Here is a 57,135-nt window from a genome sequence, read left to right on the forward strand (position 1 = left end):
AGATGTGGGTCAAGGTTACCGACGACTTTAGCAACAGCCCGACTTTAGCGAGCTTCTGGCGGCGGATGGAGGCAGCGCGCAAAGTCTGGCTCAAGGACAACAGGGGGCAGACGCTGCCGCCCGAGCAGTTGCCCGCGCACCTGGGCTTCAAAAACCTGCAGGACGACACCTTCCGCAGCCTGGTGTATTTCACCCGCAAGGCGGCCTATGGCAAGCCCGAGGCTGGGGAGATCGCGCCGGAGTTCCTGGAGTTTTACTGGGGCAACTGGTTGCGTACGCAGATTGACCTGGCCGCGTTCAACCTGAACAAGAAAGGCGGCTACAAAGACGCGATTGAGGCTGTAGCCAAGCGCATGGTCAGCCTGGCGCCGGGGTCGCAGGTCGGGGATAGCGGTTTTACCTCTCATCAGTTGGGAGGCATGACCAGGCTCGACCGGGATGAGCTGGAAAAGACCTTCGACAAAAAAGTGCCGTACGTGATCGATTACCGCAATTCTCGAAACTAATGCCGATCAAAACTGTGGGAGCGGGCTTGCTCGCTCCCACATTAGATCTGCGGTGTGATCAACCCTTGAGCTTCTCCGCAATCCAGATGGTGTGCCGGGTGCCCTTGTTGCCATGGGCAAACACCTGCACTTCCTCGGCTTTGAAACCGGCCTTGCGCAGTTTGTCGCTGAACAGCTTGTCGGCGCTGGCCGACCATACGGCCAGCACGCCTTTGGGGCGCAGGGCCTTGGCGCAGGCGGCCAGGCCTCCGGCGGAGTACAGCCAGCTGTTGGCTTTTTGCGTGAGGCCTTCGGGGCCGTTGTCGACGTCCAGCATGATCGCGTCAAAGCCCTGGGGCTCGGCTTGCAGCACCTTGGCTACATCTTCCATACGGATCACCGTGCGCGGGTCCAGTAGCGGGCGGCCGGATTTTTCTCCCAGCGGCCCACGGTTCCATTCCACGACGCCCGGCACCAACTCCGCAACAACCACTTCGGCGGTTTTGCCCAGGTGCTTTAGGGCTGAAGCCAGGGTAAACCCCATGCCCAACCCGCCGATCAATACCCGCGAATCCGGGCGACCGGCGACTTTGCAGCAGGGGATTTGCGCCAAGGCATCTTCGGAACCGTGCATACGCGTGTTCATCAACTGGCCGCCGTCACCGCCCTGGATCTTGATGACAAAATCTTCACCGTATTCGAACAGGCACAAGGCACCGCCGTTGTCGGGGATCGGGGTGGTGTCGAGCAGAACGAAACGTTTCATGGAAATCTCATTGGGAAGGGCATTCTTGCGCGGTTGGGAGTAGCCTTGTGACATTCCGGTCAGGCCATGGAGCCATCGATGAAGTGCAGCATTCTAACGGTCATTGTGTTGAGCGCGCTCGCATCCTGTACAGCGCAGGCTCAGGCGTTGCAAACCGTACCGATTGCGCCGGCCCCTACGCCAGGTGCACCGGGCACGCCGACGCCGACGCTGTACCCGCAAGTCACCCCACCGGCCATGCCCAAGACTAACGGCTCGCCGCCCCTTGTGCCCATCGTGCTGCCGACGCCGCCGAAGGACCAGACGGTGCCCGGCCTGCAGCAGAACGACAGCAAACCGAAGACGCCCGGCGGTTAAAACTGTTGCGATAGCAGCTGCCCATCGGCCATGCGCAGGCGCTTGGACAGGGCGATGGCAATCGCACGGATGATCTTGGCGGCAACCCTGGGGGTTTCGTTGAGCATCTTTTCCAGGGCGTCCTTGCCCAGGTTGAGCAGCACGCAGTCACTGGCGGCCACGCAACTGGCGGAGCGCCGCTCGCCGTCAAGCACCGCCATTTCACCAAAGGCCCGGCCACTGCGCAGGGTGGCGATGGTCAGGCGTTGGCCGTCGCTATTGGTTTTTTGCACCGCCACCTGGCCGCTGTGGATGATGCACATGAAAGTACCGGCATCGCCCTCGAGAAAAATCGCTTCGTCACGGGCAATGCTGCTGATGTTGAAGTAGCCGGCGGCGACGTGAAAATCTTCCGGAAACAGCGGGTCGAACAGGCCGCAGTCCATGAGCATGTCGCGGATTTCGTCGTTGAGAAGCGTGGGTAGTGTCATGGCTGCAATCTTGATCCATCAATCATGTAGGGCGGTCCTGTGTTCAGACAGAACCGCCGCACTAAGTTCCTTAAACCAGCCCCAGTACCTTGAACACAAAGCCATATTCGAGTGCTACGTCACGTAATCCCTGGTAACGACCACTCATGCCACCGTGGCCGGCGCCCAATTCGGTCTTGAGCAGCAGCAGGTTGTCGTCGGTCTTGGTAGCGCGCAGCTTGGCCACCCACTTGGCCGCTTCCCAATATTGCACGCGGCTGTCGTTGTAGCCGGCGATCACCAGCATGGCCGGGTAGGCCTGGGCGCTGACGTTTTCATACGGCGCATAGGCCTGGATGCGCGCATACACCTCGGGCTCTTGCGGGTTGCCCCACTCGTCGTACTCGGTGATGGTCAACGGCAACTCCGGGTCGAGCATGGTGTTAAGCACGTCGACGAAAGGCACTTCGGCAATCGCCGCCTGGAACAGCTCCGGACGCTGGTTAAGTACGGCGCCGATCAACAGGCCGCCGGCACTGCCGCCGCTGATTGCCAGTTGTTTGGAGGTGGTCAGGCCCTTGGCGATCAAGTGCTCGGCGCAGGCGATAAAGTCGCTGAAAGTGTTCTGCTTGTGCTCCTGCTTGCCATTGCGGTACCAGGCCTCGCCCAATTCACCGCCGCCGCGCACATGCGCAATGGCGAAGGCCACGCCACGGTCGAGCAGGCTCAGGCGTGCGTGGGAAAACCACGGGTCGAGGCTCGAACCGTAGGCGCCGTAGCCGTACAGGTACAGCGGCACAGGCTTGCCCAACTGGTCGCGCTTGACCACCAGGCTGATCGGCACCTGTGTGCCGTCCGCCGAGGTGGCCCACAGGCGCTGGCTGACGTAATCGTCGGCATTGAACACGCCAAGCACCGGGGTTTCCTTGAGCACCTGCTGTGCGCCGTTGGCCAGTTCCAGCTGGCGAACCTGGGCCGGGCGGTTAAGCGCCTCATAGCGCAGGCGAATCTTATCGCTGACAAATTCCAGGCTGTTTTGAACGTAGAGGCTGTAGGCGGCGTCGGGCAATTCCACCCGATAAGCCGGCACGCCTTGCGGGTGAACTTCGATCACGGGCAGCCCACCAATGCGCAGGCTCAGGGTCATGGCGCTGGCATTCAGGCTCACGCCGTCGAGCATGACGTCATCGCTGTGGGGGATCAGGTTTTGCCACTCAGCCTCGGTCGGCACGTCGCCAATGTCGGTCGCCACGAACAATGCGTAGTTGATGCCATCACGGTTGCTGCGGATAAACCAGGTCCACGCGCCATTCAACTGACCGTGGTCGACATCGTATTCATGGTCTTCGACCCGTGGCGCCAGGCAGGTAAAGTCCAGTTGCGGCTGGTCGGCGTCCAGCGCCCAGATTTCGCTGGTGGTCTTGCTGCCCAGGGCCAGCAGCAACTGGCGCTCGGAGCTGGAACGGTAGCAATGCAGGAAGAAACGCCCGTCCGGCTCATGGAACACTTCCTGCGCCGCCGTCCCATCCAAGCGATAGCGGTAGAGTTTGTGCGGACGGTGGGTGTCGTCCAATTCGCCGAAGAACAGGGTCAGGCTGTCATTGGCCCAAGTCATGCTGCCGTCGCAGTCCTGGAACTCCAGTTCACTGACCTTGCCGTTGGCCAATTCCTTCACGTACAGGGTGTAGACCTCTTCACCGCTGGTATCCAGGCTGTAGGCCAGGCGCTGGTGGTCGGGGCTGATGCTGAACGCGCCGAGGGAGAAGAAGCCGCCATTGGCGAGCACGTTCGGGTCGAGCAGCAATTCTTCGCTGCTGTCATCCACCTGATTGCTGTCGTCATCCGGGCGGCGGCAGCGGTAGTGGCGGGCGTATTCGTCACCGGCGGTGGTGCGGGTGTAGTAAAGATACGGTCCCCAAGGGGAGGGCAGCGACAGGTCAGTCTCGAGAATGCGCCCCTTGATCTCCTCGAACAGGCTTTCGCGCAGCGCCTGCTGGTCGGCGAGCTGGGCTTCCTGCCAGGCGTTTTCGGCCTTGAGGTAATCGAGTACCTCAGCGCTGTCACGCGTTTGCAGCCAGGCGTACGGATCTGGGCCTTGGGCCTGGCGGGCAATCGGGGGGGGCGACATAGGCATGGATTATTCTCTATCTGGCAGACGGTGGCAGGCATTGCAGCCGCGACACGCAAAAGCCGTTATCATAGCCGCCTGTTTGCCAACCTTGCCATGGACACCATGACCGAGAACGACTATCTGACTGCTTGGGGCCTTTACGCCTTCGCTGCCTTGGGCTGCCTATTGGTGTGGTGGCGCATGACCCGCTGGATCTGGCGCTGGCTGCGCGAGCCGTTGCAATTGCTGATGGCGGTGCTGCTGCTCAGCCCGACCATCGTCGATCCGGTCAAGACCCAGTTCGCGCCGGCCGTGGCGATAACCGCCCTGGACCTGTTGCTCAAGGTCGGCAACAACGCCTGGCGGGCCATTTCCGATTTGTTCATGTACACCATGATTGCCTTTGGCGTGTACCTCGTGATCGTGTTGATCCGCTGGCCCATCGAGCGCGCCGCTAACGCCCGCCGTGAGCGCAAGGCCGCCGCCGATGCGGCATTGGCCGCTGAACCTGAAAGCGATGACGATGACGTACCTTTCCGCCGTCCTGAGCCTGTGAGCGGTATGCGGGTCGAACCACGCCTTTAACGTTGTAGCGAGAGCCCTGGCATGTGTGAATTATTGGGCATGAGTGCCAACGTCCCCACCGACATCGTGTTCAGCTTTACCGGGCTGATGCAGCGCGGTGGGCGCACCGGCCCACACCGCGACGGTTGGGGCATTGCGTTTTATGAAGGGCGTGGCCTGCGCTTGTTCCAGGACCCGGCTGCGAGCAGTGAGTCGGAAGTCGCGTTGCTGGTACAGCGTTATCCGATCAAAAGTGAAGTGGTGATTGGCCATATTCGCCAGGCCAACGTCGGCAAGGTCAGCTTGGCCAATACCCATCCGTTCGTGCGCGAACTGTGGGGGCGCAACTGGTGCTTCGCACATAACGGCCAACTGGCAGACTTCAATCCCCGCGCCACGTTCTACCGCCCGGTGGGCGATACCGACAGCGAAGCGGCGTTCTGCGATCTGCTCAATCGCGTGCGCGAAGTCTTTCCTGAGCCGGTGGAGATTGAAAACGTCTTGCCGGACCTGATTGCCGCCTGTTCCGAATACCGCAGCATAGGCGTGTTCAACTGCCTGCTCAGCGATGGCGACTGGCTTTTCTGCTACTGCTCGACCAAATTGGCGCAGATTACCCGCCGCGCACCTTTTGGGCCGGCGCGCTTGAAAGATGTCGACGTGATCGTCGATTTTCAGGCCGAAACTACACCCAATGATGTCGTCACCGTGATCGCCACCGAGCCTTTGACCGACAACGAAAACTGGACCCGTTACGAACCGGGCCAATGGAGCCTGTGGCGACGCGGTGAATGCGTCAGCCAGGGCATCACCGAGTAAGGATATCGACCATGTTGCTCAGTTATCTGCGGTTGGTGCTGTTTGCCATCGGCCTGTTGGTCGGCGTGCAAGTGCCCGGGTTTATCAACGACTACGCCAAGCGCGTCGAGGCTCACCTGATCGAGGCCCAGACCGGCCTGAGCGGGTTCGAAACCACCGCACGGCAGTTCTTCAACGGTGACTTGCAGGCGTTGGTGGCGCATTACCGCGCCAGTGATGATCCCGTGTTCCAGAGCGACGCCAACAGCCTGGGCGCCATGCTTGACCGCCAAGTGGCGCTGGACAAGCAGTTCCAGGCGATGCAAGGGCCTTGGTACATCCGCGCCCTGCAAGTGGCGGTGGCGGCGGACCCGGATATTCGCCAGGAAACCTGGAATGGCTACAGCTACCAGATCCTGCTGACCCCCGAAGCCATGGGCTGGGGGTTGGGCGGGGCGATGCTGTTGTCGTTTGGCATCGAATGCCTGTTCCGCCTGATCGACTGGGTGGTGTTGGGCGGCAAGCGCCTGCGCCAGAGCCGGCCGATAGAAGAGCGTGACCTCAAAGGCCTCTAAAGACCGACGCGGTCAAATGTGGGAGCCGGCTTGCCTGCGATAGCTATTTATCAGTAACTGATACACCGCTATCGCAGCCTAGGCATAGCGAGCCTCTGCTACGCGATATCACATTTAGAATGTGTAGATACCGATGGCTATCGCAGGCAGCCAGCTCCCACAGTTTTAATCGGGTTTCGTCAGTAACATTCTGTCTTCACCGACTTCCCCGGCATAGCGGGCAACGACTTTCTGACACAACCCCACAATCTCCTCCACCAACTCCACCCCCACACGCCACGACACCACCACCTGCAAGTTCGGCAAGCGCTGCGCCATCGGCAGCATCACCAATTCCCCGCGCGCCAGCTCTTCTCTGACCAGCACCGGCGGCAACGCACCAATCCCAAAGCCATCGCGCAGCAAGCGGGTAATCGCCGACACCGAGTTCACGCAGTTCATCCGCGGCGCGGCCACGTCGTTGGCCTGCATCAGGCTGATGACGTCCTGGTGCGGGTGGGAATTTTTCGAGTAGGTGATGATGCGCTCCTGGGCCAGTTCGGCGAGGGAAGCGTAATCCCGATTGTAGATCGATTGGCTGGCGACGATCCACGCCATGGGGTGGCTGGCCAGCTCCAGGCTGCGTACGCTTTCGAGGCGCAGCAGGTCGGTTTGCAGGATCAGGTCGAGGAAGCCTTTTTGCAGTTGATCGCTGAGGTTCAGGGCGGTATCGGCGACCAATTCGATTTCTACCAATGGGAAATGGTCCATCAGTTCCGCCACCAGCGGGCTGAGCCACGTGTGGATCACCGTGTCCATGGCGCCGATGCGGATGCGCCCGACCTTGCTGCTGGTGGTCTCCAGGGACTGCTTCAAACCCTGCAGGGTCACCAGCATCTGCTCGGCATAATCGAGCACCTTCAAGCCTTCCGGGGTCAGGCTCACGCCGCGTGAGTCACGCAGAAACAACTTCACCCCCAGCTCGTTTTCCAGCACGGCGATGCGGCTTGAGATCGAGGCCTGGGTGGTGAACAACTTCTCGGCGGTCAGGCGGAAACTCTTGAGTTTGGCCACCCAGACGAAGGTTTCGAGAAACTTCAAATTCATGGGATCAACTTTTTCTTATGCATGGATCGGTTTTTATTAGTTGGACGCCGCACCGGGCCAGCGCCAAAAATCGAGCTATTCCACGATAAGCGCCGTTGGGGTGTCAGGACAAGTTGCGAGTTCTGCGTAAAAAATCCCACACTACAAAAAAACAAAGCCTACAGGAGCACCTACCGTGAGCCGTTTGCTACTGAATTGCGATATTGGCGAAAGCTTCGGCAACTGGACCATGGGTCTGGACGCCGAGATCATGCCGTTCATTGATTGCGCCAACGTGGCGTGCGGCTTCCATGCCGGTGACCCGAGCATCATGCGCAAAACCGTCAGCCTGGCGCTCAAGCACGGCGTGCAAATCGGCGCGCACCCGGCCTACCAGGACCTGCAGGGCTTCGGCCGCCGCTCCATGGCTTACACTGCGCAGGAAATCCAGGACCTGTTGCACTATCAGATCGGCGCCCTTGAAGGTATGTGCCGGGCGCAAGGTGGGCGGGTCAGCTACGTTAAACCCCACGGCGCGATGTACAACGACATGATGGCCAACCCTATGCAGTTGCGCGCCGTGATCCAGGCCGTCGCCGCTTATGGCGAGCTGCCGCTGATGCTGCTGGCCACTCGCGACAACAGCGTGGCCCAGGCGTTGGGTAACGAATATGGGGTGACCCTGTGGTTCGAAGCTTTCGCCGACCGGGCCTACGACAACAATGGCCATCTGGTGTCCCGCCAGTTGCCCGGCGCGGTGCACCACGACTCTGAGACCATCGTGCAGCAAGCCCTGACCATTTCCCGTGGCGAGGCGCTAACCGCCAGCGACGGCAGCCCGCTGGCCTTACAGGCCAATACCCTGTGCGTGCATGGCGACAACGCCAGTTCCGTCGCAGCTGTAAAGCGCATCCGCGAGGCCTTGAAACCAGCATGAAGCCACGGATTGAAGTGGTGGCCATCGACTGCCTGATGGTACGTCTGTTTGATGCAATCGCCGAAGCCAACATGCCCTGGATGCTCGCCGCTAGCCAGCGCCTGCGCAGCGGGTTTGGCGCGGCATTGGTGGACCTGGTGCCGTCGTACACCACCTTGATGGTGCATTACGACCTCACCGTCTTGAGCCCAGCCCAGGCACGGGAGCTGATCACTCACGCCCTCACCGACCTGCAGCCGCAAGCCCAGGGCGGCGGCCAGCGCCACGTGCTGCCGGTGTGGTACGACCTGAGCGTCGGCCCGGAATTGACCTTGCTCAGCCAACGCAGCGGGCTGACCATCGACGACGTGATCCGCCGCCACAGCGCCCACGAATATCAGGTGTTCGCCCTTGGCTTCGCGCCTGGCTTTGCCTTTATGGGGCTGGTGGATGAAATCCTCGCCACGCCACGCCTCAACACCCCGCGCAAGCGCGTGGCGGCCGGCAGCGTGGGCATCGCCGAACGGCAAACCGCCGCCTACCCGATGGGATCCCCGGGCGGCTGGAACCTGATCGGCCGCACCCCGGCCAAGCTGTTCGACCGTGATCGCGATGGCTACAGCCTGATGCAACCGGGCGACACCGTACGTTTCGAACCGGTCGATCACGCCCAGTTCATCAAATTAGGTGGCGATGACACGCCGTTGGAGGCACAGGCATGAGCCGCTTGATCATTGAGGCCAGCACGCCGCTGTGCCTGCTGCAGGACGCCGGTCGCTTTGGCGTGCGCCACTTGGGCGTGACCCAGGGCGGCGCGCTGGATTGGGTGTCGATGTCCTGGGCCAACTGGCTGCTGGGCAACGCACTGGACGCGCCAGTGGTGGAAATCACTCTCGGCGGCTTTACCGTGCAAGCCGACGATTATTGCCTGCTGGCTCTGGCCGGTGCAGACCTGGGTGCGTATGTCGACGAGCGCGCCATCAGCCCCGGCCGCAGTTTTATCCTGCAAAAGGGCCAGCGTTTGCGCTTCACCCAGCCTTTCAGTGGTGCGCGCGCGTACCTGGCGGCGCCGGGCGGGTTTGATGCGCCGGATGTGCTGGGCAGTTGCGCCACCGTTGTGCGGGAGGAATTGGGCGGGGTAGACGGTTTTGGCAAGGCGCTGGCCGAAGGCGGGCGCCTGGTCTATTCCGGTACAGGCGGTGCAATGAAGGTGATGAATGCCCAGGAGGTGCCATCCGGTAAACCGCTGGACGTGATTGTCGGCGCGCAGATCGGTCAGTTCAGCGGCCAAAGCCTGTTCGATGCGTTCAACACCGAATGGGCCCTCGACAGCCGCGCCGACCGTATGGGCATGCGCTTGCTGGGCACGCCGTTGCAGTACCAGGGACCGTCGTTGATTTCCGAGGGGATTGCGCTGGGGGCGATCCAGGTGCCGCCGGATGGGCAGCCGATTGTGTTGCTTAATGATCGGCAGACGATTGGGGGGTATCCGCGTCTGGGGGCGTTGACGCCGCTGTCGCTGGCGCGATTGGCGCAGTGCTTGCCGGGAGAGAAGGTGAAGTTGGCGCCGGTCGTACAACCGACAGCCTACCAGCAGCACATTGAGTATTTGCGCCGATTTAACTAACGGCGCTTTTCAAAATGTGGGCGCGCCGTTTATTTGGAGAGAAACCGCATCCCTTCTTCCAACCCCCGCAGGGTCAACGGATACATCTGATCCTCCACCAACTCCCGCACAATCCCCGTCGACGCCGTATACCCCCAGGTATCCTTCGGATACGGGTTAATCCAGATCAGCTTTTTGTACTTGGCCATGAAGCGCTGCATCCACACATAACCCGGCTCTTCATTCCAGTGCTCGACGCTGCCACCCGCCTGGGTAATCTCATACGGCGCCATCGACGCGTCGCCGATAAAGATCACTTTGTAATCGGCGCCATACTTGTGCAGCAGGTCCTGGGTTGCCGTGCGCTCGGACGTGCGGCGCAGGTTGTTCTTCCACACCGATTCGTACACAAAATTGTGGAAGTAGAAGTACTCCAGGTGTTTGAACTCGGTCTTGCACGCGGAGAACAGCTCTTCGCAGATTTTCACGTGGGCATCCATCGAGCCGCCGATGTCGAACAGCAGCAACAGCTTGATGGTGTTGCGTCGCTCCGGGCGCATTTGGATATTCAGCAGCCCGGCATCGCGGGCGGTGTGGTCGATGGTGCCGTCAATGTCCAGCTCTTCAGCCGCACCCTGGCGCGCGAATTTGCGCAGGCGGCGCAGGGCGATTTTGATGTTGCGCGTGCCCAGCTCGACCTGGTCGTCGAGGTTCTTGTACTCGCGCTGGTCCCAGACTTTCACCGCCTTGCCCTGGCGCTTGCCAGCATCGCCGACACGAATACCCTCGGGGTTGTAGCCGCCGGAACCGAACGGGCTGGTGCCGCCGGTGCCAATCCATTTGTTGCCGCCGGCGTGGCGTTCCTTCTGTTCTTCCAGGCGTTTCTTGAATTCCTCGATCAATTTGTCGAGGCCGCCGAGGGACTGGATCTGCGCGCGTTCCTCATCGCTCAGCGAGCGTTCGAATTCCTTGCGCAACCAGTCTTCGGGGATCAGTGCCTGCAGGTGGTCGTCGAGTTTTTCCAGGCCGTTGAAATACGCGCCGAAGGCGCGGTCAAACTTGTCGAAATGCCGTTCGTCCTTTACCAGGATTGCCCGGGCCAAGTAGTAAAACTCGTCCATGTCGGCGAAGGTCACGCGCTGTTTCAGCGCGTTGATCAGGTCGAGCAGCTCGCGCACCGACACTGGCACCTTGGCGGCGCGCATCTCGTTGAACAGGTTGAGCAGCATCAGCGATTACCGCGACGGCTCATGAACGCCAGACGCTCCAGCAACTGCACGTCTTGCTCGTTCTTCACCAGCGCACCGGCCAGCGGCGGGATGGCCTTGGTCGGGTCGCGCTCGCGCAGCACGGCTTCGCCGATGTTGTCGGCCATCAGCAGCTTGAGCCAGTCGACCAGTTCGGAGGTGGACGGTTTTTTCTTCAGCCCGGGTACTTTGCGCACGTCGAAGAACACGTCCAGCGCTTCGCTGACCAGGTCTTTCTTGATGTCGGGGTAGTGCACATCGACGATCTTTTGCAGGGTGGTGCGGTCGGGGAAGGCGATGTAATGGAAGAAGCAGCGGCGCAGGAACGCGTCCGGCAGCTCTTTTTCGTTGTTGGAGGTAATGATGATGATCGGGCGCTTCTTCGCCTTGATGGTCTCATCGATTTCGTAGACGTAGAACTCCATCTTGTCGAGTTCTTGCAGCAGGTCGTTGGGGAACTCGATGTCGGCCTTGTCGATTTCATCGATCAGCAGGATTACCCGCTCTTCGGACTCGAAGGCTTCCCAGAGCTTGCCCTTCTTCAAGTAGTTGCGCACGTCGTGCACCTTATCCACGCCCAGTTGCGAGTCGCGCAGGCGGCTGACCGCGTCGTACTCGTAGAGGCCCTGATGGGCCTTGGTGGTGGACTTGATGTGCCAGGTGATCAGTTTGGCGCCGAAGGATTCGGCCAGTTGCTCGGCAAGCATGGTCTTGCCCGTGCCAGGCTCGCCCTTGACCAGCAACGGTCGCTCCAGGGTGATGGCGGCGTTGACGGCCAGTTTCAGGTCGTCGGTGGCAACGTAGGCCTGGGTGCCTTCGAACTTCATCGGTGTTTCCTCGAATTCATCAATGGCCGGACTATACCGCGCAGCCCTGGCGACTGTGAACGCAGACAGGCTATTCAGTCTCTGAATGGTCAGTCAGGCCTAGTCCGCCGAGGGCTTGGGCTGTTCATATCGTGCATTGAATGCCTGGATGAATCCATTACGCAAAATCGAGATAAAGGCCGAGAACGCGCTGACATCTTGCTGGTGCACGCTGCCACTGAGCTCGACGCGGCTGGCGAACTGGTTTTTGCTCTGGTTTTTCAGCACTGTTTCACTGGCGCCGACCACGGCTTCCCAGATCGAGCGGAAGACGTTCTTGTCCTTGTTCTCCACGTCCTGCTTCCAGTCGAACACTTCCACGTTGCGCAGCAGCGGTTTGATGTAACCCGTCAGTTGGCCTTTTTCGGCCTGGGCTTCGATCACCACGTCGCCGGTGCCGGCCTTGAAGTCGAACTTGCCGTAGGCCGAGGCGAAGTCATTCATGCGCTTGAGCTGCAGGTCGCGAGCGCGGAAGCGGAACTCGAATTCTTCAAAGTCGCTCAGCGGATCAAACGTCGCCGTGGCCTCCAATGGCGCCTGGCCTTGCAGCAAGGCCTTGCCTTCGAAGCGCGCGTCGCGCTTGCCTTTGACGTCCACCACGTTGGTGAGGTTGTAGAAACTGGCATTGACCGAGGTGGTGTTGATGTTCACCGGCGGTTTGGAATTGAAGTTGTGGAACGAAATCTTGCCGTCTTCAATGCGCATTTCATTCAGGGTGATCGGCAGCAGTTTTCTCAACTGTTCCTGCCAGTCGGTGCCTTCACCCGTCTGTGACGCCTGCTTGTTGGCGCCGCCGTCGACGAAGTTGAGCTCCGGCTTGACGAAATGCCCCTCGGCGACCACCGCATGGTCGTACCACAACGAGTGCCAGCTCACGGCAAATTCGATCAACGGCGCGTTGACGAACGGTACGGGCACCTTGCCGTCGACCTTGACGATCTTCAGGCCATTGATGCGATAGGCACCGCGCCACAACGCCAAGTCCACATCAGTGACTTCGCCACGGTAGTCCCCCATGTCGGCGAGCTTTTCATTCAAATAGTTGCGCACCAGATAGGGCAGCGCGATGTTCAAGGCAACCAATACCACCACCAGCCCGGCGACGGTCCATAGCGGCCAACTGTAACGACGTTTCATGGTGCAGATCTCCTTGCAGTTAGGAGGTTGACTGTTTTGAATGCGCCAACGTTCCTCCGACTGGACGCTTCGAGAGGTGAGGCATACCCTTGGGGCTTTCTGGAAACTGCCAAATAGGACCCGTCATGAGCCGTATCTTTGCAGACAACGCGCACTCCATCGGTAATACGCCCCTGGTTCAGATCAACCGTATCGCACCGCGTGGCGTGACCATTCTGGCCAAGATCGAGGGGCGTAACCCAGGTTACTCGGTGAAATGCCGCATTGGCGCAAACATGATCTGGGACGCTGAAAGCACCGGCAAACTCAAGCCGGGCATGACCATTGTCGAACCCACCTCCGGCAACACCGGCATCGGCCTGGCGTTTGTCGCCGCTGCACGTGGCTATAAATTGCTGCTGACTATGCCGGCGTCCATGAGTATCGAGCGGCGCAAAGTGCTCAAGGCCCTGGGGGCCGAATTGGTGCTGACCGAACCGGCCAAGGGCATGAAGGGCGCTATCGAAAAGGCTGGCGAAATCGTCGCCAGCGATCCGGCCACTTATTTCATGCCGGCTCAATTCGAAAACCCGGCGAATCCGGCGATCCACGAAAAAACCACCGGCCCGGAAATCTGGAATGACACCGATGGCGCCGTGGACGTGCTGGTCGCGGGCGTGGGTACCGGCGGCACCATCACCGGCGTGTCGCGCTATATCAAGAACATTCAGGGCAAGCCGATTCTGTCGGTGGCCGTCGAGCCAATCGTGTCGCCGGTGATCACCCAGGCGCTGGCCGGTGAGGAAATCAAGCCGAGCCCGCACAAGATTCAGGGCATCGGCGCCGGTTTCGTGCCGAAAAACCTCGACCTGTCGATGGTCGACCGGGTGGAGCTGGTCACCGACGACGAATCCAAGGCCATGGCCCGGCGTCTGATGCAGGAAGAAGGGATTCTGTGCGGCATCTCCTGCGGCGCCGCGATGGCCGTGGCGGTGCGCCTGGCCGAGAAGCCGGAAATGCAAGGCAAGACCATCGTGGTGATTCTGCCGGACTCCGGTGAGCGTTACCTGTCGAGCATGCTGTTCAGCGATTTGTTTACCGAACAGGAAAACCAGGCTTGATGTGAATCAGCGCAGGTAAGCTAGGCCTTCTGCATACTGGCCCAAATGTTTATCATGGCCGGCTGCTACGTCTGCTGTTGGCCAGGCGCTTATTTCCAGGAGTTGCTGCATGACCTTTTCTTTGGCCGCCAAACTGTCGGTGTTGCTGTTGTTTATTGGCAGCACGCTGTATGTGCACCTGCGCGGTAAGGCCCGTTTGCCGATGTTGCGCCAATTCGTCAACCATTCGGCGCTGTTCGCTCCGTATAACGCCTTGATGTACCTGTTCTCGGCGGTGCCGTCCAAACCGTACCTGGACCGCAGCAAGTTCCCGGAACTGGACGTGCTCAAGGACAACTGGGAAGTGATCCGCGAAGAGGCCATGCACCTGTTCGACGAGGGTTACATCCGCGCTGCCGAAAAGAACAACGACGCTGGCTTCGGGTCGTTCTTCAAGAAGGGCTGGAAGCGTTTCTACCTCAAGTGGTACGACAAACCCCTGCCGTCGGCCGAGGCACTGTGCCCGAAAACCGTAGCACTGGTGAGCAGCATTCCTAACGTGAAAGGCGCGATGTTCGCGCTGTTGCCTGGCGGCAGCCACCTCAACCCGCATCGCGACCCGTTTGCCGGCTCGCTGCGTTACCACCTGGGGTTGTCCACGCCGAATTCCGACGCCTGCCGGATCTTTGTTGACGGCGAGGAATACGCCTGGCGCGACGGTGACGACGTGATGTTCGACGAAACCTACGTGCACTGGGTCAAGAACGAAACCGAGCAGACCCGTGTGATTCTGTTCTGCGACATTGAGCGGCCGCTGAGCAACCGCGTGATGACCCGCGTCAACCGCTGGGTCAGCAAGCAGTTGGGCCGCGCGACTGCACCGCAGAACCTGGATGACGAGCGGGTGGGTGGGATCAACCAGGCGTATGCCTGGAGCAAGACGTTCAGTGACACGTTCAGCGGTGTGGTGAAGCAGTGGAAGCGCAAGCATCCCAAGGCGTACCGGATTGCCCGGCCGGTGTTGGCGGTCGTCGTGCTGGTGCTGCTGTGGAAGTGGCTGTTCTGATCGGAACGCGGTCAAAAATGTGGGAGGGAGCAAGCCCGCTCCCACATTTGATCTTCAGCGTTTGTTAGGACGCGATCAGTTGGCGCAGTACGTAGTGCAGAATGCCCCCCGCCTTGAAGTATTCCACTTCATTCAACGTATCAATCCGGCACAGCACCTCTAGCTTCTCTGTACTGCCATCCTCCCGCGTAATCACCAGCGTCAGGTTCATGCGCGGCACGATCTCTGTCTCCGTCAGCCCAAGAATGTCGACCTGCTCCTTGCCCGTCAGCTTCAGCGACTTGCGGTTCTGGTCCAGCTTGAACTGCAGCGGCAACACGCCCATGCCCACCAGATTGGAGCGGTGAATGCGTTCGAAACTCTCGGCAATCACGGCCTTCACACCCAGCAGGTTGGTGCCTTTGGCCGCCCAGTCACGGCTTGAGCCTGTGCCGTATTCCTGGCCGGCAATCACCACCAGCGGCGTGGCCGAAGCCTGGTATTTCATCGCGGCGTCGTAGATCGGCATTTTCTCGCCGGTAGGGATATACAGCGTATTACCGCCTTCCTCGCCGCCGAGCATTTCATTGCGGATGCGGATGTTGGCAAAGGTGCCGCGCATCATCACTTCATGGTTGCCTCGGCGTGAGCCATAGGAGTTGAAGTCGCGTGGCTCCACGCCTTGTTCGCGCAGGTAACGGCCTGCAGGGCTGTCGGTTTTGATGTTGCCGGCGGGGGAGATGTGGTCAGTGGTGACCGAGTCTCCCAGCATCGCCAGCACATTCGCGCCTTTGACGTCCTTGATCACCGGCAGAGGCCCGGAAATATCGTCGAAGAATGGCGGGTGCTGGATGTAGGTGGAGTCTTTCTGCCACACGTACGTCGCGGCTTGCGGCACTTCAATCGCTTGCCACTGTTCGTCACCGGCAAACACTTCGGCGTATTCCTTGTGGAACATCCCCGTGGTGACTTGAGCGACGGCGTCGGCAATTTCCTGGCTGGTGGGCCAGATGTCTTTCAGATAGACCGGATTGCCCGCTTGATCGTTACCCAGCGGTTCGCTGCTGATATCGATACGCACGGTGCCGGCCAGGGCATAAGCCACGACCAGGGGCGGTGACGCCAGCCAGTTGGTCTTGACCAGCGGATGCACGCGGCCTTCGAAGTTGCGGTTGCCGGAGAGCACCGACGCTACGGCAAGGTCAGCTTTCTGGATGGCTTTCTCGATCGGCTCGGGCAACGGCCCGGAGTTGCCGATGCACGTGGTGCAGCCGTAACCCACCAAGTCGAAGCCGAGTTTATCCAGATAGTGGGTCAGACCTGCGGCCTTGTAGTAATCAGTGACCACCTTGGAGCCCGGGGCGAGCGAGGTTTTCACCCAAGGTTTTCGGGTGAGGCCCTTTTCCACAGCCTTTTTCGCCACCAGCCCGGCCGCCATCATCACACTGGGGTTGGAGGTGTTGGTGCAGGAGGTGATCGCGGCGATCACCACGGCACCGTTTTTCAGGCGGTAAGTGTGGCCGTCGTATTCGTAGTCGGTTTCGCCCACCAGGTCGGCATTGCCCACGGCAACCCCGCCGCCGCCTTCGCTTTCGAGGCGACCTTCTTCCTTGTTGGTGGGTTTGAACTGCAGGTCGAGGAAGTCGCTGAATGCCTGGCCGACATTTGGCAGCGACACTCGGTCCTGTGGGCGTTTTGGCCCGGCGAGGCTGGCTTCGACGCTGCCCATGTCCAGCGCCAGGCTGTCGGTGAATACCGGCTCCTGGCCGGCATTGCGCCACAGGCCCTGCGCCTTGGTGTAGGCCTCAACCAGTTTTACGGTTTCCGTAGGTCGGCCAGACAAGCGCAGGTAGTCCAGCGTTACCTCATCCACCGGGAAAAAGCCGCAGGTGGCGCCGTATTCCGGGGCCATGTTGGCAATGGTGGCGCGGTCGGCCAACGGCAGGTCGGCCAGACCATCGCCGTAGAACTCGACGAATTTACCCACCACGCCTTTCTTGCGCAGCATCTGGGTCACGGTCAGCACCAGGTCGGTGGCGGTGATGCCTTCCTTCAATTTGCCGGTGAGCTTGAAGCCGATCACTTCCGGGATCAGCATCGACACCGGCTGGCCGAGCATCGCAGCCTCCGCTTCGATCCCGCCCACGCCCCAGCCGAGTACGCCGAGGCCGTTGATCATGGTGGTGTGGGAGTCGGTGCCGACCAAGGTGTCGGGGAAGGCGTAGGTGCGGCCGTCTTCGTCCTTGGTCCACACGGTGCGGCCGAGGTATTCGAGGTTGACCTGGTGGCAGATGCCAGTGCCCGGTGGCACCACGCTGAAGTTATCGAAGGCGCTCTGGCCCCAACGCAGGAAGGCGTAGCGTTCGCCGTTGCGCTGCATCTCGATGTCGACGTTTTGCTCGAAGGCGTCGGCGTTGCCGAACTTGTCGACCATCACCGAGTGGTCGATCACCAAATCCACCGGCGACAGCGGGTTGATACGCTGCGGGTCGCCACCGGCCTTGGCCACGGCGGCGCGCATGGCGGCCAGGTCGACCACGGCGGGCACACCGGTAAAGTCTTGCATCAACACCCGGGCGGGGCGGTACTGGATCTCACGGTCGGACTGACGCTCCTTGAGCCAGGCGGCAATAGCCTTGAGGTCGGTGCCAGTGACGGTCTTACCGTCTTCCCAGCGCAGCAGGTTTTCCAGCAGCACCTTGAGCGACATCGGCAGCTTATCCAGGTCGCCCAAGCGCTTGGCGGCTTCGGGCAGGCTGAAGTAGTGGTAGGTTTTACTGTCTATTTCAAGAGTTTTAAGGGTACTCAGGCTATCAAGCGATGACATGACACGACTCCTTATGGTCCGCACGGCTACGGACCTGACGGGACGAACAGAGCTATCAACTTAGCCCTGTTTTCATTAGCAGGCTAATAACTGGACTCTATCGTTAAGTCCAAGGTTCCGAACTCCGTTATCATGCGCGGGTTTTCATGACAGGCATTGCGACAGCGCAACGTCGGTTGATTCACCAGGAGAGTTGATGAACACCCTTTTTATGCACTGCCGCCCGGGTTTTGAAAGCGAAGTCTGTTCCGAGATCGCGGACCTCGCCGCGCGCCTGAACGTTTCCGGCTATGCCAAGGCCAAGACCGGCAGCGCCTGCGCCGAATTTGTCTGCACCGAAGAAGACGGCGCTCAGCGCCTGATGCACGGCCAGCGCTTTGCCGAGCTGATCTTCCCAAGGCAGTGGGCGCGCGGGGTATTCATCGACCTGCCGGAAACTGACCGCATCAGCGTGATCCTCGCTCACCTGCAGGGTTTTCCGGTGTGCGGCAGCCTGTGGCTGGAAATGGTCGACACCAACGACGGCAAGGAACTCTCGAATTTTTGCAAAAAATTCGAAGTGCACCTGCGTAAAGCTTTATTGAACGCCGGCAAGCTGGTGGATGACCCGAGCAAGCCGCGCCTGCTGCTGACCTTCAAAAGCGGCCGTGAAGTGTTCATGGGCCTGGCCGAGCCGAACAACTCGGCCATGTGGCCGATGGGCATCCCGCGCCTCAAGTTCCCGCGCGACGCGCCAAGCCGCTCGACCCTCAAGCTGGAAGAGGCCTGGCACCACTTTATCCCCCGCGACCAATGGGACGAGCGCCTGCACGGCGACATGACCGGCGTCGACCTCGGCGCAGCGCCGGGCGGCTGGACCTGGCAACTGGTCAACCGCGGCATGCTGGTGACCGCCATCGACAACGGCCCCATGGCCGAAAGCCTGATGGACACCGGCCTGGTGCAGCACTTGATGGCCGACGGCTTTACCTTCGTGCCCAAGCAGCCGGTGGACTGGATGGTCTGCGACATCGTCGAGAAGCCTGCGCGTAACGCCGCGCTGCTGGAAACCTGGATCGGCGAGGGGCATTGCCGTGAAGCGGTGGTGAACTTGAAGTTGCCGATGAAGCAGCGTTACGCCGAAGTGAAGCGCTTGTTGGAGCGCATCGAAGACGGTTTCAAGGCGCGCGGCATTCGCGTGGAGATCGGCTGCAAGCAGCTGTATCACGACCGCGAGGAAGTGACCTGCCATTTGCGTCGGCTGGTGGAGGTGAAGAAAACCAAGGCCCGCTGAGCCCTTGAGGTGACTACAGGACCAATGTGCGGGCTTGCTCGCGAAAGCGGTATAACTGTCGAAATTTATGTTGAATGTGCCCGCGTGTTCGCGAGCAAGTCGACCCGTCGCACCGCCGCTCCCACAGGTTGAGCGGCGCCGTTTCAGGAGTGATGTATGAATCAGCCCCTCGATTTGCCCGTAGACGCTGTGCTGGACGCCACCGGCCTCAACTGCCCGGAACCGGTCATGATGCTGCACCAGCACATCCGCGACCTGCCGCCTGGCGGCTTGCTCAAGGTGATCGCGACCGACCCGTCCACGCGCCGCGATATCCCCAAGTTCTGCGTGTTTCTTGACCACGAACTGGTGGATCAGCAGGCGCTGGCCGGTACGTACCTGTACTGGATCCGCAAGAAGTCCGCTTAACCCCGCGCCTGGTCTGCGCGAATGCGCCGGCGTGCACTGCGCGCCAGGCGCACCAGCAACATCCCCGCCGCGCAGCTCAGGCCCACGATCAGCCCTTGCCACAAGCCGCTTGGGCCGCTCGGTGCGCCCAGCCAGTCGGTCAGGCCCAGGGCGTAACCCACCGGCAGCCCCACGCCCCAGTACGCGAACAAAGTCAGCACCATGGTCACCCGTGTGTCCTGATAGCCGCGCAATGCGCCTGCCGCCGTCACCTGGATCGAGTCGGAGAACTGGAACAGCGCGGCGAACACGATCAACGTCGAAGCCAAGTGAATGACCACCGGGTCCGGGGTGTAGATCGCCGCAATCTGCTCGCGAAACAGCAGCATCAGGCTGCAGGACAGGCAGGCGTAGGCCAGCGCCGTGCCCATGCCAACACCGGCGGCGAAGCGCGCTTCACGCGGTTTCCCGCGCCCCAGCGCCTGGCCCACGCGCACGGTGATGGCCATGCTCAAGGAGTAAGGGATCATGAACACCATAGAGCTGATGTTCAGCGCGATCTGATGACCGGACACCACCGTGGCGCCCAAGCCGCCAAGCAGCAGGGCGATCACCGCGAAGATGCTCGACTCGGCGAAGATCGCGATGCCGATGGGCAAGCCAATCCCCAATACGCGCTTGATGACCGCCCACTGCGGCCAATCGAAACGCTTGAACAGTTCGCTGCTCTGGTAGGCCGGGCCCCAACGGCTCCAGACGGCCAGGCCGAGCATCATCGCCCACATCGAAATGGCCGTGGCCCAGCCGCAGCCCACGCCCCCCATGGCCGGCAGGCCAAGGTGACCATAGATGAAGATGTAGTTCAGCGGAATATTCAGTGCCAGGCCGAACAGGCCCATGACCATGCTGGGCAACGTGCGGCCCAGGCCATCACTGAAACAACGCAGCACGTAATACAGCGCAATGGCCGGCATACCGGCGGCGATGCCATGCAGGTAGCCCATGGTGGGCGCGATCAGGTCCGGTTCAACCTTCATCGCATGCAGGATCGGCTCGGCGCAGAGCAGCAGCAGTGCGCCGATAATGCCGACCACCAAGGCCAGCCACAATGACTGACGCACCAATGGCCCGATTTCGCTGTAGTGACCCGCACCGTAGCGTTGGGCGACTTTCGGCGTGGTGGCCAGCAGCGTACCGCTCATGAGCAGGTAGACCGGAATCCAGATCGAGTTGCCCAGGCCCACCGCTGCCAGGTCCTGGGGGCTGACGCGGCCGGCCATCACCGCATCGACAAAGCTCATCGCGGTGGTGGCCAGTTGGCCGATCATGATCGGCAAGGCGAGTGTCAGCAGGCCGCCGACTTCCCGGGTGATGCGGACGGGGCGGCTGAGGATGGCGGTGGCAGTGTTCACGTGCAGATGTCCGATCAAGGTAAGCGCAAGGACCGTGGATTCTACGCATTGACGCATCGGTCAGGAAAAAACCTGTGTTAGCGATTTGTAAGCGATCTTCCCTGCACCGCAGATCTACTGGGGGAGCGGGTTTGCCCGCGATGCATACACCTCGGTGTATCAAGTACACCCAGTCGATGCGACCGCAGGCAAGCCACACACACAGAACGCCCTCAAGGCAGTTGATAGCACCGTCGATCTGCGATGGAACGCAGAGCGCTTCCCTGTACACTGCCGGTCCGCCAAAGGAGCCTGCCATGCTGATTGTTGCCGACGAAAATATTCCGCTGCTCGATGCATTCTTCCAAGGTTTTGGCGAGATTCGCCGCGTGCCCGGCCGTTCCATCGACCGCGCTACAGTCGAGCAGGCCGATGTATTGCTGGTGCGCTCGGTGACCAACGTCAACCGTGCCCTGTTGGTGGGCAGCAAGGTACGCTTTGTCGGTACCTGCACCATCGGCACCGATCACCTGGACCTCGACTACTTCAAGCAGGCCGGCATCCAATGGGCCAGCGCCCCCGGCTGCAATGCCCGTGGCGTTGTGGATTATGTGTTGGGCAGCCTGATGACCTTGGCTGAAATCGAAGGCGTCGACCTCAATCAGCGCACTTACGGCGTGGTCGGTGCCGGTGAGGTCGGTGGGCGGTTGGTGAAGGTGCTCAAGGGCCTGGGCTGGAACGTCCTGGTCTGCGACCCGCCACGGCAGATCGCCGAAGATGGCGATTACGTCAGCCTGGCGCAGATCATCGAGCAATGCGATGTGATCAGCCTGCACACGCCGCTGACCAAATCCGGCAACGGCTCTACCTGGCACCTGCTTGACCGCCAGCGCCTTGAGCAACTCAAACCCGGCACCTGGCTGATCAACGCCAGCCGTGGTGCAGTGGTGGACAACGCCGCCCTGCGCGAGGTACTGCTGGAACGCGAAGACCTGCAAGCGGTGCTGGATGTGTGGGAAGGCGAACCGCAGGTGGATGTCGACCTGGCTGACTTGTGTGTGCTGGCTACGCCGCATATCGCGGGCTACAGCCTGGAAGGCCGGCAGCGCGGCACGGCGCAGATTTATAAGGCGTTCTGTTCGCACTTGGGCCAGGAACCGGGTATTCAACTGAGCGACCTGCTGCCACCGTTGTGGCTGGACGAGGTGCATTTGAATGCATCGACCGATCCGGCCTGGGCGCTGACAACCCTGTGCCGCAGCGTGTACGACCCGCGCCGCGATGATGCGGATTTCCGCCGCAGCCTTGTGGGAACCGTGGAAGAGCAGCGCAAGGCTTTTGACCTGCTGCGCAAGCATTATCCCGCACGCCGAGAGATCGACGGTGTAAAGGTGCGAATCAATGGGGAGTCGATGGCGCTGGCCAGTATCGTTTCCGCATTGGGTGCGCAGACGATTTAAACGCCAATAAAAAACCCGGCCATCTGGGCCGGGTTTGAAAGAGCGTGGCGCTTCAGCCTTGCTGGGCAGGCTTGACTAATTTTTCTTCCAGTTCGCTGCAGGCTTGCTGGATCATCTCTTCGGTGATCTGCACTTCACGGCCCTGGGCGTCGATGTACGAGCAAGGCAACTGCTGCGGCTGGCGGATCACTTCAATGTTGGCATCGCTGCTATTTTGCAAGGTCATGGCCTGTCTCCTCATCAGGTTGTATACCCACTTTAAGACCCCCGCGTGACCGAGCTGTTACAACTTCCTACCCGTTCAGCGGTTCAGACACCCAGTCGACCAGAAACCGATACAAATTTCCAGCCAGGCGTTAGACCGGTAGCCTCTAGGCGCAGCATCGCGGGGCATAATTAACCTGACTCATTGTTATTTAGGCAAGTTCCCCCAATGTTGTGGTGTAGATAACTTTATCCCCTCCACAGGTGATGCCCTCCATGTTCTCAGCCCGTCAACGCCGCGCAATTCGCCTGGCCAGCCGTTTCATTGGGCCCTACCGCTGGCAGGCGCTCGGCGCCCTGTTGGCGCTTATCGTCACGGCCGGTATTACCTTGTCCATGGGGCAGGGCATTCGCTTGCTGGTGGACCAGGGCTTCATGACCCAGTCACCGCACCTGCTCAACCAGTCCATTGGACTGTTCATGATCCTGGTACTGGGCCTGGCCGTGGGCACGTTTGCGCGGTTTTACCTGGTGTCGTGGATTGGCGAGCGGGTGGTGGCGGATATCCGTCGGCAGGTGTTCAACCACCTGATCTACCTGCATCCGGGCTTCTATGAGAACAACCGCAGTTCGGAGATCCAGTCGCGGCTGACCACCGACACCACCTTGCTGCAGTCGGTGATCGGCTCGTCGCTGTCACTGTTCCTGCGCAACGCCTTGATGGTCATCGGTGGCATCGTGCTGCTGTTTGTCACCAATCCCAAGCTCACCAGTATCGTGGTGGTGGCGTTGCCGCTGGTGCTGGCGCCGATCCTGCTTTTCGGTCGGCGCGTGCGTAGCCTGTCGCGACAAAGCCAGGACCGCATCGCTGATGTGGGCAGCTATGTGTCCGAGACCCTCGGTCAGATCAAGACCGTGCAGGCGTACAACCACCAGGTGCAGGACGAACAGCGCTTCGCCATGACCGTGGAAGACGCATTCACCACCGCGCGTAAACGCATCACCCAGCGCGCCTGGCTGATTACCCTGGTGATCATGCTGGTGCTCGGCGCCGTGGGCGTGATGTTGTGGGTCGGCGGCATGGACGTCATCAGCGGGCGCATTTCCGGCGGTGAGCTGGCGGCATTTGTGTTCTACAGCCTGATCGTCGGCAGTGCCGTCGGCACCCTGAGCGAAGTGCTCGGCGAATTGCAGCGCGCCGCCGGTGCCGCCGAGCGGATTGGCGAGTTGTTGCAGTCGAGCAACGACATCCAGGCGCCGGCCAGCGGCACTGTTCAATTACCTGAGCGGGTCAGCGGCCGCATGGCGCTACACGACCTGCGCTTTTCCTACCCGTCACGGCCGGACAGCTTCGCCATCGACGGCTTGAACCTGACGATCAATCCCGGTGAAACCCTGGCCTTGGTCGGCCCGTCCGGCGCGGGCAAATCGACGATTTTCGACCTGTTGCTACGTTTCTACGATCCCCAGCAAGGCCGCATCCTGATTGAAGGCCACGCGCTGACCGATCTCGACCCCATGGACCTGCGCCGCCACTTCGCCCTGGTATCCCAGAGCCCGGCGCTGTTCTACGGCAGCGTCGAAGAAAATATCCGCTATGGCAACCCGACGGCCACTTCAGAACACGTCGAAGCCGCCGCGCGCATCGCCCATGCCCACGACTTCATCCTGCAAATGCCCAATGGCTACCAGACCCACCTCGGCGACGGCGGCATGGGCCTCTCCGGCGGCCAACGCCAACGCCTGGCCATCGCCCGCGCGTTGCTGGTGGACGCGCCGATCCTGTTGCTGGACGAGGCCACCAGCGCGCTGGATGCCCAGAGTGAACACCTGATCCAGCAAGCGCTGCCGCAATTGATGCAGGGGCGTACCACGCTGGTGATCGCGCATCGCTTGGCGACGGTGAAGAATGCTGACCGGATTGCGGTAATGGACCAGGGCAAGCTGGTGGCGGTAGGTACGCATCAGCAGTTGATTGCGAGCAATCCGTTGTATGCGCGGTTGGCGGCGTTGCAGTTCAGCGATGGGGTGGAAGAGCCTGCTTCACATTAAATCCCACTGAAAAAAATGCCCGCATCTCTCAATGCGGGCATTTTCATTGTGGCGGGCAAAAAGCGCGCAGCCTCTTTTTACTCGACAGCGCCTACATGACCGGCATTACCGGTCATTGATCATCAAAATACCGCTCATGCCAATCCACCAGCGGCTGCGGTGAATTGAGCTTCTGCCCGTAGATCACCGAATAAGACAGCACGTTCTGCACATACTGGCGGGTTTCGTCGAACGGGATGCTTTCTACCCACACATCGAAGCTCAAGTGGTCGGCACCGCGCAGCCATCGACGCACACGGCCAGGGCCGGCGTTGTAGGCGGCGGAGGCGAGGACGCGGTTGCCGTTGAACTGGCTGTGCACCTGGCTCAGGTAGGCGGCGCCGAGCTGGATGTTTTTGTCCGGGTCCAACACCTGGGCCTGGGAGGCCAGGGGGATGCTGAACTTGCGCGCAGTTTCCTTGGCGGTGCCGGGCATCAGTTGCATTAGGCCGCTGGCGCCGACGCCGGAGCGGGCGTCATCCATGAAGGCGCTTTCCTGGCGAGTGATTGCGAATATCCAGCTCGAATGCAGGCCGCGTATCTTGGCCTCACGCACCAGGGTGTCGCGGTGGGCCATTGGGAAGCGGATGTCCAGGTCGTCCCAGTACTTCGCCTGGCTGATGGTACGGATGGCCGGGAAGTACCACTTCATGTCGTAGGCCAGCTTGGCCTGGGCGACCATCTCGTCACGGTTGAAGTGACGGGTGACGTGGTACCACTCGCGGCGGCCATCGACGATCTGGCCGCGCGCATAGAACTCCAACGCACGGCGCACGCCAGGCGTGTTGCGCACCTTGTTGACCAGCGCCTTGCTCATCACCAGTGGCTTGTTGTTCAGCTGGTAGGGCGCCTTGGAGCGGTCAGCGGCGAGAAAACCGTAGAAATCGCGCTCCCGCGACAGGTTCTTGTACAAGACCAGTGCTTGGGGGTTTTTCGGCTCGGCCAGCTCCAGGCTACGGGCCTGCCAGTAGCGCCAGCGGTTGGTGGTCGCCAGGTCTTGTGGGAGTTTGCGAGTCAACTGATAGGCATCTTCCCAGCGGGCCAGGCGCAACAGTAGGCGCAGGCGCCATTCGGAGACGGTGTTGTCGCGCAACTCAGGGTCGTACTTGGTCATTACTTCAAGCGCACGTGGGTCGAAGCGCTTGGCAAGGGTCAGGCCGATCTCTCGAGCGATCGACACTTTTTCGTCACGGGAGAAGTGCATGCTGCTGGCGTAGCCGTCGAGCAGGGCCATGGCCTTGTCCGGATCCTTGCGTGCCAGGCGTCGCAGGCCCAGCCCCACGGCGTCAGACATGGCCTCGGTGGCCGGCAGGAAGCGTGATGGGTCGCTGAGCATGTCGGGCTTTTGCGCCACATCCACCATCAAGCGGCCTTGGACGCCGAGGGTTGGCAGGGTTTTCACCAGGCTGTTGGCGAGTGCGTAGTTGCGCGCTTCGGCGGCGAGCTTGGCGCGGGCCCAGATTTTCTGTTCGGTGAGTTGGCCGTCAGCCGCCCATTGCCCGAAGGTGACATCGCAGGCCGCCGGTCGGGACTTGCCGGTCATCCAGAGTTTTTCGGCAGTCTTGTAGCCTTCTGCTTTCAGATTGTGAGTGAGCTGGTACTGGCCATGCAGGCAGTCCAGTTCGACAAAATTGAGCTTGGCGTCGTAATACTTTTCAAACGTCTGCCAGTCGTCACGTTCGGCCAGCCAACGCAACCAGCGCAGCTTCATCCAGTTGGCCTGGGGCAGGTCGCCGTTTTTGGCGAGGAACTGTTCGATCTCCTGGTTACTCGCGTTTTTCAGGCGGGCGGTCAGTTCGTCGTAGGCCAGGTAGGGCGTCAGCGGATAGTCCGCCAGGGCCTGGCTGTATTGCATGTAGGGTCCGGTATCGCCCTTGGCCAGGGCGCGTTTGGCTTCATCGTAATATTGACGTTGGGTGGTGAGGTCCACGGCCTGGGCGGATTGAGCGGCGGTGGCGGAAAGAAGCAGACAAGATAAAAAGTTGAAAAGGCGGCTGCGCATGAGACGTCCGTGCAGAGAAATCACGACTAGCACCGGCATCGCCGACACTGATTGCCCCTAGCTTAGCCTTTTGCCCGCGACCGGTGAAAGCTTTGCAGGCCGGTTGGTTCAAGTTCGTTGGAAATGTCCTACAGAACGTGTCGGCAGCGAAAATGCCAGCCGCATCCCACCCTCAACTCAGGTAGAATGCGCGCCCAGTTTTTGGAGAAGCGTATGACCCTGCTCAAATTCAGCGATGTGTCCCTTGCTTTCGGCGCTATGCCGTTGTTGGACAAGGTGTCCTGGCAGATCGCCCGTGGTGAGCGGGTGTGCATCATCGGCCGCAACGGCACCGGCAAATCCAGCATGATGAAGCTGGTAAAAGGCGACCAGAAGCCCGATGACGGCTCTGTTTGGCGCGCTCCGGGCCTCAAGATTGGCGAATTGCCGCAAGAATTGCCGGTGGCCGACGGACGGACAGTGTTCGACGTGGTTGCCGAAGGCCTGGATGGCGTGGGCGAGTTGCTCGCGCAATACCATCACCTGGCGCAGAACTGTGTCACCGAAGAAGACCTGGACAAGCTGATGCACGTCCAGCAAGACCTCGAAGCCCGTGACGGCTGGCGCTTGCAGCAACTGGTCGACAGCACCTTGAGCCGCCTGCAACTGCCGGCCGACAAGACCCTCGCCGAGTTGTCCGGCGGCTGGCGTCGTCGCGTGTTGCTGGCCCAGGCCCTGGTGTCCGAGCCGGACCTGCTACTGCTCGACGAACCGACCAACCACCTGGACATCGGCGCCATCGCCTGGCTGGAAGAAGCCATCAAGGATTTCCAGGGCGCTGTGCTGTTTATCACGCACGACCGTGCCTTCCTGCAAAGTCTGGCCACGCGCATCCTCGAACTGGACCGTGGCGGCCTGATCGACTGGAACGGCGACTACGCCAGCTTCCTGGTGCACAAAGAGGCCTCTCTGGCGGCTGAAGAAACCGCCAACGCGCTGTTCGACAAAAAACTGGCCCAGGAAGAAGTCTGGATCCGCCAAGGCATCAAGGCGCGGCGCACCCGTAACGAAGGCCGCGTACGCGCCCTCAAAGCCCTGCGCGTTGAGCGCAGCGAGCGTCGTGAGCGCACCGGCAAGGCCAACATCCAGCTGGACACCGCCGACAAGTCGGGCAAGCAGGTAATGGTCCTCGATAACGTGAGCTTCGCGCACCCGGGCGGCCCGTTCCTGATCAAGGACTTCTCGATGGTCCTGGCGCGCGGCGACCGTATCGGTCTGCTGGGTGCCAACGGTACCGGCAAGACCACCTTGCTCAAGCTGATGCTCAATGGTCTGCAGCCGACCAGCGGCAGCGTGGAAGAAGGCACGCGCATCGACGTGGCCTACTTCGACCAGTTGCGCCATCAGTTAGACCTGGAAAAGACCGTGATCGACAACGTCGCCGAAGGTCGCGACTTTATTGACATCGACGGCCAGAGCCGGCACGTACTCAGTTACCTGGGCGACTTCCTGTTCAGCCCGCAACGTGCGCGTACACCCGTGAAAGCCTTGTCCGGTGGCGAGCGTGCGCGCCTGCTGCTGGCCAAGCTGTTCAGCAAGCCGGCCAACCTGCTGGTACTCGACGAACCGACCAACGACCTCGACGTGGAGACCCTCGAGCTGTTGGAAGAAGTCCTGCTGACCTTCAACGGCACTGTGCTGATGGTGAGCCACGACCGGGCATTCCTCGACAACGTGGTCACCAGCACCCTGGTCTTCGAAGGTGAAGGCAAGGTGCGTGAATACGTCGGGGGTTACCAGGACTGGCTGCGCCAGGGCGGCTCGCCGCGTCTGTTGGGCGTGACCGAGAGCAAGTCCGGCAAGGCCGACTTGACCTCTGCCGTCGTTGCCCCGGTGGCCGCTGCTGCACCCGCTCAGGAAGCCGCACCGGCTGCCAAGAAAAAACTCAGCTACAAACTGCAGCGTGAGTTGGAAGCCTTGCCAGCGGATATCGAAGCCAAGGAAAAGCAGATTGCGGCAGTAGAAGCAGACATGGCTGACGCGGGTTTCTACCTGCGTCCGGCGGCGGAAACTGCCAAGGTCATCGCTTCCCTGGAAACCTTGAACCAAGAGCTGGAAGTGTTGGTTGAGCGTTGGGCTGAGCTGGATGCCTGAGTGATTCCAATGCATTAAAAAACCCGGTGTTCACTTAGGTGAGCACCGGGTTTTTTATAGGGGAATACAGTTAAATGTGGACGCTGGCTTGCCTGCGATAGCAGTCTGTCAGTTGATACACCTGGCGACTGACACACCGCTATCGCAGGCAAGCCAGCTCCCACAGTTGATTTTCAGTGGTATTAGGAGCTCTTCACCAGTTTCACCGCCAATACATCGCACGGCGCGCCGTGCAGGACATCATTGGCAGTAGAACCCAGCAACAACGCCAAACCGTGCCGGCCATGGCTGCCCACCACGATCAAGTCGCAAGCCTTTTCCTTGGCCAAGTGGTGGATTTCCTGGCGCGGTTGGCCGTATGTCAGGTGGCAGTCTTCCTTTTTCAGGTGCGGGTATTTGAGAATCAAACGGTCCAGGCGCTCCTTGGCCTGGTCAAATTGTTGTTGCTGCAACTGGGAAAGGTCCATCGGCACGTCACCGCCAAAGGCCATGGCCATGGGCTCGACGATATGCACCAGCGACAGTATGGCGCCATTGGCCAACGCAGATTCCTGCGCGCGCTTGATCACCGGATCGCACTCTTCGGTCAGATCGACAGCGACCAGAATATGTTTGTAGGGCATGAGGCGTTCCTCCAAGGGGCTGCAATAAATTCAGTATGGCTGCTTTCAAGCGGATGCGGTTGCGTCAGGTCAAATCCGCTCATCGAAATTCGGGAGTACACATATGACGGTCTGGATAGTGGTGTCAATCCTTGTGGTGGTTCTGAGCCCTCTGGCATGGCTGCGCCCGTCGCGCCATCAGAGCGGGCGCATGGCCCTGCGCATGGAGGCGCGCCGCATCGGCCTGGCCATGCAACTGTCGCCCCAGGCGTGGCCGCACTGGCTCAAGCATGAGCCGCCGAGCCCGTGCGCGCAGTATTGCCGGCCACGGCGCGGCAGCACGCCGGCGCTCTGGAGCTATTGGCAGTTGGAACCAGGGGTATGGGTGAATCAGTGGCGTGAAGTGTGCGTCGATGAAAAGTTGTTGCCGTATTTTGCGAAGCTGCCGGACAACGTCTACAAGATCGAGGCCGACAAGCAAATGATCGCCCTGTATTGGGGCGAGAAGGGCGACGCGAGCGTCCTGAAGGAGATTGATACGCTGCTTAAAGCCCTGGCCTGATAAACAGCCGGCCATAAAAAGCCCGACATCTCATCGGGCTGGAGTTGGCCAGGCAGGCCGGTAATCTGTGTTTTCCGCGTCGGATGTTCATCCAGGCGCGTTACGGTTGTCGCTAGCCTAGCGGCATATCCCATTCTGTGCAGCCTTTTCCCGTATGTTTTCTATTATTGATTGAGTGAATAGCTGAATATTGACGGGTTGCGGGTCTATGACTCGGGTTCTGAAATGACTGGAAAGTCGCGTTTTTCCTAGCCTTTCGAGCGATTGACAATTGCCCGGAATTGGATGAAGGTGGCATACCCAAATCAAACGGGCGTATGAATTGAGCGTTTGTCTGTCAGACGACTCATACAGAATCCCGACTATCGCATTGGCGGGTGTGCCTGGCGGATGGGCTTTAACATTGACGAAATCATCAATGCTCACGCCGTTTCGCCAGCGTTCAATGTGTACTGTTCAGCTTCCATATCGTGGAGATCAGTTGATGATTTACGAAGGTAAAGCCATCACGGTTAAGGCTCTTGAAAGTGGCATCGTCGAATTGAAATTCGACCTCAAGGGTGAGTCCGTCAACAAGTTCAACCGTCTAACCCTGAATGAACTGCGTCAGGCCGTAGACGCCATCAAGGCTGATGCATCGATCAAAGGTGTGATCGTCTCCAGCGGCAAGGACGTGTTTATCGTCGGCGCTGACATCACCGAATTCGTCGAGAACTTCAAGCTGCCCGATGCCGAGCTGGTGGCTGGCAACCTCGAAGCCAACAAGATTTTCAGTGATTTCGAAGACCTCAACGTACCGACCGTCGCCGCGATCAATGGCATCGCGTTGGGCGGTGGCCTGGAAATGTGCCTGGCAGCGGACTTCCGCGTCATGTCGGCCACTGCCAAAATCGGCCTGCCTGAAGTCAAACTGGGCATCTACCCAGGTTTCGGCGGCACCGTACGCTTGCCGCGCCTGATCGGTGCCGACAACGCCATCGAGTGGATCGCTGCCGGCAAGGAAAACCGTGCTGAAGACGCGCTGAAAGTCGGTGCCGTCGACGCCGTGGTTGCCCCGGACAAACTGGCCGAAGCGGCACTGAGCCTGATCAAGGGCGCCATCAGTGGCGAGTTTGACTACAAGGCCAAGCGTCAGCCGAAGCTGGAAAAGCTCAAGCTCAACGCCATCGAACAAATGATGTCGTTCGAAACCGCCAAAGGTTTTGTGGCTGGCCAGGCCGGCCCGAACTACCCGGCGCCGGTTGAAGCGATCAAGACCATCCAGAAGGCCGCGAACTTCGGTCGCGACAAAGCCCTGGAAGTGGAAGCGGCAGGCTTCGTCAAACTGGCGAAAACCTCGGCGGCCCAGAGCCTGATCGGCCTGTTCCTGAACGACCAGGAGTTGAAGAAAAAGGCCAAGGCCTACGACGAAATCGCCAAGGACGTGAACCAGGCTGCCGTACTCGGCGCCGGTATCATGGGCGGCGGTATCGCCTATCAATCGGCGTCCAAAGGCACGCCGATCCTGATGAAAGACATCAACGAACATGGCATCGAGCAAGGCCTGGCGGAAGCCGCCAAGCTGCTGGTCGGCCGCGTGGACAAAGGTCGCATGACCGCCGCGAAGATGGCTGAAGTGCTTAACGGCATTCGTCCTACGCTGTCCTATGGCGATTTCGGCCACGTCGACCTGGTGGTTGAAGCGGTTGTCGAGAACCCGAAGGTCAAGCAAGCCGTACTGGCAGAAGTGGAAGCCCAGGTTAAGGACGACACCATCCTGGCCTCGAACACCTCGACTATTTCCATCAGCTTGTTGGCCAAGGCCCTCAAGCGTCCGGAAAACTTCGTGGGCATGCACTTCTTCAACCCGGTGCACATGATGCCGCTGGTGGAAGTGATCCGTGGCGAGAAATCCAGCGAGCAGGCTGTTGCCACCACCGTTGCCTACGCCAAGAAAATGGGTAAGAACCCGATCGTAGTCAATGACTGCCCGGGCTTCCTGGTCAACCGCGTGCTGTTCCCGTACTTCGGCGGTTTCGCCAAGTTGGTCAGCGCCGGTGTGGACTTTGTGCGCATTGACAAAGTCATGGAAAAATTCGGCTGGCCAATGGGCCCGGCGTACCTGATGGACGTGGTCGGCATCGACACTGGCCACCACGGTCGTGACGTAATGGCTGAAGGCTTCCCGGACCGCATGAAAGACGACCGCCGTTCGGCGATCGACGCGCTCTACGACGCCAAGCGCCTGGGCCAGAAGAACGGCAAGGGCTTCTACGCCTACGAGGCCGACAAGAAGGGCAAGCAGAAGAAAGTGGCCGACCCGTCGGTGCACGAAGTGCTGGCTCCGGTCATCTACGAACAGCGTGAGGTGTCGGACGAAGACATTATCAACTGGATGATGATCGCCCTGTGCCTGGAAACCGTGCGCTGCCTGGAAGATGGCATCGTCGAAACCGCCGCCGAAGCCGATATGGGCCTGGTGTACGGTATTGGTTTCCCTCCATTCCGTGGTGGTGCGCTGCGTTACATCGACTCGATCGGTGTGGCCGAGTTCGTTGCCCTGGCTGATCAGTACGCTGATTTGGGCCCGCTGTACCACCCGACCGAGAAGCTGCGTGAAATGGCCAAAAATGGCCAGAGCTTCTTCGGTTAAGCGCCCAGACGACTAGAGCGAGAATATTTATGAGCTTGAATCCAAGAGACGTGGTGATTGTCGACTTCGGTCGCACGCCGATGGGCCGCTCCAAGGGCGGCATGCACCGCAATACCCGTGCCGAAGACATGTCGGCGCACCTGATCAGCAAATTGCTGGAACGTAACGTCAAGGTTGACCCGAACGAAGTCGAAGACGTGATCTGGGGCTGTGTCAACCAGACGCTGGAGCAGGGCTGGAACATCGCGCGCATGGCGTCGCTGATGACCCAGATCCCGCACACCGCGGCCGGCCAGACCGTGAGCCGCCTGTGTGGCTCGTCGATGAGCGCGCTGCACACTGCCGCCCAGGCAATCATGACCGGCAACGGTGATGTGTTCGTGGTCGGTGGCGTGGAGCATATGGGCCACGTCAGCATGATGCACGGCGTCGACCCTAACCCGCACATGTCGCTGTACGCAGCCAAAGCCTCGGGCATGATGGGTTTGACTGCGGAAATGCTTGGCAAAATGCACGGCATTACCCGTGAAGCCCAGGACGCGTTCGGCGTGCGCTCCCACCAACTCGCTCACAAGGCGACCGTGGAAGGCAAGTTCAAGGATGAAATCATCCCGATGAACGGCTACGACGAGAACGGTTTCCTGAAATTGTTCGACTATGACGAAACCATTCGTCCGGACACCACCCTGGAAAGCCTGGCGGCCCTCAAGCCTGCCTTCAATCCAAAGGGCGGCACCGTGACAGCCGGTACGTCGTCGCAAATCACCGACGGTGCTTCGTGCATGATCGTGATGTCGGCGCAGCGTGCCCAGGACCTGGGTATTCAGCCGCTGGCCGTGATCCGTTCGATGGCCGTGGCGGGTGTGGACCCGGCGATCATGGGCTATGGTCCAGTACCGGCCACACAAAAAGCCTTGAAGCGCGCAGGCCTGACTATCTCCGATATCGACTTCTTCGAGCTCAACGAAGCTTTCGCCGCACAGGCCCTGCCAGTGCTGAAAGATTTGAAAGTGCTCGACAAGATGAACGAGAAGGTTAACCTGCATGGCGGTGCGATTGCCCTGGGCCACCCGTTCGGTTGCTCCGGTGCGCGTATCTCCGGCACTTTGCTTAACGTGATGAAGCAAAATGGCGGCAACCTCGGGGTTGCAACCATGTGCATTGGTCTCGGCCAAGGCATTTCGACCGTCTTCGAACGCGTTTAAGCGTTGGGTTGACGGAAGCCGGGGCCCAGTGCCCCGGTTTTTGTTTTTTGGAATTTTTAATATTTTTTTTCAACACATTTTGTAAGAGGGCCAGAGCATGAAAGTCGAACCAGGGCTCTACCAACATTATAAAGGTCCGCAGTACCGTGTTTTTAATGTGGCACGGCATTCCGAGACTGAAGAAGAAGTGGTGTTTTACCAAGCACTGTATGGCGATTACGGCTTTTGGGTGCGCCCATTGAGCATGTTCCTGGAGAGCGTCGAAGTTGACGGCGAGCAGGTCCCGCGCTTTGCTCTGGTCCAGGCCGAACCGAGTCTTTTTTTCGGGCAATAACGGCAGGTCGCGCAGAATGCTGCGCTTGACCTCACCTTGTTGCCACTATATATAGCGTTGCCGCGACAGGCGCCAACTGCCTTTCTCTTCTCGAATTCAGGAATTTTCCGATCCATGGGCAAATCGCTGGTCATTGTGGAATCCCCGGCTAAGGCCAAGACCATCAACAAGTACTTGGGCAACGAGTACGTGGTGAAGTCGAGTATCGGCCATATCCGAGACCTGCCCACCAGCGGTTCGGCTAGCGCCAGCAAGGAGCCTGCCGCCAAGCGCGGCAAGGCGGCCGCGGGCGAAGGTCCGGTGCTCACGCCTAAAGAGAAAGCGCGCAAGCAACTGGTCTCGCGCATGGGTGTGGACCCGGATCATGGCTGGAAGGCCAAGTACGAAATCCTTCCAGGCAAGGAAAAGGTCATTGAGGAGCTGCGCCGGCTCGCCAAGGATGCTGACACCATCTATCTCGCGACGGACTTGGACCGCGAAGGGGAAGCCATTGCCTGGCACCTGCGGGAAGCCATCGGCGGTGATGACAGCCGCTACAAGCGTGTGGTGTTCAACGAAATCACCAAGAAAGCCATCCAGGAAGCCTTCTCCAAGCCGGGCGAGCTGGATATCGACCGCGTCAACGCCCAGCAGGCCCGGCGTTTCCTCGACCGCGTCGTGGGCTATATGGTCTCGCCGCTGCTGTGGGCGAAGATCGCCCGTGGCTTGTCCGCTGGCCGTGTGCAATCGGTTGCGGTAAAGCTGGTGGTGGAGCGTGAGCGCGAAATCCGTGCGTTCAACCCCGAAGAATATTGGGAAGTCCACGCCGACCTCGGCACTGCCAAGGGCGCCAATGTGCGCTTTGAAGTGGCCCGTGAGAAAGGCGAGGCCTTCAAGCCGCTGAACGAAGCCCAGGCCATGGCCGCGCTGGAAAAGCTCAAGGCTTCCAGCTACAGCATCGTCAAGCGTGAAGACAAACCGACCAGCAGCAAGCCGTCGGCACCGTTCATCACCTCCACCCTGCAGCAGGCCGCGAGCAACCGCCTGGGCTTTGGTGTGAAGAAAACCATGATGATGGCCCAGCGTCTTTACGAGGCCGGCTACATCACTTATATGCGTACTGACTCCACCAACCTGTCGCAAGACGCGGTGGCGATGGCGCGTACTTATATTGAAACCGAGTTCGGCAAGAAGTACCTGCCGGAGAAGCCGAACGTCTACAGCAGCAAGGAAGGCGCACAGGAGGCTCACGAAGCGATTCGTCCTTCCGACGCCAACACTGAGCCGAGCAAGCTGAGCGGCATGGAGCGCGACGCTGAGCGCCTCTACGAGCTGATCTGGCGCCAGTTCCTGGCGTGCCAGATGCTGCCGGCGCAATACCTGTCCACCACCGTGAGCGTGGGCGCTGGTGACTTCGAGCTGCGTGCCAAGGGGCGTATCCTCAAGTTCGACGGCTATACCCGTGTGATGCCGCAGATCGCCAAGCCTGGCGATGACGACGTGCTGCCGGATATGGCTCAGGGCGATACGCTGAAGCTGATCAAGCTCGACCCGTCCCAGCATTTCACCAAGCCGCCGGCGCGTTATTCGGAAGCCAGCCTGGTGAAAGAGATGGAGAAGCGCGGTATCGGTCGTCCTTCGACCTATGCAGCGATCATCTCGACCATCCAGGATCGTGGCTACGTTGCGCTGCATAACCGTCGTTTCTACTCGGAAAAGATGGGCGATATCGTCACTGAGCGCCTGTCCGAGAGCTTCTCTAACCTCATGGACTACGGCTTCACCGCCGGCATGGAAGAGAACCTCGATGACGTGGCCCAGGGCGAACGCGACTGGAAAAATGTGCTGGACGAGTTTTACGGCGACTTCAAGAAGAAGCTCGAAGTAGCAGAAAGCCCTGAGAGCGGCATGCGCGCCAACCAGCCTGTGATGACCGACATCCCGTGCCTGACCTGCGGCCGCCCGATGCAAATTCGTACGGCGTCCACTGGCGTGTTCCTCGGTTGCTCGGGCTACAGCCTGCCGCCGAAAGAACGCTGCAAGGCCACCGTTAACCTGGTGCCAGGTGATGAAATCGCGGCCGACGATGAGGGTGAATCCGAGTCGCTGGTACTGCGTGGCAAGCACCGCTGCCCGATCTGCAGCACGGCGATGGACGCCTACCTGCTGGATGAGAAACACAAGCTGCACATCTGCGGTAACAACCCGGATTGCAACGGCTACGAGATCGAAGAGGGCACTTATCGCATCAAGGGCTACGAGGGCCCGAGCCTGGAATGCGATAAGTGCGGCAGTGAAATGCAGCTCAAGACCGGCCGTTTCGGCAAGTTCTTCGGTTGCACTAACCCGACCTGTAAGAACACCCGCAAACTGCTGAAAAGCGGTGACGCGGCGCCGCCGAAGATGGACCCGGTGAAGATGCCTGAACTCAAGTGCGAGAAGGTCAACGACACCTACATCCTGCGTGACGGCGCTTCGGGGCTGTTCCTGGCTGCCAGCCAGTTCCCGAAAAACCGCGAGACCCGTGCGCCGCTGGTGCTTGAGATCGTGCCGCACAAGGATGAGATCGACCCTAAGTACCACTTCCTGTGTGAAGCGCCGAAGAAGGACCCGGATGGTCGCCCAGCCGTGATCCGCTATAGCCGCAAGACCAAGGAGCAGTACGTGCAGTCGGAAGTGGACGGCAAGCCTACCGGCTGGAAAGCGTTCTACGACGGCGGCAAGTGGAAGGTCGAAGACAAGCGCCAGGGCGCTTGATCGACTGATCCGCTAAATACAAAGGCCGCCTGCACAGGCGGCCTTTTTTTGCGCTTGCAGTGCGCTCGGCTGATCCGTAACACTGTTAAGCCAGCATCACGCTTATTCGTTGTGGAGACTGCCGCATGGCCAACGAACTCTATACCCGTACCAATCAGAAAATTTACTTCGCGGGTTTGTCCCTGGAAGCCCTTGGCCGCGCCGAGGAAGGGAAAGAGATGAATGCCATTGCGCTCGTCCAGGCGGGGCGTGAAGCCGCGTTGTTCCACCTGTACGGTGCCTTGTTGGGTCTGTGCCATGAAATCGCCGGGTTTTACCGTCTGCCGCAGGCCGGTTCGCCGCGCGCAGAAATGATCATTAGCCGCGACGTGCTCGACACAATGGCGATCCCGGAACTGGCCGAGCTGGTGGAAATGGCGCAAAGCCCCGACAGCTGGATCGCGCGCTTGCTCAAGGCGCATGCCGACATGTTCCAGCCGCCGCGTGTTCCCCACGTGCCCAAGGGTGACGTGACCCAGCCGCTGATCGTGGCGGTGGCAGTTGAAGAGGACGAACCCAAGCCGTTGAGCCGGGAAGAGTTGGAAGGCTGGCGCCAGGAGCTGAAAAAACTGGCGCTGCGCTATCGCGAAGGTCTGAGCGAGTGCTGAGAGGGCTCGATTAAAATATGGGAGGGTTGAACTGCCGCTCCCACATTCGAATCGAGTCAGCTCTGCACCGTTCATCAAGCCGTAAAGAAACCTGTCCAGATCGTCAGCGGGGTTGGGTGGATGACTGATATAATTCCCGTCTTTCGTGGAGAACAGACTTTTATGCCGACGTCCTTTCTGGAAATTGTTGAGTTGCCTGACGGCCGAATCGAGCTGCGCCGGGCTGAGGACGAAGGTTCTCTGGTTATTCTGGATTTTTCCGAGGACGCCAAGGTGTTCCTGCAGGGCCAGCACGTGGAAGTGGCTAAAGCCATGTTGAGCGTGGGTGTACAGATGGCAGGTCGCTTGGCTGAAGGCGAACCGGAGAAAGAAGATGGGCCGCGGGTGCTTCACTGAGTCCCGGCGTTGTAGTGAGCGAGCTTGCTCACGCAGGGCTGCGAAGCGGTCCAAAAACCGACCACCGTAGAATATCTGATATATCGCATCAATCTATTCAGGGCCGCTTCGCAGCCCATCGCGGGCGGTGCGACGATTTGACAAGCCCGCTCACTACACACGCCCTTCTATCAAAGGGCTGCGCGACATTTATCCCAATCGAATATTCAAGCTCTGCGCATCGCCAACGCGTGCCGCACTGATCAACTGTTGCTTGGCGGTAGCGTTCAACGGATTCAACCAGCTCACCACCGTATGGCTACGGCCCAGGCGCAAGGCTTCGCAGGTCAACTGCTGGGCACTTTGCGCACCGCGCGGTTGCAGTAACAGGATGCGCTCGCGGTTGAGGCCGGCGTCCCGCAACCAGGTCTGGGTCAGGCTGGCCGGCGGAGCGATCAGCGTCAGCCAGCGGGCGTCCTGCTCTTCGCTCAATTCGCGCAGGATCGGCGCCAGCAGGCTCAGGCAACTCCCCGCCGCACCGCGCAACGACAATTCACTGAACGCCTCAGGCTCGGCGCTCCAAGGCGCCTCGACCGTTTCCTTGAGGATGGGCGCAAGGGGTTGGGCCATGAAGGCCTCGAACAGCGACAGTTGTGTGTGTTGTGGGGTATGGGTGAGCTGCATGATGCCTCCTTTAGCGGCGAATGACGCCGACGCTCAAGCCTTCAATCACCAGGTCCTGATCTTTCAGGTTCACTTCAATCGGGGCGAACTCAGGGTTCTCGGCCAGGAGCCAGACCTTGCTGCCTTCGCGCTTGAAGCGTTTGACGGTGACTTCATCGCCGATACGGGCGACGACGATCTGGCCATTACGGGCTTCGCGGGTGGTGTGAACGGCCAGCAGGTCGCCGTCGAAGATGCCCACGTCCTTCATGCTCATGCCATGGACCCGCAACAAGTAATCGGCGCGAGGATGGAAGAAGGTCGGGTTGATGTTGCAAGATTCCTCGACGTGCTGCTGCGCCAGGATTGGCGCGCCGGCGGCGACGCGACCGATGATCGGCAGGGTCGATTCGTCGGCCTTGGCTTCGAAGCCAGGGATGCGAATACCGCGTGATGCACCTGGGGTCATCTCGATCGCGCCTTTGCGAGCGAGGGCCTTAAGGTGTTCTTCGGCGGCGTTGGGGGACTTGAACCCCAGTTCCAGCGCAATTTCCGCTCGCGTCGGCGGGTAGCCGTTGTCATCGAGGCAGCGCTTGATAAAAGCCAGAATCTCAGCTTGGCGTGGCGTCAGTTTTAGCATGTTGATCGCTCTGTCTTTTTATACAGTGACTGGGATTATATACAGTGGACTGCGCTTGGCAATCATCCTTTTCTACCACTCCGCTGGACGGTCATCGGGCATGCTTCCCACAAGGCAGAGATAGCGCTGCCTACAGACCGTTAGGGATGTGATTAAATAGCGATGAACTACATGACTGCCCGGCCGGAAAGCGAACCCGCAGGCTTGACAAGACACAGTCTGAAACGTATGTTTCAAACAAGTGTTTGTCAGGCGGAGTAGCCATGGCCCAGTCGGAAACCGTTGAACGCATTCTCGATGCTGCCGAGCAATTGTTCGCGGAAAAAGGATTTGCTGAAACTTCATTGCGGCTGATCACCAGCAAGGCTGGGGTCAACCTTGCTGCAGTGAACTACCATTTCGGCTCGAAAAAGGCCCTGATCCAGGCGGTGTTCTCGCGCTTTCTGGGGCCGTTCTGCGCCAGCCTCGACCGTGAGTTGGAGCGCCGCCAGGCCAAGGCTGATCACAAGCCTACCCTCGAAGACCTGCTGGAAATCCTGGTTGAACAAGCCCTGGTGGTTCAACCGCGCAGCGGCAACGACCTGTCGATCTTCATGCGGCTGCTGGGCCTGGCGTTCAGCCAGAGCCAGGGTCACTTGCGACGTTATCTGGAAGACATGTACGGCAAGGTATTTCGTCGCTATATGTTGCTGGTCAACGAAGCCGCCCCGCGCATTCCGCCCATCGAACTGTTCTGGCGCGTGCACTTCATGCTCGGTGCCGCAGCGTTCAGCATGTCCGGGATCAAGGCATTGCGGGCTATTGCCGAGACCGATTTCGGCGTCAACACCTCCATCGAACAGGTCATGCGCCTCATGGTGCCATTCCTCGCCGCCGGCATGCGTGCCGAAACCGGCGTGGCCGACCCGACCATGGCCGCCGCCCAATTGCGTCCGCGCAGTAAAACCACGCCGGCTGTCGCCAAGGTTTGACCGCCCCGGGTGTGCGAGGCCACTTGCATCCGCTAAGCTAGCCGCCATGCCGATTTCAGCTATTTATTCGCAACCCGTTGTGCTCACCGCGCCATTCGCGCCGCGTGAGGGCAACGGGTTGCGTGCGTTATTTAAGGAAGGTTTATGACTGCTGCCCTGCAAGGTTCTTTGATGGTCGACGTTGCCGGTACCTGGCTGACGGCCGAGGACCGCCATCTGCTGCGCCAGCCTGAAGTGGGCGGCCTGATCATTTTCGCACGCAATATCGAGCACCCGCGCCAGGTGCGTGAATTGAGCGCGGCAATTCGTGCCGTACGCCCGGATCTGCTGCTGGCTGTCGATCAGGAGGGCGGTCGTGTACAGCGCCTGCGCCAGGGGTTTGTGCGCCTGCCGGCCATGCGTGCGCTGGCGGATAACCCGAATGCCGAGTACTTGGCCGAGCAGTGCGGTTGGGTCATGGCGACTGAAGTACTGGCCGTGGGCCTCGACCTGAGCTTCGCCCCGGTGCTCGACCTGGACTATCAACGCAGCGCAGTCGTCGGCACCCGTTCCTTCGAAGGCGACCCCGAGCGCGCCGCCGTGCTGGCCGGTGCCTTTATCCGTGGCATGAACAGCGCCGGCATGGCTGCTACAGGCAAACACTTCCCGGGCCACGGTTGGGCTGAGGCTGATTCCCACGTGGCGATTCCCAATGACGAACGTAGCCTGGAAGAGATTCGCACGAATGACCTGGTGCCGTTCGCGCGCCTGAGCAAGCAGTTGGCGGCGGTGATGCCGGCGCATGTTATTTACCCGCAGGTTGACGCTCAGCCAGCTGGCTTTTCGCGTCGATGGTTGCAGGATATTTTGCGCGGCGAATTGCAGTTTGATGGGGTGATTTTCAGCGATGACCTGTCGATGGCCGGTGCACATGTGGTCGGTGACGCGGCCAGCCGGATTGAAGCCGCGTTGACGGCTGGTTGTGATATGGGGCTGGTGTGCAATGATCGGGCGGCGGCTGAGTTGGCACTGACGGCCGCTCAGCGGATGAAGGTCACCCCATCGGCGCGCATTGCGCGGATGCGGGGGCAGGCGATTGCTTCGACGGATTACAAGCAGGATCCGCGGTGGTTGGCGGCGCTTACCGCGTTGCGGGATGCTCAGTTGATCGGCTGAGAACCGCGTCGTGGCTATCGCAGGCAAGCCAGCTCCCACATGGGATTGCATTCCAAAGGTGGGAGCTGGCTTGCCTGCGATAGCGGTCTAACCGTCAACGCTTCTCTTGCTTGTGGGGCAACGGCGCAAACAACGCTTCAATATCCTCATTGCCCAACTGCCAATCCCCGGTCGTGCGCCCATCCAGCACACCCGCCGCCAAGTCTGACTTTTCCTTCTGCAGGTGCTGGATTTTTTCCTCCACCGTACCCCGCGCAATCATCTTGTAGACGAACACCGGCTTTTCCTGCCCGATCCGGTACGCCCTGTCAGTCGCCTGATTCTCCGTAGCGGGGTTCCACCAAGGGTCGTAATGGATCACCGTGTCGGCTTCGGTCAGGTTCAGGCCTACACCGCCGGCCTTCAGGCTGATCAGAAAAACCTGCAGCTTGCCACTCTGAAAGTCCTTCACCGGCGTACGCCGATCGCGGGTCTGGCCGGTCAATAGCGCGTAGGCCACGCCACGCTTTTTAAGCTCCACTTCGATCAGGCTCAACATCGAGGTGAACTGGGAGAACAGCAGAATTCGCCGTCCTTCGGCAAACAGTTCTTCGAGCATGTGCATCAAGCTATCGAGCTTTCCCGAGCTACTGCCCCTTGCGGGCAGGGCGGCGTCGTTGACCAAGCGTAAATCGCAGCACACCTGACGCAACTTCAACAGCGCTTCAAGAATGATGATCTGGCTGCGCGCCACGCCCTTGCGGGTAATCTCGTCTCGCACCTTCTTGTCCATGGCCAGGCGCATGGTTTCGTACACATCGCGCTGCGCCTCGTTGAGGTCGACCCAGTGGATGATCTCGGTCTTGGGCGGCAACTCTGTAGCGACCTGTTCCTTGGTGCGTCGCAGCAAGAAGGGTTTGATCCGACCGTTCAGGTGCTGCAATCGCACATCGCTGGCGCGCTTTTCGATGGGCACGCGGTAATCGCGGTTGAAACTTTTTACTTCGCCCAGCCAGCCCGGCAACAGGAAGTGGAACAGCGACCACAGTTCACCCAAGTGGTTTTCCAGCGGCGTACCACTCAGGCACAAGCGCTGCCGCGCATTCAGCTCGCGCGCCGCCTGGGCGGCTTTGCTATTAGGGTTCTTGATGTACTGCGCTTCATCGAGGATCAGTACATGCAGGGGCAGGGCGGCGAGCTGTTCGATGTCCTTGGGCAGCAGCGCGTAGGTGGTCAGCAGCAGGTCATAGTCCTGCAGGTTGGCGAAGTGTTTCTTGCGCGTTGCGCCATACAACGCCAATACCTTGAGCTGTGGCGTGAAGTGCGCTGCTTCATCAAGCCAGTTGGGAATCAGGCTGGTGGGCATCACGACCATGCACGGCCGGTCCAGGCGCCCGGCGGCTTTCTCAGTGAGAATATGCGCCAGGGTCTGCAGGGTTTTGCCCAGGCCCATGTCATCCGCAAGTATCCCGCCAACGTCCAGCTGACGCAGCGACTGCATCCAACTCAAGCCTTCCAGTTGATACGGGCGCAAGGTCGCGTTCAGCCCTTCGGGCGCCACGCTGGTGAAATCCTTGATATCCCGCAGGCGTTGGGCGAAGTTGCGGATCTTCTCGCCACCTTCCCATTGCAGCGGCAGGTCTTCCAGCGGGTTCAGGCGAATCGCATCAGCCTTGGCCAGGCGCAGCGTGGTGCTGCCGGCTTCTTGCAGGTAGAACTCGCCGAGGGTGGCCAGCACGGGTTTTAGCCGGCCGTAAGGCAAGGCCACTTGCAGCGGACCATGGCCATTGGGCAAGCCGGGAATGTTCACCAGGATCAGCTCATCATCGCGGCGTCGCGCGAGTTTTTCCGGATTCAGGATCTCGGTGTGTGAGCGCATCAGGTTCAGCAGGATCGGCAGCAGGCTCAGCCGTTCGCCATTGACGATAATCCCCAGCTCCAGGTCGAACCAGTCACGTTCCGGCCCTTCATCGACGGTGGCGTACCAGTCATCGACGGCGCTCAGATCGAACCCGAAATCTTCTTCGATCTGCAACTCCCAACCCTCGGCCCGCAAGGTCGGCGAGGCATTGAGGGTAAAGTTCAGCCAGGCGCTGTCATTGACCAGCTCGAACAGCTCGCCGGCGCTTTCCGGCAGGGCTTTGCTCTGACGCGTGGCGATCTTGAAACCGAGCAACCGAAGTTGCTCGCGATAGGGTTGCTCCAGCTCGGGATGCCGCTTGATGCGCAGGCTCTGGGTGTCCTGGCGCACGATGATGTCGGCGTTTTTCTGCCCGCTGACGTAATTGCCCAAGTAGTTGAAGGACAGTGCCGCGCGGTGCTGGATGTAGCGCTGCATCTTGCCGTTGCGCGGTTCAAATGCACTGAACTCGACACTGGCCAACCACAAACGCGGTACGGGCAGCACGTCTTCCATCACCACCTGCGGCAACGCCACGCGGTTTTCCAGCACGGCCTGGAGTTTTTCCAGCAACTCGGCATCCTGTGCGGCGGCCGGGTAGGCCAGGGTTTCCTGGACTTTAAGCAGCACCGCCGCGATGTGTTTGCAGTTGGTGTGCACCGGGCAGGTACAGCGGCTGTCCACCAGTATCAGCGTGCCTTTGGCCGATTCGCGCAGCGAGATGGTTTGCCGATAAACGTTGCTGCCCGAGCCTTCGCAGCTGGCGATGATGGTGCTGTCGCCGGACTCAACGATGCGCACCCGGTTCTCCAAGGCATAACGTCGCCCGCGCTCCAGGCTCTGCTCTTTGAAGCGATTGGCCCACGAAGGGGCCAGGGGTTTGGTCAGCGACGACGTCAGGGCCATGGCGCTGGATCAGTCCTGAATGTCAGGCGGTGGCGCGCTGGGTGGCTTGGCGGTGAGCGAGGTGATCTTGATCAGAAGCGCCAGGTGGCCGCCATCCAGGTAGTTGAGTTGGTTGTTCTTGGTGCGCACGTCGGTCTGGCTCAAGTGTTCGCTGGCGATCACACTGCCGTTGCTGTCGAACTGGTTGATCCAGAAGTTCGTATCGATATCGGTAAATCGGCCCAGTTGCAGGCTCAATACGCCTTCGATAGGAAACTGACCAAACTGCTCCTGGCCGTCGGAGATGGCGACGTTGACCGGCTGCTCCCCCAGGTTCTGTTCCCACGCCTTGTGTAGCAGCACCGTGTAGGAGGAGTCGGCGCGCAGCTTATCGACAATGTTGGACAAGCGCGGCGGGCTCAGTTTATCGCCCAGGCGGGCCGCCCCGGCATCCCAGTTTTCCGGGGCGGCGCGGCTGTTGAGCGGCGGCTCTGCGTTCTGGCGCACCAGGATCATTTCCACCAGGTACGGGCTATCGGCAAACGCCGCAGGTGCCACTGCCACCAACAACAAGCTCAAAATGCGGAACAGGCGCATTGGGGCGTCCTTCAAGCAGATTTCGGGATGAGGCGCTCGAACAACGCCTCCAGTGTATTAAAGCGTTCTTCAGCGCGTTCCATCGGCACCATGAACTTGAACAGCGTAGCCCCTTCGAACTTGTAGCGGTTCGGCTGGCCCTGGATCAGCTTGATCAGCACCAATGGGTCCACCGGGGTCTGTGCTTCAAATTCGATGCGCCCTCCCTGCGGCCCGGCGTCGACTTTCTTGATGCCCAACTGCTCGGCCTGCAATTTGAGCAAGGTCAGGCGCACCAGGTTCTTGGTCGGTTCCGGCAGCAGGCCGAAGCGGTCGATCATCTCCACCTGCAGGTCCTTGAGGCCTTCTTCGTCGGTGGCCGAGGCGATGCGTTTGTACAGGATCAACCGCGCATGCACGTCCGGCAGGTAGTCTTCGGGAATCAACGCCGGCAAGCGCAGGTTGATTTCCGGACCGCCGCCCAAGGGTTGATCGAGGTTCGGTTGCTCGCCTTTGCGGATGGCTTTCACCGCGCGTTCAAGCATCTCCATATACAGGGTGAAACCCACCGCCTGGATCTGCCCGCTCTGGCCGTCGCCCAGCAGCTCGCCGGCGCCACGGATTTCCAGGTCGTTGGTGGCCAGTACAAAACCGGCGCCCAGGTCCTGAGTGTTGGCGATGGCTTCCAGGCGCTTTTCCGCGTCGGAAGTGATTTGCTGGCGCGGCGGCGTGAGCAAATAGGCATACGCCTGGTGGTGACTGCGACCCACCCGGCCGCGCAGCTGGTGCAGCTGCGCCAGGCCGAATTTGTCGGCGCGCTCGATGATGATGGTGTTAGCGCTCGGCACGTCGATACCGGTCTCGATGATGGTCGAGGCGATCAGCACGTTGAAGCGCTTGTGGTAGAAGTCGCTCATCACCTGTTCGAGTTCGCGTTCGCGCATCTGCCCGTGGCCGATGGCGATGCGCGCTTCCGGTACCAATTCGGCGAGGTCGGCAGCACATTTCTCGATGGTCTTCACATCGTTGTGCAAGTAGTAAACCTGCCCGCCGCGCAGCAATTCCCGTAGCAGCGCTTCCTTGACCGTGCTTTTGTTCTGCTCCATCACAAAGGTGCGTACCGACAAGCGCCGCGCCGGTGGCGTGGCGATGATCGACAGGTCGCGCATGCCCGACACCGCCATGTTCAGCGTGCGCGGAATCGGCGTGGCGGTGAGGGTGAGGATGTCGACTTCGCTGCGCAGCGCCTTGAGTTGTTCCTTCTGACGCACCCCAAAACGGTGTTCTTCGTCGATGATCACCAGGCCGAGGTTCTTGATCTTCACATCGTCCGACAACAGCTTGTGGGTGCCGATCACGATGTCGATCTTGCCTTCCGCCAGGTCAGCGATGGCGGCGTTCACTTCCTTGGCCGACTTGAAGCGGCTCATCACTTCCACGGTCACCGGCCAGTCGGCAAAGCGATCGCGGAAGCTGTTGTAGTGCTGCTGGGCGAGCAGGGTGGTCGGCACCAGGATCGCTACCTGGCGGCCGCCGTGCACGGCGATGAAGGCGGCGCGCATCGCCACTTCGGTCTTGCCGAAGCCCACGTCGCCACACACCAGGCGGTCCATCGGCTTGGGCGCGAGCATGTCGGCGCGCACCGCTTCGATGGTGGTTTGCTGGTCCGGGGTTTCTTCGAAAGCAAAGCCGGCGCTGAAGGTGGCGTAGTCGGCTTTCGGGTCGGCGAACGCGTAACCTTCGCGCGCTGCGCGGCGGGCATAGATGTCGAGCAGTTCGGCGGCGACGTCGCGGACTTGTTCGGCGGCCTTGCGCTTGGCCTTCTGCCAGGTCTCGGAACCCAGGCGATGCAACGGCGCCAGGGCGTCGTCGCTGCCGGTGTAGCGGGCGATCAGGTGCAGGCTGGCCACCGGCACGTAGAGCTTGGCGCCCTCGGCGTATTCCATGGTGAGGAATTCGGCGGCCTGGTTGTCGATTTCCAGGGTTTGCAGGCCGAGGTAGCGGCCAACGCCGTGGTCGATATGCACCACCGGCGCGCCTTCGCGCAGCTCGGTGAGGTTTTTGATCACCGCGTCGTTGTTGGCGTCGGCGCGTTTTTCGCGGCGTCGACGTTGCATCACGCGCTGGCCGAACAGCGGGCTCTCGGCGATCAGCGCCAAGGCCGGGTCGTCCAGCAACAGGCCTTCGTCCAGCGGTGCGATGGTGATCGCCAGGCGTTCTTTGCTTTTTACAAAGTCCGGCCAGCTGTCGACGGTTTTCGGTCGCAGCTTCAGGCGTTCCAGCAGCTCCAGCAGGACTTCTCGACGCCCGGCGGACTCAGCGGTAAACAGCACTCGGCCAGGGAAGTCGCCCAGGAAGTTGGACAGCGCTTCCAGCGGTTGTGTGGCTTTAGCCTGGATCGCCAGATCCGGCAGTGTCCCCGCCGGGAAGCGCTCGCGGCCACTACCCGCGTCCACATCTTGTTGGCTGGCAACTACGCGTGGCCAGTTTTTCAAGCGCGCGAAGCAATCTTCTACCGGCAGGAACAGCTCGGCGGGCGGCAATAAAGGCCGGGACGGATCAACGCGGCGCTCTTCATAGCGGTTACGCACGTCGTTCCAGAAGTTTTCTGCCGCCTGCTCGATACCCGGCAGCGAGAATACTTGCGTGTCCTGGGGCAAGTAATCGAACAAGGTAGACGTTTCGTCGAAGAACAGCGGCAGGTAGTACTCGATCCCCGCAGGTGTAATCCCGCTGCTCAAGTCCTGAAAGATCGGGCAACGACGGAAGTCGACGTCGAAACGCTCACGGAAGCGCGCCTTGAAGCGCGTGACCGCGTCTTTTTGCAGCGGGAATTCCCGGGCCGGCAGCAGCTTGATCGAGTCGACTTTGTCGATGGAACGCTGGTTTTCCGGATCGAAGGTGCGCAGGGTCTCGATTTCGTCATCGAACAGGTCGATGCGATAGGGCAGTTTACTGCCCATCGGGAACAGGTCGATCAGCGCACCGCGCACCGCAAATTCACCGTGCTCGTACACCGTGTCGACGCAGCGGTAGCCGCTGGCCTCCAGGCGCGTGCGCATCTGTTCCACATCGAGCTTCTGGCCGATATCCAGGACCAGGCTGCTGCCCAGCAGGAACTTGGTCGGTGCCAGGCGATGCAGTGCCGTGGTGATCGGCACCACCAGCACACCGTGGGCCAGTTCCGGCAAGCGGTACAGGCTGGCGATGCGCTGCGAGATGATGTCCTGATGCGGCGAGAACAGGTCGTAGGGCAGGGTTTCCCAATCGGGAAAATGCAGCACCGGCAAATCAGGGGCGAAGAAGCTCAGCTCCTGCTCCAACCGTTCGGCACTTTGGCTGTCGGCGGTGAGCAGCAGGGTAAAGCGCTTGGCTGCGCTGGCAGCCTCGGCGATGGCCAGGCTAAGGGCGGCACCGGGCAGGTTGCCCCAGTGCTGTTTACCTGCCGCGGCAGGGAGAAGCGGTAGACGCAGAACGGGCACGGAAGGTTGAGCTCCAAGCGTTGCGACAAAGTCGGTAATTGTAACGGCCAGAGGTGCCGCCTGTCAGTTTCTGACTGAGCCTATTACGGTTTGTAGGAAATGTAGTGGCTAAGACAAATAATGGCGTGTTTTGACTCAATATGTAGTGCCGAAATACGCGATTGTTTTGGAGGGTTACGGACAAGTCGGCGTTGTTGCCCAAAGAGAGGTCTTCTGTAACCCGCGTATTTACTGGGCTCCAGCGGGGTGGCTTTTTTGCGCAAAGCTTTTTTGTTGTAGGACGCGCATTGCTCCAAGGGCAGTCGGGCGGCATAATGTAGCCCCTTTTTTCAGCCCCTACATGTGGAAGGTTCCCGTGACTCAGAAGCCCGACCAGTGTCTTGGTGAATGGATCGACCGTGAAGCACTCGCAGAAGCGATGATCCCGCTTATCGGTCAGCTGTACCGCAATAACAATGTGGTGAGCTCGATCTATGGCCGCAGCCTGATCAACCAGTCTGTCATCGCGATTCTCAAAGCTCACCGCTTTGCGCGTCACCGTTCCGCCGACGACAGCGAACTCTCCGTCCACGAAACATTCCCACTGCTCAAAGCCATGAGCGAGCTCAAGCTCGGCGCGGCTTCGGTAGACCTGGGCAAGCTGGCCTATAAATTCCGCAAAGAAGGCGCAGGCCGCAGCGCCGAGCAGTTCGTGCGTGAAGAAATGGCCGATGTGGTTGGCCAGCAGAGCGCCGCAGCCCGCAAAGGCACCGACGTTGTGCTGTACGGCTTTGGTCGTATCGGCCGCCTGTTGGCGCGCATCCTGATCGAAAAAACCGGTGGTGGCGACGGCCTGCGCCTGCGGGCCATCGTGGTGCGCAAAGGCGCCGAGAACGACCTGACCAAACGCGCCAGCCTGCTGCGCCGCGATTCGGTACACGGTTCGTTCAACGGCACCATCACCATCGACGAAGAAAACAACACCATCACCGCCAACGGTAACCTGATCCAGGTGATCTACGCGAAGAACCCGTCCGAGGTGGATTACACCCAGTACGGCATCAAGGACGCTCTTCTGGTGGACAACACCGGCGTATGGCGTGACGCCGAAGGCCTGGGCCAGCACCTGGCCTGCCCAGGTATCGACCGCGTTGTCCTGACCGCGCCTGGCAAGGGCAAGCTGAAGAACATCGTGCACGGCATCAACCACGCTGAAATCACGGCTGACGACAAGATCGTGTCCGCCGCTTCCTGCACCACCAACGCCATCGTGCCGGTGCTGAAGGCGGTGAATGACAAGTTCGGTATCGTCAATGGCCACGTTGAGACGGTTCACTCGTACACCAACGACCAGAACCTGATCGACAACTTCCACAAGGGCGATCGCCGTGGCCGCAGCGCCGCGTTGAACATGGTGATCACCGAGACCGGTGCTGCCACTGCTGCTGCCAAGGCCCTGCCTGAGCTGGCCGGCAAGCTGACCGGTAACGCGATCCGTGTGCCGACGCCGAACGTGTCGATGGCGATTCTCAATCTGAACCTTGAGAAAGCCGCTACCCGTGAAGAGATGAACGAGTACCTGCGCTACATGGCGCTGCACTCCGACCTGCACAAGCAAATCGACTACGTCAACTCGCAGGAAGTGGTCTCCACTGACTTCGTTGGCTCGCGCCACGCCGGAGTGGTGGACGCTGAGGCGACCATTACCCAGGACAACCGCGTTGTACTGTATGTCTGGTACGACAACGAGTTCGGTTACAGCTGCCAAGTGGTTCGCGTGATGGAAGACATGGCTGGGGTCAACCCGCCTGCGTTTCCACGCTAAGCATTAGCGGTAAGTGAAAAAGCCCCGACTGGTTCGGGGCTTTTTCATGGCTGGGGGTTTTGTGTTGTCTGTGGGGCCGCTTCGTAGGCAAGCCAGGTCCCGCATTTGGACCGTGTACTCCCTGAAAAAACGCGGTCAAAATGTGGGCGCGGCGGTGCGGCGATTCGACTTGCTCGCGAAGGCGGCAGTTCAGTCGGCGCAAATCCTCAATTCAGCAATTTGTTGCGCAACTCCTCGGACAACCCCTTGGGCGCCAACCAGATCCCCAGGTAGGCCCTCGCCAGCGCGTCATCGCGACTGCTGAACAGCACTTGCCCATTGATCTCTAGGTTCAAGCCACGCCCTGGTCGATAATCCAGGGCATATCGATCACCGGCTTGAATGTCACGAAAGCGGGCATGCAGTTTTTCCAGCTCAGGCTTCAAGCTCGCGCTTGCTTGTTGGCGTTCCAGGGTCGTATTGGCCGCCTTGATCACGTCATTGCGGTCGATGTCGCGAAAGTAATACAGCGTCAGGCGCAGCGCCTTTTTCTGCTCCCAGGCCTGTTTGGCGCTCAATTCCGAAGGGGTATACAGCGCGGCCGCGTACACGTCGGCCCAGAGGTAGGTGAGCACAGCCTGGTTTTTCAGGGGCAGTTCCTGTGACTGTGCCGGGAAGTTGGCCTGCTTTAGCCGTTCCGCCTCATTGGCGTGTGCTGTGATCGACAGCATCAGTAATAAACAGAAAACTATATGCCGCATAATGGCCCGTCCCGAAAAGATGCGTGACTACAGGGTAATTCATTTTCCGGCAGCGGCAGGGTTCAGGGATAATCTGCGCTGTGTAGTAAAGGCAATACTGGCCTACGACGCGACCAAGGGTTAATGTGCGCGGCGTTACGCCTTATATAGACTGTGCCCCGGTTCACACACTTGAGCCAAATTGTCCTTCATGACCGCTGGCCGCGGCATGATTTAGCCCGGCGTCCAACCGTACGCCTGGCCTGTTCTGAGGAGTACGCATGGCTGTCTACAACTACGACGTGGTGGTACTGGGTTCCGGCCCAGCTGGAGAAGGTGCGGCGATGAACGCCGCGAAGGCCGGGCGCAAGGTGGCGATGGTCGATAGCCGTCGCCAAGTCGGCGGTAACTGCACCCACCTGGGCACCATCCCGTCCAAGGCCTTGCGTCACTCGGTGCGCCAGATCATGCAGTTCAACACCAACCCGATGTTCCGGGCCATTGGTGAGCCGCGCTGGTTCTCGTTCCCGGACGTGCTGAAAAGCGCCGAGAAAGTCATCTCCAAGCAGGTTGCTTCGCGTACGGGCTACTACGCCCGTAACCGTGTCGACCTGTTCTTCGGCACTGGCAGCTTCGCCGACGAGCAAACCGTCGAAGTGGTCTGCCCCAACGGCGTGGTCGAGAAGCTAGTGGCCAAGCACATCATCATCGCCACCGGTTCACGCCCGTATCGTCCGGCGGATATCGATTTCCACCACCCGCGTATCTACGATAGCGACACCATCCTGAGCCTGGGCCACACCCCGCGCAAACTGATCATCTACGGTGCCGGCGTGATCGGCTGTGAATACGCCTCGATCTTCAGCGGCCTGGGGGTGCTGGTGGAGCTGGTCGACAACCGTGACCAGTTGCTGAGCTTCCTCGACTCGGAAATTTCCCAGGCGTTGAGCTACCACTTCAGCAACAACAACATCACCGTGCGCCATAACGAAGAGTATGAGCGGGTCGAAGGCCTGGATAACGGTGTGATCCTGCACCTCAAGTCCGGCAAGAAGATCAAGGCCGACGCCTTGCTGTGGTGCAACGGCCGTACCGGCAACACTGACAAGCTCGGCATGGAAAACATCGGGGTCAAGGTCAACAGTCGTGGTCAGATCGAGGTCGATGAAAACTACCGTACCTGCGTGACCAACATCTACGGCGCCGGTGACGTGATCGGCTGGCCGAGCCTGGCCAGTGCCGCCCATGACCAAGGCCGTTCGGCGGCGGGCAGCATCGTCGACAATGGCAGCTGGCGCTACGTGAACGACGTGCCGACCGGGATCTACACGATTCCCGAGATCAGCTCGATCGGCAAGAACGAGCACGAACTGACCAAGGCCAAGGTGCCCTACGAAGTGGGCAAGGCGTTCTTCAAGAGCATGGCGCGTGCGCAGATCGCCGGTGAGCCGCAAGGCATGCTGAAGATCCTGTTCCACCGTGAAACCCTGGAAGTGCTCGGCGTGCACTGCTTCGGCTACCAGGCTTCGGAGATCGTCCACATCGGCCAGGCGATCATGAACCAGCCGGGTGAACTCAATACCCTCAAGTATTTCGTCAACACCACGTTCAACTACCCGACCATGGCTGAAGCCTATCGGGTAGCTGCCTACGACGGCCTCAACCGGCTTTTTTGAGCGGCTCCGGCCGGTGGCCTGAGCCGGCCGGGGAGACCGATTTCAGTAATTCCCGAGGGTGGCAGTGGCCAAACCGGGAAAGTCTGTAATCAGGCTATCTACGCCGAAGTCGGCGAGCCTGCGCATCAGCGCAGGTTCGTTGACTGTCCACACGGATACGTGCAAACCCTGGCGCTGGGCTTTTTCCAGACGTTCAGGGGTGCACAGCGTCCAGTTCAACGCCAGATACTCACAGCCGTAGTTTTGCGCGACCTTCAGCGGGTCGAGCCAGGCGTACTCGGCCACCAGGCCGCGTGACAGGTCGGGGGTGAGGTCAACCGCTGCTTTCAATACTTCCCTTGAGCTTGAGGTGACGGTGACTTTGTCCATCAGGCCAAAGCGCACGGCCATCTCGCGGATCGCCAGCACCGTGGTGGCGGCGCGGGTGCGTGAGGCGCTTTTGACTTCCAGTTGCCAGTGATCGAAGTCGCACTTTTCGAACAGCTCCTCCAGGCGCGGGATCGGGCACGGCTGGATCCAGCCCGGGCCGCCTTTGCGCGCATCCATCTTCACCAGGTCCGCCGCCGAATACTCGACGACCTTGCCACGCCGGTCGGCGGTGCGTTTTAGGGTCGGGTCGTGCATGACCATCAGCTCCCCGTCCATGGACAGGTGCAAGTCCAGTTCGCAACGGCGTACGCCGTGCTTGAGGCACTCCTGAAAGCTGGTCAGGGTGTTTTCCGGTGCTTCGCCTTTGGCACCGCGATGGCCGTAGATCAGGGTCACAGTTGCTCCTTCGCGCCAGGATGACTGGCGTAGTGAATACACATTCAGATGTCGTCGCTTTGTTCCCGCGCCAGGCGACGTTCCTGGGCCTGTTTCTGCAGGATGTAGCGCGCGAGCAGTTGGCGTTGGGCATCGGTCATGGATTCGAATTCCGTGCCGACGTCAAAGCCATCGCCTTTGGGATCGCAATGGGTGACGCGCGCGCGCAGCAGCAGGCCGAGCGCCTGGGGCATCAGCACCAGTTTGACCGCGAGGTGTGCGCCAGTCGCCAGGGGAGTGGGGTGTTGGAAGTCGATACCGCCTTCGGAAATGATCACCGGTTGCGGTGCGCCGACCTCATCCAGCAGGCCGCGCGCCATGATCTGGCTGAGCAGGTCCACGCGTTTGTTCTGCACGCGGAGGAAGGCGGCGAGGGTGCGATCCTTCTCGCTGAGCTGACGCAACAGGTGCTGGGCTTCGAATTCACTCAGGTGCAACTCGCTGAGCAGGTTGAACAGCGGCGAATCATCCAGCAACACTTCCTTGCTCGCCGCTTCGGGGGCAGACAGGCTTTTGATTTGGAGTGCGATCATGTCGTCGATACGGTAGTATTCGCGGCGCTCTTCTTCATCTAATGTCGACATGGCGAACCCCAGGTAACGGTAATGGTCTGAGTGTAAAGCTGCTTACCAGACCCCGCCACCGGGACGTCTTCTTTTCCTCCGAACAAGCCCCGACATGTTCAGACCTCTCTTCGTATTTATCGGCACGCGTTATACCCGTGCAAAGCGTCGCAATCATTTTGTGTCGTTCATTTCCCTGACCTCGATGATCGGGCTCGCCTTGGGCGTGGTCGTGATGATCGTGGTGCTCTCGGTGATGAACGGCTTCGATCATGAGATGCGCACCCGCGTGCTGGGCATGGTGCCCCACGCGACTATTGAGGGCGATGCGCCCATCAGTGACTGGCAAAGCCTCGCCGACAAGGTCAAGCAGAACCCCAAGGTACTGGCCGTTGCGCCGTTTACCCAGATGCAGGGGTTGCTGACCAACGACGGCAAGGTGCAGAAGATCCTGCTCAATGCCATCGACCCGGCCCAGGAACGCAAAGTCTCGATCATCGACAAGTTCATGTTGCAGGGCAAACTCGATGACTTGGCGCCGGGCAGCTTCGGCATCGTGATCGGCGACAAGGCTGCGGCCAAGCTCGGCGTGGGCCTCGGCGACAAGCTGACCTTCGTCGCGCCGGAAGTCACTGTGACCCCGGCCGGTATGTTTCCGCGCATGAAGCGCTTTACCGTGGTGGGCACCTTCCACGTGGGTGCCGGCGAGATCGACGGCTACCTCGGCCTGACCAACCTCACCGACCTGGCCCGCCTGCATCGCTGGCAGCCGGACCAGGTGCAGGGCTTGCGCCTGAAGTTCAACGACCTGTTCGACGCGCCGCGCGGTGCCTGGGAAATCGCCCAGCATTTGGGTGAGAGCCAATACTACGCCCGCGACTGGACCCGTACCCACGGCAACCTGTACCAGGCCATCCGCATGGAAAAAGCCATGATCGGCCTGCTGTTGCTGCTGATCGTCGCCGTGGCGGCTTTCAATATCATCTCCACGCTGGTGATGGTGGTGAATGACAAGAAGGGCGATATCGCCATCCTGCGCACGCTTGGCGCCACGCCGGGGCAGATCATGGCGATCTTTATGGTGCAAGGCACGGTGATTGGCGTGGTCGGCACCTTGATCGGCACCGCCGTCGGGATCCTGGCTGCGTTGAATGTCAGCGCCGCCATTGCCGCACTGGAAAACGTGCTCGGCCATAAGTTTCTCAACGCTGACGTCTACTTCATCGACTACTTGCCGTCCCAGGTGCAAACCCAGGACGTGTTGATGGTGGGCGGCGCTGCGTTGGTCCTGAGTTTCCTTGCCACCCTGTATCCAGCCTGGCGCGCGGCACGTACCCAGCCAGCACAGGCCTTACGTTATGAGTGAATCGGGCATGAGTGAAAAAGCAATCCTGAGCTGCCGAAACCTGGGCAAATCCTACGAGGAGGGCCCGGAATCGGTTGTCGTGTTGTCCAACCTGCAACTTGAACTGCACCCCGGCGAGCGCGTAGCGATCGTCGGCAGTTCGGGCTCCGGCAAAAGTACCTTGCTGAACCTGCTGGGCGGGCTTGATACGCCGTCCCAGGGCAGCGTATGGCTGGCTGGTGAAGAACTGTCGGCCCTGGGCGAAAAGGCCCGTGGCCAATTGCGCAACCGTTCTTTGGGCTTTGTGTACCAGTTCCACCACCTGTTGCCGGAGTTCACCGCCCTGGAAAACGTGTGCATGCCGCTGTTGATCGGCAAGACCGCGATCCCGCAAGCCCGCCAGCGCGCCAAGGCCTTGCTGGAACGCGTCGGCCTCGGCCATCGCCTGGAACACAAGCCGGCCGAACTGTCCGGCGGCGAGCGTCAGCGTGTGGCGATTGCCCGCGCCCTGGTGAACAACCCGGGCCTGGTGATGCTCGACGAGCCCACCGGCAACCTCGACTCCCACACTGCCCAGGGCATCAAGGACTTGATGCTGGAACTGAGCACCCAGATGCGCACCGCGTTCCTGGTGGTGACCCATGACATGAGCATGGCCCGGCAGATGGACCGCGTGTTGCACCTGCAGGAAGGTCATCTGGTCGCCATCTGACCCGTTTCAAGCCCGGTGCTTTAAGCGCCGGGCTTTTTCATTTTTTCAGGCGGTGCACGCGAATGTTCAGACCGTTATCGATTTTCATCGGCACGCGCTATACCCGCGCCAAGCGCCGCAACCGTTTTGTATCGTTTATCTCGATGACCTCGATGATCGGCCTCGCCTTGGGCGTATTGGCGATGATCGTGGTGCTGTCGGTGATGAACGGCTTCCAGCGCGAAATGAGCTCGCGCATCCTCGGCATGGTGCCCCACGCCACCATCGTCGGCGTGAACCCGATTGACGATTGGCAGCCCGTGGCCGCCGCCGCGATGAAGAATCCGGAAGTGACTGCCGCAGTACCTTTCACGCAGATGGACGGCATGTTTTCCTACAAGGGCGCGATGCAGCCGATCGAGATCAGCGGCGTCGACCCAGCGCAGGAAGGCAAGGTGTCGATCGTGGCCCAGCACATCGTGCGCGGCAAACTGGATGACCTGAAACCCGGCGAGTTCGGCGTGGTGGTCGGCGAAATCACTGCCCGGCGTTTTCGCCTGAATGTGGGCGACAAGCTGACCCTGATCGTGCCGGAAATCAGCACCGCACCGGGGGGGATCACCCCGCGCATGCAGCGCTTGAACGTGGTCGGGATCTTCAAGGTTGGCGCCGAGCTGGATGGTTCGATGGCCTTGATCCACATGGCCGACGCGGCCGAGATACAGCATTGGCAGCCGAACCAGGTGCAAAGCGTGCGCCTGGCGGTGAAAGACCTGTATGCGGCGCCCAAGGTCTCGGCGGATATCGCCGCCAGCCTGGGCGCGGCCTATAAGCCTGATGATTGGACGCACACTCAAGGCAGCCTGTTCAGCGCAATGAAAATGGAAAAGACCATGATCGGCCTGCTGTTGCTGATGATCGTCGCTGTGGCGGCGTTCAACATCATTGCTACCTTGATCATGGTAGTGAACGACAAAGGCGCAGACATTGCGATTCTGCGCACCATCGGCGCCACGCCACGGCAGATCATGGCGATCTTCATGGTGCAGGGCACGGTGATCGGTATCGTCGGTACCCTGATTGGCGGTGTACTGGGCGTGATAGCGGCGCTGAACGTGAGTGAGCTGGTGGCTTGGGTGGAGCGAGTCACCGGGCAGCACATCTTCAGTTCGGATGTGTACTTTGTCAGCAACCTGCCTTCGGAGCTGCAAGGCGGGGATGTGGTGCTGATCTGCGCGGCGGGGTTTGTGTTGAGCTTTTTGGCGACGCTGTATCCGGCGTATCGGGCGGCGAAGATAGAGCCGGCGCATGCCCTCAGGTATTCGTAGGATGTAAGACCGCTTTCGCGAGCAAGCC

The 57,135-nt window shown here is 60.3% G+C and carries 49 protein-coding genes (1 of these 49 running past the window's edge); 29 read left to right on the forward strand and 20 right to left on the reverse strand.

What is annotated here, in order from left to right; all coding sequences use genetic code 11:
• A protein-coding gene (locus AACY52_RS16840; protein WP_339414896.1) for a ParB/Srx family N-terminal domain-containing protein crosses the window boundary here: on the forward strand, positions 1–506 show its 3' portion. The gene continues 415 nt to the left of window position 1, outside the view; only the last 506 of its 921 coding nucleotides appear in the window; its start codon lies beyond the left edge, outside the window; the stop codon is at positions 504–506.
• A gap of 58 nt (positions 507–564) precedes the next feature.
• Here AACY52_RS16840 and AACY52_RS16845 read toward each other — a convergent pair whose 3' ends face one another.
• Positions 565–1,251 carry a hypothetical protein gene (locus tag AACY52_RS16845; RefSeq protein ID WP_339414895.1) on the reverse strand — a complete coding sequence of 229 codons (687 nt, stop codon included), beginning with the start codon at positions 1,249–1,251 and terminating at the stop codon, positions 565–567.
• A gap of 78 nt (positions 1,252–1,329) precedes the next feature.
• Between AACY52_RS16845 and AACY52_RS16850 the strand changes: the two genes are divergently transcribed.
• Positions 1,330–1,608, forward strand: coding sequence for a hypothetical protein (locus AACY52_RS16850; protein WP_339493337.1), 279 nt, complete (start codon positions 1,330–1,332; stop codon positions 1,606–1,608).
• Here the strand turns inward: AACY52_RS16850 and AACY52_RS16855 are convergent.
• Together AACY52_RS16855 and AACY52_RS16860 are read right to left on the reverse strand one after the other, a co-directional pair.
• The gene (locus AACY52_RS16855; RefSeq protein ID WP_339414893.1) at positions 1,605–2,078 is read right to left on the reverse strand and encodes a cyclic nucleotide-binding domain-containing protein; all 474 of its coding nucleotides are present in this window, start codon (positions 2,076–2,078) and stop codon (positions 1,605–1,607) included. The two genes, AACY52_RS16850 and AACY52_RS16855, sit on opposite strands and share 4 nt — an antisense overlap.
• A gap of 70 nt (positions 2,079–2,148) precedes the next feature.
• The gene (locus AACY52_RS16860) at positions 2,149–4,191 is read right to left on the reverse strand and encodes a S9 family peptidase (protein WP_339560637.1); all 2,043 of its coding nucleotides are present in this window, start codon (positions 4,189–4,191) and stop codon (positions 2,149–2,151) included.
• Positions 4,192–4,215: 24 nt separating this feature from the next.
• On the opposite strand from AACY52_RS16860, the gene AACY52_RS16865 reads away from it, so the two are divergent.
• The 3 genes from AACY52_RS16865 to AACY52_RS16875 are packed head-to-tail and all read left to right on the forward strand — an operon-like array spanning position 4,216 to position 6,104.
• Positions 4,216–4,752: an MFS transporter gene (locus tag AACY52_RS16865; protein ID WP_339414891.1), complete on the forward strand. Its 537-nt coding sequence runs from the start codon at positions 4,216–4,218 to the stop codon at positions 4,750–4,752.
• A 21-nt stretch (positions 4,753–4,773) separates the two neighbouring features.
• Complete coding sequence (locus AACY52_RS16870; RefSeq protein ID WP_339414890.1) at positions 4,774–5,550, forward strand: class II glutamine amidotransferase; 777 nt, start codon at positions 4,774–4,776, stop codon at positions 5,548–5,550.
• A gap of 11 nt (positions 5,551–5,561) precedes the next feature.
• Positions 5,562–6,104, forward strand: coding sequence for a DUF2937 family protein (locus tag AACY52_RS16875; protein WP_049709451.1), 543 nt, complete (start codon positions 5,562–5,564; stop codon positions 6,102–6,104).
• A gap of 165 nt (positions 6,105–6,269) precedes the next feature.
• On the opposite strand, the gene AACY52_RS16880 is transcribed toward AACY52_RS16875, so the two are convergent.
• On the reverse strand, positions 6,270–7,190 hold the full coding sequence (locus AACY52_RS16880) for a LysR family transcriptional regulator (protein WP_339414889.1): 921 nt from the start codon (positions 7,188–7,190) through the stop codon (positions 6,270–6,272).
• Between the two features lie 175 nt (positions 7,191–7,365).
• On the opposite strand from AACY52_RS16880, the gene AACY52_RS16885 reads away from it, so the two are divergent.
• Genes AACY52_RS16885 through AACY52_RS16895 form a run of 3 tightly spaced genes read left to right on the forward strand, consistent with a single transcriptional unit; the run spans position 7,366 to position 9,712 of the window.
• Positions 7,366–8,106, forward strand: coding sequence for a 5-oxoprolinase subunit PxpA (locus AACY52_RS16885; RefSeq protein ID WP_339560638.1), 741 nt, complete (start codon positions 7,366–7,368; stop codon positions 8,104–8,106).
• Entirely contained in the window at positions 8,103–8,807 is a 705-nt protein-coding gene (locus AACY52_RS16890; protein WP_339560639.1) for an allophanate hydrolase subunit 1, read from the forward strand. The genes AACY52_RS16885 and AACY52_RS16890 overlap by 4 nt, the downstream gene beginning before the upstream one ends.
• Entirely contained in the window at positions 8,804–9,712 is a 909-nt protein-coding gene (locus AACY52_RS16895) for a biotin-dependent carboxyltransferase family protein (protein WP_339414886.1), read from the forward strand. Before AACY52_RS16890 ends, AACY52_RS16895 begins: the two co-directional genes overlap by 4 nt.
• A gap of 29 nt (positions 9,713–9,741) precedes the next feature.
• On the opposite strand, the gene AACY52_RS16900 is transcribed toward AACY52_RS16895, so the two are convergent.
• From AACY52_RS16900 to AACY52_RS16910, 3 genes are all read right to left on the reverse strand, one after another.
• Complete coding sequence (locus tag AACY52_RS16900; RefSeq protein ID WP_339560640.1) at positions 9,742–10,920, reverse strand: VWA domain-containing protein; 1,179 nt, start codon at positions 10,918–10,920, stop codon at positions 9,742–9,744.
• A complete protein-coding gene (locus AACY52_RS16905) occupies positions 10,920–11,765 on the reverse strand; it encodes a MoxR family ATPase (RefSeq protein ID WP_003210690.1) in 846 nt (281 codons plus the stop codon). The genes AACY52_RS16900 and AACY52_RS16905 overlap by 1 nt, the downstream gene beginning before the upstream one ends.
• A gap of 99 nt (positions 11,766–11,864) precedes the next feature.
• Positions 11,865–12,941, reverse strand: coding sequence for a DUF748 domain-containing protein (locus tag AACY52_RS16910; protein WP_339414884.1), 1,077 nt, complete (start codon positions 12,939–12,941; stop codon positions 11,865–11,867).
• A 125-nt stretch (positions 12,942–13,066) separates the two neighbouring features.
• On the opposite strand from AACY52_RS16910, the gene cysK reads away from it, so the two are divergent.
• Positions 13,067–14,041: a cysteine synthase A gene (gene cysK, locus AACY52_RS16915; protein ID WP_339414883.1), complete on the forward strand. Its 975-nt coding sequence runs from the start codon at positions 13,067–13,069 to the stop codon at positions 14,039–14,041.
• Positions 14,042–14,150: 109 nt separating this feature from the next.
• A complete protein-coding gene (locus AACY52_RS16920; protein WP_339414882.1) occupies positions 14,151–15,086 on the forward strand; it encodes an aspartyl/asparaginyl beta-hydroxylase domain-containing protein in 936 nt (311 codons plus the stop codon).
• A gap of 64 nt (positions 15,087–15,150) precedes the next feature.
• Here the strand turns inward: AACY52_RS16920 and acnA are convergent, their stop codons facing one another.
• Complete coding sequence (acnA, locus tag AACY52_RS16925; protein WP_339414881.1) at positions 15,151–17,892, reverse strand: aconitate hydratase AcnA; 2,742 nt, start codon at positions 17,890–17,892, stop codon at positions 15,151–15,153.
• A 196-nt stretch (positions 17,893–18,088) separates the two neighbouring features.
• On the opposite strand from acnA, the gene rlmM reads away from it, so the two are divergent.
• Complete coding sequence (rlmM, locus tag AACY52_RS16930; protein ID WP_339437149.1) at positions 18,089–19,165, forward strand: 23S rRNA (cytidine(2498)-2'-O)-methyltransferase RlmM; 1,077 nt, start codon at positions 18,089–18,091, stop codon at positions 19,163–19,165.
• A 156-nt stretch (positions 19,166–19,321) separates the two neighbouring features.
• Positions 19,322–19,573: a sulfurtransferase TusA gene (gene tusA, locus AACY52_RS16935; protein ID WP_339414879.1), complete on the forward strand. Its 252-nt coding sequence runs from the start codon at positions 19,322–19,324 to the stop codon at positions 19,571–19,573.
• On the opposite strand, the gene AACY52_RS16940 is transcribed toward tusA, so the two are convergent.
• On the reverse strand, positions 19,570–20,964 hold the full coding sequence (locus AACY52_RS16940) for an MATE family efflux transporter (protein ID WP_339437150.1): 1,395 nt from the start codon (positions 20,962–20,964) through the stop codon (positions 19,570–19,572). The two genes, tusA and AACY52_RS16940, sit on opposite strands and share 4 nt — an antisense overlap.
• 296 nt (positions 20,965–21,260) lie before the next feature.
• On the opposite strand from AACY52_RS16940, the gene pdxB reads away from it, so the two are divergent.
• Positions 21,261–22,403 carry a 4-phosphoerythronate dehydrogenase PdxB gene (pdxB, locus tag AACY52_RS16945; protein ID WP_339414877.1) on the forward strand — a complete coding sequence of 381 codons (1,143 nt, stop codon included), beginning with the start codon at positions 21,261–21,263 and terminating at the stop codon, positions 22,401–22,403.
• Between the two features lie 52 nt (positions 22,404–22,455).
• Here the strand turns inward: pdxB and AACY52_RS16950 are convergent, their stop codons facing one another.
• Positions 22,456–22,629: a PA1571 family protein gene (locus tag AACY52_RS16950; RefSeq protein WP_339414876.1), complete on the reverse strand. Its 174-nt coding sequence runs from the start codon at positions 22,627–22,629 to the stop codon at positions 22,456–22,458.
• A 245-nt stretch (positions 22,630–22,874) separates the two neighbouring features.
• Between AACY52_RS16950 and AACY52_RS16955 the strand changes: the two genes are divergently transcribed.
• Positions 22,875–24,659 (forward strand): ABC transporter transmembrane domain-containing protein, encoded by a 1,785-nt coding sequence (locus AACY52_RS16955; RefSeq protein WP_339437152.1) that lies wholly within the window; start codon positions 22,875–22,877, stop codon positions 24,657–24,659.
• Between the two features lie 112 nt (positions 24,660–24,771).
• On the opposite strand, the gene AACY52_RS16960 is transcribed toward AACY52_RS16955, so the two are convergent.
• Positions 24,772–26,700 carry a transglycosylase SLT domain-containing protein gene (locus AACY52_RS16960; RefSeq protein WP_339560641.1) on the reverse strand — a complete coding sequence of 643 codons (1,929 nt, stop codon included), beginning with the start codon at positions 26,698–26,700 and terminating at the stop codon, positions 24,772–24,774.
• Between the two features lie 213 nt (positions 26,701–26,913).
• Between AACY52_RS16960 and AACY52_RS16965 the strand changes: the two genes are divergently transcribed.
• Positions 26,914–28,833, forward strand: a complete 1,920-nt coding sequence (locus tag AACY52_RS16965) for an ATP-binding cassette domain-containing protein (protein WP_314563559.1) — start codon at positions 26,914–26,916, stop codon at positions 28,831–28,833.
• 182 nt (positions 28,834–29,015) lie between these two features.
• On the opposite strand, the gene AACY52_RS16970 is transcribed toward AACY52_RS16965, so the two are convergent.
• A complete protein-coding gene (locus tag AACY52_RS16970) occupies positions 29,016–29,456 on the reverse strand; it encodes a universal stress protein (protein WP_049709433.1) in 441 nt (146 codons plus the stop codon).
• 103 nt (positions 29,457–29,559) lie between these two features.
• On the opposite strand from AACY52_RS16970, the gene AACY52_RS16975 reads away from it, so the two are divergent.
• From AACY52_RS16975 to AACY52_RS17005, 7 genes are all read left to right on the forward strand, one after another.
• The gene (locus AACY52_RS16975; RefSeq protein WP_339414873.1) at positions 29,560–29,997 is read left to right on the forward strand and encodes a hypothetical protein; all 438 of its coding nucleotides are present in this window, start codon (positions 29,560–29,562) and stop codon (positions 29,995–29,997) included.
• Between the two features lie 484 nt (positions 29,998–30,481).
• A complete protein-coding gene (gene fadB, locus AACY52_RS16980) occupies positions 30,482–32,629 on the forward strand; it encodes a fatty acid oxidation complex subunit alpha FadB (RefSeq protein WP_339414872.1) in 2,148 nt (715 codons plus the stop codon).
• Positions 32,630–32,658: 29 nt separating this feature from the next.
• Positions 32,659–33,834, forward strand: a complete 1,176-nt coding sequence (gene fadA / locus AACY52_RS16985) for an acetyl-CoA C-acyltransferase FadA (protein ID WP_026136849.1) — start codon at positions 32,659–32,661, stop codon at positions 33,832–33,834.
• A gap of 97 nt (positions 33,835–33,931) precedes the next feature.
• Positions 33,932–34,168: a DUF1653 domain-containing protein gene (locus AACY52_RS16990; protein ID WP_339414871.1), complete on the forward strand. Its 237-nt coding sequence runs from the start codon at positions 33,932–33,934 to the stop codon at positions 34,166–34,168.
• 114 nt (positions 34,169–34,282) lie between these two features.
• Positions 34,283–36,904, forward strand: a complete 2,622-nt coding sequence (topA, locus tag AACY52_RS16995) for a type I DNA topoisomerase (protein WP_065874836.1) — start codon at positions 34,283–34,285, stop codon at positions 36,902–36,904.
• Positions 36,905–37,029: 125 nt separating this feature from the next.
• A complete protein-coding gene (locus AACY52_RS17000; protein WP_339414870.1) occupies positions 37,030–37,551 on the forward strand; it encodes a DUF6586 family protein in 522 nt (173 codons plus the stop codon).
• Positions 37,552–37,713: 162 nt separating this feature from the next.
• A complete protein-coding gene (locus AACY52_RS17005; RefSeq protein ID WP_010212068.1) occupies positions 37,714–37,947 on the forward strand; it encodes a hypothetical protein in 234 nt (77 codons plus the stop codon).
• 189 nt (positions 37,948–38,136) lie between these two features.
• Here AACY52_RS17005 and sulA read toward each other — a convergent pair whose 3' ends face one another.
• Together sulA and lexA are read right to left on the reverse strand one after the other, a co-directional pair.
• Entirely contained in the window at positions 38,137–38,610 is a 474-nt protein-coding gene (sulA, locus tag AACY52_RS17010) for an SOS-induced cell division inhibitor SulA (protein WP_339414869.1), read from the reverse strand.
• 10 nt (positions 38,611–38,620) lie between these two features.
• Complete coding sequence (gene lexA / locus AACY52_RS17015; protein WP_003172575.1) at positions 38,621–39,229, reverse strand: transcriptional repressor LexA; 609 nt, start codon at positions 39,227–39,229, stop codon at positions 38,621–38,623.
• Positions 39,230–39,492: 263 nt separating this feature from the next.
• Between lexA and AACY52_RS17020 the strand changes: the two genes are divergently transcribed.
• Positions 39,493–40,200, forward strand: a complete 708-nt coding sequence (locus tag AACY52_RS17020; RefSeq protein ID WP_339414868.1) for a TetR family transcriptional regulator — start codon at positions 39,493–39,495, stop codon at positions 40,198–40,200.
• A 156-nt stretch (positions 40,201–40,356) separates the two neighbouring features.
• Entirely contained in the window at positions 40,357–41,355 is a 999-nt protein-coding gene (gene nagZ / locus AACY52_RS17025; RefSeq protein ID WP_339438739.1) for a beta-N-acetylhexosaminidase, read from the forward strand.
• A gap of 94 nt (positions 41,356–41,449) precedes the next feature.
• Here the strand turns inward: nagZ and AACY52_RS17030 are convergent, their stop codons facing one another.
• From AACY52_RS17030 to mfd, 3 genes are read right to left on the reverse strand one after another with little or no spacing between them, the layout of a single operon-like run.
• Entirely contained in the window at positions 41,450–44,140 is a 2,691-nt protein-coding gene (locus tag AACY52_RS17030; protein WP_339414867.1) for a DEAD/DEAH box helicase, read from the reverse strand.
• A gap of 9 nt (positions 44,141–44,149) precedes the next feature.
• A complete protein-coding gene (locus AACY52_RS17035; RefSeq protein WP_339414866.1) occupies positions 44,150–44,716 on the reverse strand; it encodes a CsiV family protein in 567 nt (188 codons plus the stop codon).
• Between the two features lie 11 nt (positions 44,717–44,727).
• The gene (gene mfd, locus AACY52_RS17040; RefSeq protein ID WP_339414865.1) at positions 44,728–48,177 is read right to left on the reverse strand and encodes a transcription-repair coupling factor; all 3,450 of its coding nucleotides are present in this window, start codon (positions 48,175–48,177) and stop codon (positions 44,728–44,730) included.
• 340 nt (positions 48,178–48,517) lie between these two features.
• On the opposite strand from mfd, the gene AACY52_RS17045 reads away from it, so the two are divergent.
• Positions 48,518–49,981, forward strand: a complete 1,464-nt coding sequence (locus AACY52_RS17045; RefSeq protein ID WP_339414864.1) for a glyceraldehyde-3-phosphate dehydrogenase — start codon at positions 48,518–48,520, stop codon at positions 49,979–49,981.
• 206 nt (positions 49,982–50,187) lie between these two features.
• Here the strand turns inward: AACY52_RS17045 and AACY52_RS17050 are convergent, their stop codons facing one another.
• Entirely contained in the window at positions 50,188–50,721 is a 534-nt protein-coding gene (locus AACY52_RS17050) for a chalcone isomerase family protein (RefSeq protein ID WP_339414863.1), read from the reverse strand.
• 260 nt (positions 50,722–50,981) lie between these two features.
• On the opposite strand from AACY52_RS17050, the gene sthA reads away from it, so the two are divergent.
• Positions 50,982–52,376: a Si-specific NAD(P)(+) transhydrogenase gene (sthA, locus tag AACY52_RS17055; RefSeq protein ID WP_049709420.1), complete on the forward strand. Its 1,395-nt coding sequence runs from the start codon at positions 50,982–50,984 to the stop codon at positions 52,374–52,376.
• Positions 52,377–52,418: 42 nt separating this feature from the next.
• On the opposite strand, the gene AACY52_RS17060 is transcribed toward sthA, so the two are convergent.
• Both AACY52_RS17060 and AACY52_RS17065 read right to left on the reverse strand, forming a co-directional pair.
• A complete protein-coding gene (locus AACY52_RS17060; protein WP_339414862.1) occupies positions 52,419–53,141 on the reverse strand; it encodes a glycerophosphodiester phosphodiesterase in 723 nt (240 codons plus the stop codon).
• 44 nt (positions 53,142–53,185) lie between these two features.
• Positions 53,186–53,764: a PilZ domain-containing protein gene (locus tag AACY52_RS17065; RefSeq protein WP_065889487.1), complete on the reverse strand. Its 579-nt coding sequence runs from the start codon at positions 53,762–53,764 to the stop codon at positions 53,186–53,188.
• A 94-nt stretch (positions 53,765–53,858) separates the two neighbouring features.
• On the opposite strand from AACY52_RS17065, the gene AACY52_RS17070 reads away from it, so the two are divergent.
• The 3 genes from AACY52_RS17070 to AACY52_RS17080 all read left to right on the forward strand — a co-directional run bounded on the left by AACY52_RS17070 (position 53,859) and on the right by AACY52_RS17080 (position 57,107).
• Positions 53,859–55,109: a lipoprotein-releasing ABC transporter permease subunit gene (locus AACY52_RS17070; protein ID WP_339414861.1), complete on the forward strand. Its 1,251-nt coding sequence runs from the start codon at positions 53,859–53,861 to the stop codon at positions 55,107–55,109.
• 7 nt (positions 55,110–55,116) lie between these two features.
• A complete protein-coding gene (lolD, locus tag AACY52_RS17075) occupies positions 55,117–55,800 on the forward strand; it encodes a lipoprotein-releasing ABC transporter ATP-binding protein LolD (RefSeq protein ID WP_164487915.1) in 684 nt (227 codons plus the stop codon).
• 62 nt (positions 55,801–55,862) lie between these two features.
• Positions 55,863–57,107 carry a lipoprotein-releasing ABC transporter permease subunit gene (locus AACY52_RS17080; protein WP_339414860.1) on the forward strand — a complete coding sequence of 415 codons (1,245 nt, stop codon included), beginning with the start codon at positions 55,863–55,865 and terminating at the stop codon, positions 57,105–57,107.
• Positions 57,108–57,135: the final 28 nt, after the last annotated feature.

It is taken from the genome of Pseudomonas sp. EA_65y_Pfl1_P113 (genome assembly GCF_963970525.1).
In the GTDB taxonomy this organism is placed as follows: Bacteria; Pseudomonadota; Gammaproteobacteria; order Pseudomonadales; family Pseudomonadaceae; genus Aquipseudomonas; species Aquipseudomonas tritici.

What these genes read in the sequence shown, in the direction of transcription:
- AACY52_RS16845 (WP_339414895.1), bottom strand. Translation starts at nt 1,251, where the DNA reads ATGAAACGTTTCGTTCTGCTCGACACCACCCCGATCCCCGACAACGGC.
- AACY52_RS16850 (WP_339493337.1), top strand. Translation starts at nt 1,330, where the DNA reads ATGAAGTGCAGCATTCTAACGGTCATTGTGTTGAGCGCGCTCGCATCC.
- AACY52_RS16855 (WP_339414893.1), bottom strand. Translation starts at nt 2,078, where the DNA reads ATGACACTACCCACGCTTCTCAACGACGAAATCCGCGACATGCTCATG.
- AACY52_RS16860 (WP_339560637.1), bottom strand. Translation starts at nt 4,191, where the DNA reads ATGCCTATGTCGCCCCCCCCGATTGCCCGCCAGGCCCAAGGCCCAGAT.
- AACY52_RS16870 (WP_339414890.1), top strand. Translation starts at nt 4,774, where the DNA reads ATGTGTGAATTATTGGGCATGAGTGCCAACGTCCCCACCGACATCGTG.
- AACY52_RS16875 (WP_049709451.1), top strand. Translation starts at nt 5,562, where the DNA reads ATGTTGCTCAGTTATCTGCGGTTGGTGCTGTTTGCCATCGGCCTGTTG.
- AACY52_RS16880 (WP_339414889.1), bottom strand. Translation starts at nt 7,190, where the DNA reads ATGAATTTGAAGTTTCTCGAAACCTTCGTCTGGGTGGCCAAACTCAAG.
- AACY52_RS16890 (WP_339560639.1), top strand. Translation starts at nt 8,103, where the DNA reads ATGAAGCCACGGATTGAAGTGGTGGCCATCGACTGCCTGATGGTACGT.
- AACY52_RS16895 (WP_339414886.1), top strand. Translation starts at nt 8,804, where the DNA reads ATGAGCCGCTTGATCATTGAGGCCAGCACGCCGCTGTGCCTGCTGCAG.
- AACY52_RS16900 (WP_339560640.1), bottom strand. Translation starts at nt 10,920, where the DNA reads ATGCTGCTCAACCTGTTCAACGAGATGCGCGCCGCCAAGGTGCCAGTG.
- AACY52_RS16905 (WP_003210690.1), bottom strand. Translation starts at nt 11,765, where the DNA reads ATGAAGTTCGAAGGCACCCAGGCCTACGTTGCCACCGACGACCTGAAA.
- AACY52_RS16910 (WP_339414884.1), bottom strand. Translation starts at nt 12,941, where the DNA reads ATGAAACGTCGTTACAGTTGGCCGCTATGGACCGTCGCCGGGCTGGTG.
- cysK (WP_339414883.1), top strand. Translation starts at nt 13,067, where the DNA reads ATGAGCCGTATCTTTGCAGACAACGCGCACTCCATCGGTAATACGCCC.
- AACY52_RS16920 (WP_339414882.1), top strand. Translation starts at nt 14,151, where the DNA reads ATGACCTTTTCTTTGGCCGCCAAACTGTCGGTGTTGCTGTTGTTTATT.
- acnA (WP_339414881.1), bottom strand. Translation starts at nt 17,892, where the DNA reads ATGTCATCGCTTGATAGCCTGAGTACCCTTAAAACTCTTGAAATAGAC.
- rlmM (WP_339437149.1), top strand. Translation starts at nt 18,089, where the DNA reads ATGAACACCCTTTTTATGCACTGCCGCCCGGGTTTTGAAAGCGAAGTC.
- tusA (WP_339414879.1), top strand. Translation starts at nt 19,322, where the DNA reads ATGAATCAGCCCCTCGATTTGCCCGTAGACGCTGTGCTGGACGCCACC.
- pdxB (WP_339414877.1), top strand. Translation starts at nt 21,261, where the DNA reads ATGCTGATTGTTGCCGACGAAAATATTCCGCTGCTCGATGCATTCTTC.
- AACY52_RS16950 (WP_339414876.1), bottom strand. Translation starts at nt 22,629, where the DNA reads ATGACCTTGCAAAATAGCAGCGATGCCAACATTGAAGTGATCCGCCAG.
- AACY52_RS16955 (WP_339437152.1), top strand. Translation starts at nt 22,875, where the DNA reads ATGCCCTCCATGTTCTCAGCCCGTCAACGCCGCGCAATTCGCCTGGCC.
- AACY52_RS16960 (WP_339560641.1), bottom strand. Translation starts at nt 26,700, where the DNA reads ATGCGCAGCCGCCTTTTCAACTTTTTATCTTGTCTGCTTCTTTCCGCC.
- AACY52_RS16965 (WP_314563559.1), top strand. Translation starts at nt 26,914, where the DNA reads ATGACCCTGCTCAAATTCAGCGATGTGTCCCTTGCTTTCGGCGCTATG.
- AACY52_RS16970 (WP_049709433.1), bottom strand. Translation starts at nt 29,456, where the DNA reads ATGCCCTACAAACATATTCTGGTCGCTGTCGATCTGACCGAAGAGTGC.
- AACY52_RS16975 (WP_339414873.1), top strand. Translation starts at nt 29,560, where the DNA reads ATGACGGTCTGGATAGTGGTGTCAATCCTTGTGGTGGTTCTGAGCCCT.
- fadB (WP_339414872.1), top strand. Translation starts at nt 30,482, where the DNA reads ATGATTTACGAAGGTAAAGCCATCACGGTTAAGGCTCTTGAAAGTGGC.
- fadA (WP_026136849.1), top strand. Translation starts at nt 32,659, where the DNA reads ATGAGCTTGAATCCAAGAGACGTGGTGATTGTCGACTTCGGTCGCACG.
- AACY52_RS16990 (WP_339414871.1), top strand. Translation starts at nt 33,932, where the DNA reads ATGAAAGTCGAACCAGGGCTCTACCAACATTATAAAGGTCCGCAGTAC.
- topA (WP_065874836.1), top strand. Translation starts at nt 34,283, where the DNA reads ATGGGCAAATCGCTGGTCATTGTGGAATCCCCGGCTAAGGCCAAGACC.
- AACY52_RS17000 (WP_339414870.1), top strand. Translation starts at nt 37,030, where the DNA reads ATGGCCAACGAACTCTATACCCGTACCAATCAGAAAATTTACTTCGCG.
- AACY52_RS17005 (WP_010212068.1), top strand. Translation starts at nt 37,714, where the DNA reads ATGCCGACGTCCTTTCTGGAAATTGTTGAGTTGCCTGACGGCCGAATC.
- sulA (WP_339414869.1), bottom strand. Translation starts at nt 38,610, where the DNA reads ATGCAGCTCACCCATACCCCACAACACACACAACTGTCGCTGTTCGAG.
- lexA (WP_003172575.1), bottom strand. Translation starts at nt 39,229, where the DNA reads ATGCTAAAACTGACGCCACGCCAAGCTGAGATTCTGGCTTTTATCAAG.
- AACY52_RS17020 (WP_339414868.1), top strand. Translation starts at nt 39,493, where the DNA reads ATGGCCCAGTCGGAAACCGTTGAACGCATTCTCGATGCTGCCGAGCAA.
- AACY52_RS17030 (WP_339414867.1), bottom strand. Translation starts at nt 44,140, where the DNA reads ATGGCCCTGACGTCGTCGCTGACCAAACCCCTGGCCCCTTCGTGGGCC.
- AACY52_RS17035 (WP_339414866.1), bottom strand. Translation starts at nt 44,716, where the DNA reads ATGCGCCTGTTCCGCATTTTGAGCTTGTTGTTGGTGGCAGTGGCACCT.
- AACY52_RS17045 (WP_339414864.1), top strand. Translation starts at nt 48,518, where the DNA reads ATGTGGAAGGTTCCCGTGACTCAGAAGCCCGACCAGTGTCTTGGTGAA.
- AACY52_RS17050 (WP_339414863.1), bottom strand. Translation starts at nt 50,721, where the DNA reads ATGCGGCATATAGTTTTCTGTTTATTACTGATGCTGTCGATCACAGCA.
- sthA (WP_049709420.1), top strand. Translation starts at nt 50,982, where the DNA reads ATGGCTGTCTACAACTACGACGTGGTGGTACTGGGTTCCGGCCCAGCT.
- AACY52_RS17065 (WP_065889487.1), bottom strand. Translation starts at nt 53,764, where the DNA reads ATGTCGACATTAGATGAAGAAGAGCGCCGCGAATACTACCGTATCGAC.
- AACY52_RS17070 (WP_339414861.1), top strand. Translation starts at nt 53,859, where the DNA reads ATGTTCAGACCTCTCTTCGTATTTATCGGCACGCGTTATACCCGTGCA.
- lolD (WP_164487915.1), top strand. Translation starts at nt 55,117, where the DNA reads ATGAGTGAAAAAGCAATCCTGAGCTGCCGAAACCTGGGCAAATCCTAC.
- AACY52_RS17080 (WP_339414860.1), top strand. Translation starts at nt 55,863, where the DNA reads ATGTTCAGACCGTTATCGATTTTCATCGGCACGCGCTATACCCGCGCC.